Origin of the sequence: Stenotrophomonas sp. PA-6-5C (genome assembly GCF_021605635.1) — a bacterium.
GTDB lineage: Bacteria > Pseudomonadota > Gammaproteobacteria > Xanthomonadales > Xanthomonadaceae > Stenotrophomonas > Stenotrophomonas lactitubi.
Genome location: NZ_WKEE01000042.1, coordinates 1 through 48,928, shown reverse-complemented (window position 1 = coordinate 48,928; position 48,928 = coordinate 1). Strand labels below are relative to the sequence as shown.

The window sequence follows — 48,928 nt, the reverse complement described above, 5'->3', positions numbered from 1 at the left end:
CCCCATGCCTGCTGCCCACATTCCTGCGCTGTCCACGCTCTCCCTTCTGATTGCGGCCGCCCTGGCCGCTGCCCCGGCGTATGCGGCTGATGCCGATGCGCCGTCGGCGACCACTGCCACTTCTGCGAACCTTGCCGCGTCCACGCTGGATGCGGTGGTGGTGACCGGTTCGCGTACCAGCACGCGCACGGTGAAGAACAGCTCGACACCGATCGACGTGATTTCCGCCGAGGACCTGGCGGCTACCGGCCAGGCCAGCTTGCTTGAAGCCCTGCAGCGCAGCCTGCCGTCGCTCAGCCAGATCGGCGGCTACCAGAGCGACCAGGAAAGCCTGATCCGCGGCTACCAGCTGCGCAACCTGTCGCCGGGTTACACGCTGGTGCTGGTGAACGGCAAGCGCCGCAACGCCAGTGCGTACGTCAGTGGCGCCAACGGCGGCGGCTATCCGGGCCACGCCTGGGCCGATCTGGCGCTGATTCCGGTATCGGCCATTGACCACGTGGAAGTACTGCGTGACGGCGCTTCGGCCATCTACGGTTCGGACGCGATCACCGGGGTGATCAACGTGATCCTGAAATCGCAGGCGCACGGTGGCGATGTGTCGGTGGAGAGCGGGCAGAGCACCGATGGCGACGGCAGCCGCACCAGCGTGCGCGCCAACATCGGTCTGCCCTGGGGCGAGGATGGCTTCATCAACCTGTCCGGCGAGAGCACGCGCCAGCACCATGCGATCCGCACGCGACGCTATATCGATGGCTACCTGAGCTATCCGGCGGTGGACGGCAACGGCAACCTGGTGGCGCTGCGACCGAACAACCGGCTGCCGGCCGGGGCGTCGCCGAACCCGGCCGAGGCCGGACGCGATGCCGAGGCCAACATCATCCTCAGCTCGCCGTCGTACGCGTTGAAGGCTTTCGCGGTGAACGTGGGCCATGGGCTGGGCGAGAACGCGCAGTTCTACGCCAATGCCACCGCCAGCGACCGCACCGCGCAGGCGATCCAGAATTTCCGGCTGCCGGCGACGATCTTCACCACCTACAGGGCGCCGGGCGTGCTGAGCGTGTTTCCCGACGGCTTCCTGCCGGTGCTGGAAACCAAGGAGAAACAGTACACCGGCACGGCCGGGGTGAAGGGCCAGGTTGCCGGCTGGGACTACGACGTCAGCCTGACCGGCAACCGCAACACGGTGCGTACCTACACCCGCAATTCGGTGAACTACTCGCTGCCGTACCCTGGCTCGCCCACTGACTTCTACGACGGTAAGCTGGACTACCAGCAGGGCATCGCCAACCTCGACCTGCGTCGCAGCTTCGAGGTGGCGGCCTTCGCCTCGCCGCTGGAAGTGAGTGCCGGTGCCGAGTACCAGCACGAGCAGTACGAGCGCGGGGCAGGGCAGTGGGAGTCGTACACCGGCTTCGGTGCGGCCGCCTTCGTGGGCTATTCCACCGCCGATGCGGTGAAGGCCACCCGCAACAGCAAGGCGGTGTACGCAGGTGCAGCGACCAACATCACCTCGCGCTGGTACCTGGATGCGGCCGCGCGCTGGGAAGACCATTCCGACTTCGGCACGGTGTCGACCGGTCGGCTGACCACGCGCTTCGACTTCACCGATGCGCTGGGCGTGCGTGCCACGGTCAGCAACGGCTTCCACGCGCCGAGCCTGGGCGCCCAGTTCTACCAGGCCACCGGCAGCTGCCCGTGCGGTACCACGCTGGTGGCGCAGGTCGCTTCGCCGGCAGCGGTGGCGCTGGGCGCCACGCCGCTGAAGCCGGAGAAGGCCACCAACTACAGCCTCGGCGTGACCTGGGACCCGAGCCCGGCCTTCCATCTGGCGGTGGATGCCTACCAGATCGACATCCGCGGCCAGCTCGGCCAGTCCAGCCAGATCGGCTACAACGCGCAGGATCCGGCGCGGGTGACCGACAACAGCGGCACCGTGCTGACCGCCGCGCAGAAGAACACGATTGATGCGCTGCTGGGTACGGCCGGCATCAGCATCCTGCCCGGTGATGCGTTCTACGCCAGCTATTTCACCAACGTGGGCGACACCCGCACGCGCGGTGTGGAGCTGACCCTGGAAGCGAACCAGGAAACGCAGTGGGGCAAGCTGCGCTGGACCTACGCGGCCAACGTAGGCCGCACCACCATCCAGAAGGTGAGCGCGATTCCGCAGGCGCTGCAGGGGCTGCCGAACATCAACCTGCTGACCAAGTCGAGCGAGTACGCACTGCGCTTCCGCACGCCGTCGTACACGCAGGTGGCGGGGCTCGGCTGGCAGAACGGGCGCTGGCGCTCGAACGTGGACTTCACCTACTACGGCCCGATCAAGCGCCTGAACAACGGCGTGGAGTACAAGCAGCCGCCGGTGCTGGTGACCAATCTGTCCGGTGGGGTGGAACTTGGCGCGGGTTGGAGCGCGGCGCTGGGCATCAACAACCTGTTCGACAAGCGCACCCGCAAGGTGCCCGCGTACGCACGCAGCGCCACCGACGTGGCCAGCATCGAGACCACCTGGGACAGCGGTGATGTGCTGAGCAACGTCGGCACGTTCTGGTACGGGCGCGTCAACTACCGGTTCTGAGGTTCATGCAACACGCAGCCGAGCGTGGCTCGGCGCTACATGGGAGCGTTTCATGTCATCTGCATTGAATGTGGTTGCGTTGATTGGTTCGCCGACGGCATCGGCCAACTCGCGCACGTTGCTGCTGGTGCGGCATCTGCTGGACGAGCTGCGCGAGCGGGTGAACATCAGCGTGGAGCTGGTCGAGCTGGCGCCGATCGCGCGCTCGCTGGGGCAGTCGCTGCAGCGTAGTGAAGTGGAGCCGCAGGTGGAGCGCGCGCTGGCCACGATCGAATCGGCGCAGCTGCTGGTAGCGGCCACGCCGGTGTATCGCGGGTCCTATCCGGGCCTGTTCAAGCACCTGATCGACTTCATTGAACTGGACGCGCTGGTGGATACGCCGGTGCTGCTGGCCGCCACCGGTGGCAGCGAGCGCCACGCGCTGGTGATCGACCATCAGCTGCGGCCGCTCTTCAGCTTCCTGCAGGCGCATACGTTGCCGATCGGGGTGTATGCCACGCCGGCCGACTTCGACGGCGACCGCATCAACAGTGCTGCACTGCAGGCGCGCATCCAACTGGCGGCCGAGCGTGCAGCTGGGCACCTGGCGCCACTGGCGGCGGCGCTGCCCGCGCCGCTGCGCAGGATCGCCTAGGACGTGGCGGTGCAGCTGCGGCACCTGGCGTTCCTCACGCCCGGAAGCTATCTACCGGAACAACCCCGCGCGGGCCTGGACGCGACGCTGGCGTTGATCGCGTTTGCCGAACAGCTGGGCTATGACGGCGCGTGGGTGCGCCACCGCCACCTGGAACCGGGCATCAGCTCGGCAGCGGTGTTCCTGGCGGCGGCCAGCCAGCACACCACCCGCATCGAGCTGGGCAGTGCAGTGATCCAGCTGGGCTACGAAACACCTTTCCGCCTGGCCGAGGATCTGTCGTTGCTGGATGCGCTGGCCGGTGGCCGGCTGCAGGTGGGCGTCAGTACCGGCGCGCCGCCACACGGGGAACTGGTTGGGCCACTGCTGTACGACAGCGACCCTGCGCACATCGACTTTTCCCATGGCCGGGTGGCGCGGTTGCTGGAAGCGCTACGTGGTGAGCCATTGGGTGCCGCCGATGCCGAGGTCGGCAATGCCGCCACGCGCTATCGTCCGCGACTGCAGCCGCATGCGCCGGGGCTGGTGGACCGGGTCTGGTATGGCGCTGGCTCTCTGCAGTCGGCGCGTTCGGCGGGGGAGCAGGGGCTGCATCTGCTGCTGGGCAACGTCAACCGCGCCGAGCTGAGTGATGACTTCTTCGGTGCGCAGCTGCAGCACCTGCAGGCCTATCGCGCGGCATTGCCGTTGGACCGCCCGCGCCGTGTGGCGGTGGGGCGGGTGCTGGTGCCCACCGATGGTGTGGATGCGGCCACGCGGCAGAGGATCGAGGCCTTCAGTGCGCAGCGGCATGCGCGCACTCTGGCCCCGCAAGGGCCACGTCGCACCATGTTCGCACCCGACGTGGTCGGCAGCACCGCGCAGATCATCGCGCGGTTGCAGGCCGATCCGCTGCTGCAGCAGGTGGACGAGCTTCGCGTGGAGCTGCCCTATGAGCTGCCCGAGCAGGACTACCGGCGCATCCTCAGCACGGTGATCGAGGACATCGCGCCGGCACTGGGCTGGCGCGCGCCCGCGCAAGCGGCGTGACGCTACCAGCGCCCATAACGGCCAGCAGTCTGCTTATTGCCAACCTGCATCTGCATGGCCGGATCCGACCGTGGATTGTCGAGTTCTGGCGCTGGCATCCGGCCTTCCTTCTCTAGCATCGATATCGAAGCGGCAGTGCATTGCCGGCCCCTACGAGGACGATTCCGTGGCTGTAGACGCAACCCACAAACCCATCCTGTTCCTGCTGGACCGCGAGTTCGAGGACGGCCAGTTGCCCGGACAACGCTTCTTCTGCCGGCACAGCCTGCTGCTGGAAGGGGCGCTGTCGAGCATCGACGGCCTCGACGCGCAACTGGATGTGCGCCGCATCGGTTTCAGCCGGCCGCGCCGCGAGGTGATCGCCGAGATCGGCGAGCAGGACCAGTCGCTGCCGAAGCTGGTGCTGCCGCAGGGTGTGGTCAATGAACACGCCAGTGGTGAGTACCAGCAGCGCCAGTACATCTCCGGTGCCGAGCCGATCCTGGCGGCACTGAACGGCCTGCTGGGCATTCCCGTGGCCCATCCCTGAGCGAGGACGTGACGATGAGCTACCTCACCAGCGTGTTGGACAAGAGCCCAGTGGCCGACGGCAGCACGCCGGAACAGGCGCTGCGCAACAGCCTGCAACTGGCGCAGCGTGCCGAGCAGCTGGGCTATCACCGTTACTGGTTTGCCGAGCACCACGCGGCGCCGACGCTGGCCAGCCCGTCACCGGAAGTACTGGCGGCGTGGGTGCTGGCGCAGACCCGGCGCATCCGCATCGGCAGTGGCGGGGTGATGCTGCGCCACTACGCACCGTACAAGGTGGCCGAGAACTTCAACCTGCTGGCGGCACTGGCGCCGGGGCGCGTGGATCTGGGCGTGGGCAAGGCACCGGGCGGTCTGCCGGCATCGACTGCCGCACTGGCCGCCGGTCGCCCGGCATTCGCCGATTTCGACCAGCAGCTGCGCGACCTGGAAGGATATCTGTCCGATGCGCAGGCGGATGCGCAGGCGCGGCCGATTCCACAGACGTCGCCGGAGCGCTTCCTGCTTGGCGCTAGCCCGCAGAGCGCGCGGCAGGCTGCGGAACTGGGCTGGCGCTTCGTGTATGCCGCGCACTTCGACGGTGACCCGAAGCACATCGAGGCCGCCTTCGAGGCGTATCGCACGGTGTCCGCGCACGCCCCGTTGCTGGCAACGGTGGCCTTCGCCGCGCCCACCAGCGAGGCCGCTGCGCGCCATATCGGCGCGCTGCGGGTCTACAAGCTGCACCTGGGCCCCGGACAGACGGTGAACCTGCCCAGCCCCGAGGCCGCTGCCGAGTACGCACGGCAGGTGGGTGTCACTGATTTCCGCGTCGAAGAAACACGCCCCAGCGTGCTCTCTGGCGACGCGCAGCACGTACGCAGCGAGCTGGATGCGCTGCATCGACGCTTCGGCGTGGGTGAATTCATCCTCGACGCGCCGGTGGCCGACCTCGACGCACGCCTGACGTCCCTTGAACTGCTGTCGCCCGCTCCCCGCGCGGCGGTGGCCTGACTGCTGGAGCGACCCCATGAGCACGACCCCGCGTCCCATCCCGTTCGGCATCATGCTGCAGGGCCCCGGCAGCCACATGCATGCCTGGAAGCATCCGTCCAACGCGCCCGATGCCAGCGTCAACCTGGGTTATTACATCGATATCGCGCGTACCGCCGAGGACAACGGCATCGCCTTCGGCTTCGTTGCTGACGGCCTGTACATCAACGAGAAATCGATCCCGCATTTCCTCAACCGCTTCGAGCCGATCTCGCTGCTGTCGGCACTGGCGACGGCAACGAAGAAGATCGGTCTGGCTGGCACGCTCTCCACCTCGTACAGCGATCCGTTCACCGTGGCCCGCCAGTTCGCCTCGCTGGACCTGCTCAGCGGTGGCCGTGCCGGCTGGAACGTGGTGACCTCGCCGCTGGAAGGTTCGGGCCGCAACTACGGCCGCCCGCATCCCGAACACGCACTGCGTTACCAGATTGCCGATGAGTACCTTGAGGTGGTGCAGGGCCTCTGGGATTCGTGGGATGACGATGCGTTCGTGCGCGACCGCGACAGCGGCACGTTCTTTGCGCCGGAGAAGTTCCGCCGCCTCGACCACAAGGGCCGCTTCTTCCAGGTGGAAGGGCCCCTCAACATCCAGCGCTCGCCGCAGGGGCAGCCGGTGATCTTCCAGGCCGGTTCGTCCGACGATGGCATTGCGCTGGCCGGCAAGTATGCCGATGCGGTGTTCACCCACGCGCCGTCGCTGGAGGAGACCCGTGCATTCACCCAGAAGGTGAAGAACTCGGCGATCGCCCATGGCCGCAGCGCCGGTGACGTCAAGATCTTCCCGGGCATCGGCCCGATCGTCGGACGTACGGCGGAAGAAGCCGAAGCCAAGTACCAGGCAATTGCTGCGCTGGCCGGGCTGGACGATGCATTGGCGTATCTCGGCCGCTTCTTCGACCACCACGACTTCAGCCAGTACGACCCGGATGCGCCGTTCCCGGAGCTGGGCGATATCGGTGCCAATTCCTTCCGCTCCACCACTGACCGCATCAAGCAGGACGCACGCGAGCAAGGCCTGAGCCTGCGCCAGGTGGCACTGCAAGCGGTCAGCCCGCGGCCGAATTTCATCGGCACGCCGGAGCATGTGGCCGAGGAGCTGATCCGCTGGTTCGACGCCGGTGCCAGCGACGGCTTCATCCTCGGCTTCGCCGCGCAGCGCGAAGGCCTGGATGATTTCGTAACGCTGGTGCTGCCGCTGCTGGAAGCACGCGGTTACCACCGCAGCGAGCTGGAAGGACAGACCCTGCGCGACCACCTTGGCCTGCCACGCAAGGCGAGCCGCTATGCGCCCGACGCCGAGCCGGCGCGGAAGGTGGGATAAGGCGATGAGCGGAGATACCTCGGTAGCGCCGGGCCATGCCCGGCGGAGTTCGCCGGCAACGGGCGTACTGCCCGAGATCGCGGCACGTGCCGACGAGGCCATCGCGATCCGCCATGACCTGCACCAGCACCCGGAACTGGCCTTCGAAGAGCACCGCACCAGTGCCCGTGTGGCGGAACTGCTGCAGCAATGGGGCTACGCGGTCAGCACCGGCATCGGTGGCACCGGCGTGGTCGGTACGCTGCAGCGCGGACAGGGCAGTCGCCGGTTGGGCCTGCGCGCCGACATCGATGCGCTGCCGATCCATGAAGAATCCGGGCTGGCCTATGCCAGCCAGCGCGAAGGCCTGATGCACGCCTGCGGCCACGATGGCCACACCGCCATCCTGCTCTCGGCCGCCCACTACCTGGCGCATCACGGGCGATTCGATGGCACGTTGCAGCTGGTGTTCCAGCCGGCCGAGGAAACCGGGTCGGGTGCTTCGAAGATGATCGCCGATGGCCTGTTCGAGCGCTTCCCGGTCGATGCCATCTATGGCCTGCACAACTGGCCGGGTGTGCCGGTGGGACACTTCGGCTTCGTCGACGGACCGGCGATGGCGTCGGTGGACTGGGCGCGGCTGCGGGTGATCGGCAAGGGTGGCCACGGCGCCGAGCCGCAGGGCAGCGTCGACCCGATCCTGGCCGCTGCACACATCATCACCGCGCTGCAGAGCGTGGTGTCGCGCAATGTCGATCCGCGGCAGATGGGCGTGGTCACCGTGGGTTCGATCCATGGTGGGCAGGCCGCCAACGTGATTCCCGATGTGGTCGAGCTGAAGCTGACCGTGCGTGCGTACCTGCCGGAGGTGCGCGATACGCTGCGTCGGCGGGTCACCGACATTGCCGAGAAGACCGCCGCCGCGTTTGGTGCGCGCGCCGAGATCGAATTCCCGCGCGGCTTCCCCAGCGTGATCAACCACCCCGAGCAGACGGCCTACATCCGCGAGGTGGCGGTGCAGGGCTTCGGTGCAGGGCAGGTGGTGGACGCCTTCGCACCGCGTACCGCCAGCGAGGACTTCGCCTTCCTGCTGCAGGCGCGGCCGGGCAGTTTCGTGTTCGTCGGCAACGGTGACAGCGCGCCGCTGCACAGCCCGCGCTATGTGTTCAACGATGCGGCCATCGCCCCCGCGGCCAGTCTATGGGCGCGCCTGGCCGAGCACTACCTGGTGGAGGACATGGCATGAGCGTGCGGTACGACAATGATCGCTTCCTTTACACCACGGTGGATGACCCGTTGGCGCGGCCGTTGTTCGATGGCCTGGAACAGGAATACGACAACCGCTACGCGGACGTACGCCGGCGCATCGGCGGCAGCGCCCGCGAAGAGCTGCAGCGCTACCCCGCGGAGGCCTTCGCGGCCCCGGTGGGTGCGTTCGTGCTGCTGCTGCGCGATGGTGTAGCAATCTCCGGCGGCGCGTTCATGCCGCATCGCGACGACGATACCGCCGAGTTCAAGCGGATCTGGACGCTGCCTGGTCTGCGCCGGCAGGGCATCGCCCGTCGCGTACTGCAGGAACTGGAAGACCAGGCCGCGCGGCAGGGCTATCGGCGCGTCTTCCTGACCACCGGCTTCCGCCAGCCGGAGGCGGTTGGCCTGTACCTCAGCCACGGCTACACCGCGCTGTTCGACCTGGACGCAGACCCGGAAACCATCGCGCATCTGCCGTTCGAAAAACAGCTGGTGCCGCAGCCGCAGGTGGGCATCGCGCCCGATATCGCACTGCACGGAGCGGTGGCATGAGTACGCCGTCCACCGCAATCGAAGGCATTCCCCGCCAGCCGGCCACGGCGCTGAAGATCGTGCCGGCACGGCACCCGCTGCAAGTGATCGGTACGGTGCTGGCACTCGCGCTGATCCTGATCGGGCTGCAGTCGGTGCTGGGCAACCCGCGCTGGGGCTGGGGCACGTTCGCCGAATGGTTCTTCGCCCGCCCGGTACTGGAAGGACTGGGGCGGACCCTGCTGCTGACAGCGCTCGGTACCGGCCTCGGCTTCGCGCTGGGCACCCTGCTGGCCTTGGCCCGCGTCTCCGGTTCACCGCTGCTGTCGGCGGTGTCGTGGGGCTACGTGTGGCTGTTCCGTTCGATTCCGCTGCTGGTGCTGTTGCTGCTGCTGAACAACCTGGGCTACCTGTACAGCACCATCGAACTGGGCGTGCCGTTCACCGGCATCAGCCTGTTCTCGTACCCGACCACGCAGTTGATCGGCGTGTTTACTGCGGCGGTACTCGGCCTCACCTTGAACCAGGCGGCATTCTCGGCGGAGGTGATCCGTGGCGGCATCCTGTCGGTCGACCACGGCCAGTACGAAGCGGCCGCCGCGTTGGGCCTTCCGCGCGGTCGCCAGGTGCGCCGCATCATCCTGCCGCAGGCGATGCGTTCGATCCTGCCGGCGGCGTTCAATGATGTGATCGGGCTGGCCAAGAGCACCTCCGTGGTTTACGTGCTGGCGCTGCCGGAGTTGTTCTACACCGTGCAGGTGATCTACCGCCGCAACCTGGAGGTGGTGCCGCTGCTGATGGTGGCCACGGTCTGGTACCTGGTGATCCTGACGGTGCTGTCGCTGCTGCAACGGCGGGTGGAGCAGCGTTTCGCCCGCGGCCAGCTGCAGCATGAGCGCAACGTGTCGCGGGTACCGTCGACGCCACCGCGTCCCGTAGCGCCGCCCAGCGCACGCGTACCCAGTCGCGCGGCCTTTGCCGTGCCGATCGAGGCGGGCACGGGCGCCGCCGTTTCATTGCAGGGTGTGGGCAAGGCCTTCGGCGAGCAGACGGTGCTGGATGACGTGCACCTGGAACTGAAGGCGGGCAGCGTGACCGTGCTGATCGGTCCGTCCGGTGCCGGCAAGTCCACGCTGCTGCGGCTGATCAATCATCTTGAACGCGCTGACAGTGGCTTCGTAACGGTGGGCGGCCAGCTGATCGGTTACCGCCGCGACGGCGACACCTTGTACGAGCTGCCGGAAAGCGAGATCCGCCGGCGCCGCGCCGAAGTCGGCATGGTGTTCCAGGGCTTCAACCTGTTCCCGCACATGACCGCGCTGGAGAACATCATCGAAGCGCCCATCGCGGTACGCGGCATATCGCGCGCCCAGGCCGAGCAGCAGGCGCGCACGCTGCTGGAGCGGGTGGGGTTGGCCGACAAGGCCGATGCCTTCCCGCGCCAGCTGTCCGGCGGTCAGCAGCAGCGCGTGGCCATTGCCCGTGCGCTGGCGCTGCAGCCGAAGGTGCTGCTGTTCGACGAGCCGACCTCCGCGCTGGACCCGGAGCTGGTGTCGGAGGTGCTGAGCGTGATCGAGGAGCTGGCCAGTTCCGGCACCACGCTGGTGATCGTCACCCACGAACTGGGCTTCGCCCGCCGTGTGGCCGACCACGTGGTGATGATGGACCAGGGCCGGGTGATCGAGCAGGGCACGCCGGACGCGCTGTTTGAGCACCCGCGCCAGCAACGCACCGCCGATTTCCTCGCCAAGACCCTGTAACCCCTTTCGAGAAACCCCATGAGCCCAGCATCGCAGCGACGTCCCGCACGCAGCATCCTGTTGATCGTCGGTGTGCTGGTCATCGGCATCGCCGGCATCGTCTACTCACGCGTACGCCAGGGCCCCGATGGCGTGCCTGTTGCGGCGACATCACTTGCAGCCAGCAACGCGGAGATACTGAAGGGCACGCCCGATCCGAAGGCGCAGGCGCTGATTCCGGCCGGCTACCGTTTCGTCACCCCGGGTGCCTTCACCATCGCCACCCATCCGGGCCAGCTGCCGTTGGCCGACTACGGTGCCGACAGCAAGGAAGTGGTGGGCGTGGAGCCCGATATCGCACGATTGATCGCCGATGGCCTCGGCCTGAAGCTGGTGGTGGTGCCGGTGGCCTGGGCCGACTGGCCGCTGGGGCTGGAATCGGGCAAGTACGATGCGGTGCTGTCGAACGTGACGGTCACTGAAGAGCGCAAGAAGAAGTTCGATTTCTCCAGCTACCGTTTCGACCTGCTGGGCATCTATACCCGCACCGATGGGCCGATCCAGAAGATCGCCACGCCCGCCGACGTGGCCGGGTTGAAAGTGGTGGTGGGCGCCAGCACCAACCAGGACCAGATCCTGCGTCAATGGGACAAGCAGAACATCGCCGCAGGCCTGAAACCGGTGGAATACCAGTACTTCGATGACGCGGTGATCGGGCGGCTGGCGGTGATCACCGGGCGCGCTGATGTGTCGTTCGAGCCGAATGCCACCGGCGCCTATTCGGCACGTGATGGCAAGGTGCGCCGGGTCGGCCTGTTCCCGGGCGGTTGGCCGGACGCGGCGGCGATCTCGGTGACCACACGCAAGGGCAGCGGCTTGGCCGATGCGGTGACCCAGGCACTGAACACGCAGATCGGCAGCGGTACCTATGCGAAGGTGCTGGCACGCTGGAACGTGGCCGAAGAAGCGGTGCCGCAATCGCAGACCAATCCGCCGGGGCTGCCGGGGTTCTAGCGATGCCGTCTGGTAGGCGTCGAGCTTGCTCGACGGACGGCGTGCCGACCAAGGTCGGCCTCTACCGGGGGGGCGTGCCGACCAAGGTCGGCTTCTACCGGGGCAGCGTGCCGACCAAGGTCGACCTCTACCGGGGTCAGGACTGCCAATCGACGTGTTCCGGGCGGGCGCCTGCATTGCCGTGAAAGAACCTGATCGCAGCGAAGCACGCCTCGAGGTCGATGCACCATGCCAGCGGATAGCCATCCACCTGGCCGTTGTCGAGCCGGAAATAGGCGTTGCCGGCGCGGTGTTCGTTTCCGCAGGAATGGAAGCCGCCGTCGCCCGGCTCGTGCAGGTACATCAGCCACGCGTGCTCGGCATTGCGCAGCATGCACAGCGTTGGCCCATCGGGCACCGATGCCCACAGCTCGAACTGGGGCATCGATGCGGCCAGCGCCAGTGTGCTGGCCAGCTGTTCGTCGGTAGTGGCGGCAACCGGGCCGCCATTGAGTAGAAGTTCGATCACTTCGGTTCCTGCGGGGGCGTCATTACCAGCGTGCCTCAAGCATACGGAACGGGCCATCGAGCAGCACCCCATCCTTGTCGAAGTTCTGTACCGATCGCCCGTCGACACGTACGTCCTTCGGCAGGGTGCGGCTCGGCCACCACACACGTACCGGCGTGCCCTTGCGCAGTCCCTTGCCGAGCGAGACCTGCAGCGTTCCATCGCGTTGGTGCGCCTGCATCTGCAGGGTTCCATAGGCAGTGGGCAGGCGGTCGACGGCCAGGCCGTCACCGGCCACCCAGGAAGGCGGCGTACCCGGCAGCAGCGACAGCGCATCATCGTCCTCGCGCATCAGCATGCCGAACAGGGTGCGGCCGTATTCGGCGCCGATCCAGGTGTGCGGCATGTCGCCCAGGTAGCGCGGGAAGCGCAGCCGCGAATGCACGACCTCGGCCAGCACCTGCCATTCCAGCGGCCGGCGATCGTGCAGCAGGCCCTGCAGCAACTCATCGGCCGCTTCAGGCTGGCCCAGATGCACGTAGCTCAGCACGTTGCGGATTTCATACGGCGTGTAGGCATACAGCGCACCGGGCTGGTTGCGCTTGCGCACATCGTCCAGGTAACGGGCGAAGGTGGTGCGCAGGGCCTCGGCAGGCAGCACGCTTTGTGCGCCGGCCGGGTCCAGTGCGATCGACACACCGGTCGGGTCGCCGTCGCCGAGGTCGGCCGATGACGGAATGAAATCGATGCCCTTCCATGCCATCGTCGCGCGGATCGAGGCATGCAGGGCGTCATACAACGCCTTGTACTGTTCGCGCGCCCACTTCGCGGTTTCGTGGTCGCCGAGTGATTCGGCAAGCCACGCGCCGTCATGCCAGCCCTTCAGGCCCCAGTAGTCGTCCCAGTAGCTGTGGGTGGGCGAGGGGTAGCCCTCGTGGCTGATCGATGGCGCCAGAATGCCGGCGAAGCGCTCCGGTGCGGGCTGGTCGGCCATGTAGCCCGGCACCAGCGTGCGTTCGCGCAGTTCCTGCAGGAAGCGCAGCGCGGCCTTCACCTTGGGCAGATAGGCACGCACGCTTTCCGGCCCGCCATCCAGCCGTGCAACGTCGGCCACCAGGGTGACGTACTGGCCTTGGCTGTCGTACTCGATGTCCGAGCCGAAGCCGGTATTGACGCTGCCATCGTCGTTGAGGATGGGCGACACCAGGCCGTTGCCGTGCACGCCATGCTGGCTGTACCAGGCCAGGTAGTCGCGCGCGACCTTGGCTTCGCCCATGCGCAGCAGCACGGCCGAGGTGGCCATGCCGTCGCGGATGAAGGAGCGGTTGTAGTTGCGTGGGCCGGGCTGCATCGCCGGGCCGGTCTGGTTGATCAGCATGTACGCGGCCTGCGCGCGCAACATGTCCACCAGCGACGGGTCGGGCAGGCGCAGGCCTACCTGGCCCAGGCGTGCCTGCCAGTCGGCGGAGGCGCGGCTGGCCAGCGTGTCGAAGGCCTTGTCACCATCGCGCGGCAACGATGCGAGGTCGAGGGCCGGTGCTTGCGGCAGCACGCCATTGGCATCGGCGGTGGCGGTGCCGAGCGGGAACGCCAACACCACCGCATCGCTGGCACCGGGTGCCAGGCTGACGTGATAGCTCAACGCCGCCGCTGCCAAGCCTGCGGCATCGCTTGTCTGTTGCGCGGCAGGCAGTTGCCCGCTGGCGATGGCCGACGTGATCTCGGTGTCGCCTTCGTTGCCGAAGGGCGCGGTGCCGGCAGCATCCACCGCAGTGAGTGACTGCAGCAGCGTGCGGCCATTGACGCGCACGGCGTTGCCTGCAACGGCCACTTCACGGATCGGCGACAGCCCGCCGTTCTGCCACGGCGGGTTCATCTGCATCGGTCGCACCGCAAGGGTCAGCGTGCCTTCGATCGCCGTGCTGCCGGTGTTGCGCAGGCGATGGCGCACGAAGGTGACCGGTTGCCCATCGCGCTCGATGGCGAGGGCCTCGCTGCGCAGTTCCAGCCCCGGTTGCGGTGACCAGGTGGCCGATGGCATCGGTTTCCAGCCATCGCGAAGGGCGTGCTGCACGGGGTGTTCGGCGGCACCCGCCGCGCGGCCATCGGCACTGCGCCAGATCGGCTGCACCAGCGGTGCGCCCTTGTAGGCCTCGATGTTGCCGTATTCGTCGAAGATCGATTTCTGCCGGCCCGCGTGCACACCCACTGCGGTCCAGTAGGTCTGCTGCATGTGCAGCGAGGCGGGGAACAACGCGCGCTGCGCGCCGCTGGCGGCGATCTGGTAGCGCTTCATCGGCGTCATCACCGCCTTCGGGCCGAGCAGGCGGAGGCGCTTGATCTGCGGTGCATCGCCTTCCACGGTCAGACGCAGTGCCTGCAGGTCGAGCGGTGCATCGGCCGCCAGCCAGCTCTGCTGCCGGCTCGCTGCCTGCGCATCGCGCGCAAGTTCGTGCCAGCGGCCTTGCGCGTCCTGTGCCTGCAGGCGTGCAGCGCCGTGCACGTTGGCCCAGTCCACCGCCAGGCCGGTGCTGGGCTGCGCACGGGGCAGGGTGATGTCGAGCGTATGCTCGCCGGCTTTGCCCGTGGGGATGGCCACCGAGCCGCCGCCCTGCCACAGCGCAGCGGACTGGGTGGCATCCAGACCGGTCACCCGTGCAGCAAGTGCAGCGTCGAGCGGCTCCATCTCGAAGATGGATACGCCCCAGTCGGAGGTGCGCTGCGGGCTGGCCAGGCGCAGATAGCGAGCCTGGCGCGGCGCGAAATACAGGGTCTCGATGCCGCCCAGCGAGTCGGCCATGACATAGGCCGTCTGCCACTGCTTGCCGTCGAGCGAGGTCTGCAGCGAATAGCCTTCGGGGTTGGAAACGTCCCAGGTGAGGCGGGTACCGGCCAGCATTGCCGGTTTGCCGAGATCGATCTGGAACCAGTGGCCGGGACTGAACGCGCCACCAGTCACCGTCTTCGGATCGTCGTCGATCAGGTGGCTGATCGCCATCGCCGGAACCTGCTGCGATGACGCGCTGGCCTGCCATTGCGCACGTGGTGGCCGGTTCTGGGCGCCGGCGGTGGACGCCAGTCCGAGGGCCAGCAGCAGGGCCAGGGCAAGGCGCCGGTTCGGCGGGCAGGGAGCGGTCCAGCGGTCAGCGCACAACGTCATTGCGAAGGCCTCACAGCAGCAGGGCCCGGGAACGGGCGGGCCTACGCTAGCAAGGGATGTAACCGGTTACATGACGCGTCGCAATATTTCCCGGACCCGCGCCAGCCCGACGTTTCATGAATGCGCACAGATCCGCTCGCGCAACCAGCGATGCGCCGGATCGCGATGCACGCGCTCATGCCAGAGCATCACCATCTCGAACCCCGGCACATCGAGGGGTGCTTCGACGGCCTTCAAGGCCGGGTCCTGCGCGACCAGGCGCGACGGCATCATCGCCACCAGATCCGTGCGCAGCAGCACGCTGCGCAGGAACAGGAAGTGCGGCACCGACAGCACCACGTTGCGACGCGCGCCGGCATGCGCCAACGCGCTGTCGGTGCCGCCATGGAAGCCGCCGCCATCCGGTGACACGATCACATGGTCCAGCGCGCAGAACTGCTTCAGCGTCGGCCGCCGCTTGAGTCGTGGATGATCGCGGCGCCCGGCCAGTACGTAGCGCTCCTGGAACAGCGGGCGATGATGCAGGGACGGAGGCGCGTCGGAGGTGATGTGGAGCGCGAGATCGATCTCGCCGCGTTCGCTCTGCGCCACCATCTGCGCCGGCGCCAGGCTGACGACCGCAATGCGGGTGCCGGGTGCACGTTGGCGCAGGTCGGCCAACGCAGGCAGAACGATGGTGGTTTCGCCGAAGTCCGACGCCATGATCCGCCAGGTCTGCGTGGCCTGGGCAGGATCGAACGCCTGTACCGGCGCGACCGCGCGCTGCAGTGCGGCCAGTGCCTCGGCCAGCGGCTCTCGCAGTGCATCGGCCCGCGCGGTGGCACGCATGCCGCGTGGCCCAGGCAGCAGCAGTGGATCATCGAACAGGTCGCGCAGGCGCGCCAGCTGCACGCTGACAGTGGGCTGGGCCAGATGCAGCCGCTCGGCCGCACGGGTGACGTTCTGCTCTTCCAGCAAGGCCTGCAGGGTCACCAGCAGGTTGAGGTCGATACGACGCAGGGTATTGTCCATGGCAATGCCGGGGATTGCACGAATTCATTTCAACTATAGCGCGGCGGCGCCTAACGTGGCCGGCATCTCCTCCCTGGTGCAACCATGAACGTTCTGCTTGTCTACGCCCATCCCGAACCGACCTCGCTCAACGGGACCCTGAAGACCTTCACGGTCGAGCGCCTGCAACGCGCCGGCCACACTGTGCAGGTGTCCGATCTGCACGCCATGCAATGGAAGGCGCAGATCGATGCCGGTGATCACGTCGGGCGGGACCCTTCGGTTCCTTTCCACGCGTCACTGGATTCGCGCGAAGCGTTCACCGCCGGCCGCCAGAGTGCCGACATCGCCGCCGAGCAGGAAAAACTGCGCTGGGCTGACGCGGTTATCCTGCAGTTTCCGCTGTGGTGGTTCTCGATGCCGGCCATCCTCAAGGGCTGGGTGGACCGCGTGTACGCCTATGGTTTTGCGTATGGCGTTGGCGAACATTCCGATCGGCACTGGGGCGACCGCTATGGCGAGGGCGCGATGGCCGGCAAGCGCGCGATGCTGGTGGTGACCACCGGCGGCTGGGAGTCGCATTACGGTCCGCGCGGTATCAATGGGCCGATCGACGATGTGCTGTTCCCGATCCAGCACGGCATCCTGTTCTATCCCGGCTTTGACGTGCTGCCCGCGCATGTGATCTACCGCAGCAGTCGTATCGATGAGGCGTCGCTGCCTGCCGTGCTGGAGGGGTTGGGCGCGCGGCTGGATGGGCTGGCGAGCGATCCGGTGATTGCCTACCGGCGGCAGAACGGCGGTGATTACCTCATCCCATCGCTGGAGCTGCGGACGGAGTTGGCTGAGGGTGAGGCAGGGTTGCGAGTTCACCTCGAACCGTGAGTGGCGCATTCGCCTCTGGAAACGCGACGGAGATTCTGTAGGTTCGGCAGACGGGCAGTGACTGCTGCAACCGCTATTAGTGAACTCAGGGAGACGCAGGTCCATTGAAGATGGAATTCAACTTCACCCTCAGATACCACTTGCCTGATACCTCGATTGATCAAGGTGCCCTCGAGCGGCGCCTGCTCGATGCTGGATGTGGAGATGCATTGCTGGGCATAGGGAGCGCGGCAAGGCTGGCGCTGGAATTCTGTCGTGAAGCGAGCAGTGCCGCCGAGGCGATTCACTCCGCGCTGGCAGATGTGCGACGTGCCGTACCCGATGCAGAGCTGATCGAAGTCAGTCCCGATCTGGTAGGGCTGACGGATGTCGCTGATCTGCTGGGCATGTCACGTCAGAACATGCGCAAGTTGCTGCTCGCGCACCCGCAGACGTTTCCGGCACCGGTGCACGAGGGCAGCGCGTCGATCTGGCACCTGGCCGATATTCTTTCGTGGATGCAGGCGCGCGGGAGCCAGAAGGTCAGCAGCGAGCTGGCGGAGCTCGCTGCTGCGGCGCTTCAGATCAATGTGGCGAAGGAGCAGGAACGACTGCTTCAGCATCCCGGCTGAGGGTCGCTGCGCGACTGGCCGTTACAGTTCCACCCGCTCCCACCAGCGCGTTCCCGCGGTCGGTGCCTGCATGTCCAATGCCTCGCCCATCATCGGCGTGGCTACCGGCACGTTCTTTGCCGCAGCCAATGCACTGATGCGTTCGAACGGCTGCTGCCATTCGTGCAGGGCCAGGTCAAAGGTGCCGTTGTGGATCGGCAGCAGCCACTTGCCGCGCAGGTCCAGGTGCGCCTGCAGGGTCTGTTCGGGCTGCATGTGCACGAACGCCCAGCGCTGATCGTAGGCGCCGGTTTCGATCATCGTCAGGTCGAACGGACCGTACTTCTCGCCGATGGCCTTGAAGCCATCGAAGTAGCCAGTGTCGCCGCTGAAGAAGATGCGGAAGTCGCCGTCCTGGATCACCCACGAGGCCCACAGGCTGCGATCGCTGTCACCCAGGCCGCGGCCGGAGAAATGCTGGCCGGGCGTGGCGGTCAGGCGCAGGCCGGCGGCTTCGGTGGACTGCCACCAGTCCAGCTGTTCGACCTTGGCCGCATCCACGCCCCAGGCAATCAGCTGGTCGCCCACACCCAGCGGCGCGATGAAGCGCGCGGTCTTGCCGGCCAGCTTCATCACGGCCGCGTGGTCGAGGTGGTCGTAGTGATTGTGCGAGAGGATGACGCCGGCAATCGGCGGCAGTTCGTCGATGCTGATCGGCGGTGCATGGAAGCGCGCCGGGCCCATCCATTGCACCGGTGATGCGCGTTCGGAGAACACCGGATCGGTCAGCCAGTACTGGCCGCGCAGCTTCAGCAGGATGGTCGAATGGCCGAGCCGGAACAGGCTGCGGTCAGGCGCTGCGTCCAGCGTGGCGCGGTCCAGCGTCTGCACCGGAATGGGGTGGTTGGGCACGGTGCCCTTGGGCTTGTTGAACAGAAAGGTCCACCAGATCTCCAGGCCATCGCGCAGGCCCATCGCCGGCTTCGGCAGGGCATTGCGGAACTTGCCTTCGCGGTACTGCGGCGAATCGGGGAAGTCGGGGAGGGACCAGGATTTGCAGAAGGTATAGGCGGTCACGGCGAGGATTCCGAGCAGGAGGACAAGGAGCAGGCGCTTCATGGGTGACGTCCGCAGGGTACACTGCACAGTGTAGTTTCCGATTTCCGGAAAGTACACTGGCGGGTGTAAAATAGGGGAATCCGTTCAGCTGTCTGGTCCCGCCATGTCCCGTGCCCCGCAACGCCTTACCGACCGCAAACGCGAGGCCATCGTCCGCGCGGCGGTGGAGGAGTTCCGTTCGGCCGGCTACGAGGCGACCAGCATGGATCGCATCGCGGCGGTGGCGGGTGTCTCCAAGCGGACCGTCTACAACCACTTCCCGAGCAAGGAAGAACTGTTCGCGCTGATCCTGGAAGAGCTGTGGCACAGCAGCGTGGCCAGCGTCGAGTTGCCTTACCGCGCCGACCAGCCGCTGGAGGTGCAGCTGCTGCAGCTGCTGCGGCAGAAACTGGACCTGCTGGGTGATGCCAACTTCATCGATCTGGCGCGGGTGGCGATGGCCGAGATCATCCATTCGCCCGAGCGTGCGCAGGCGATCGTCTGCCGCATGGGCGAGAAGGAGAGTGGCGTCAGCGCGTGGATCCGTGCGGCGATTGCCGATGGGCGGCTGCGCGAGGTCGATCCGGAATTCGCCGGCCATCAGCTGCAGGGCCTGGTGAAGAGCTTCGCGTTCTGGCCGCAGGTGACGATGGGCCAGGCGCCGCTGGCACCAGCCGAACGTACGCGCGTGGCCGAGTCGGCGGTGGCCATGTTCCTCGGCTTCTACGCGGTGTAGAGCTCGGCCTGCGCGATCAGTGCGCGCCCAGATGCCTGAGGTAAGCGCAGAACATGTCGGCCACCGCATCGGCATAAGTGCGCATCTGCGCTGCGGTGCGCGGTTCACTGGAGAATTCGCGGCCGGTGGCACCCAGCGTGGTGTCGATCAGATCAACCGCCAGCTGGCGCGTGGCCGCCGAGGCCTGCGGCAGCACCTCGGCCATGAACGCGAGCATCGCATCGTCGGCCTCGCTGCGCGCTTCCTGCACTTCCGGCGCATCGCGGTACAGCGGCGCTGCATCGTTCAGCGCGCCGCGGGTCTGCGCTTCCTCGCATTCGGATTCGATGAACGCATGCACCAGCGTGCGCAGGCGCTGCAGGTGCGGTTGCCGCGCGTCCTGCAGGGTGTCGCGCAGCATCGCGCCGGTCTGCTGCCACTCGTCGCGTTGCAGGCGGAACAGGATCGCCGCCTTGTTGGGGAAGTACTGGTACAGCGAGCCGACGCTGACACCGGCGCGTTCGGCCACCCGCGCGGTGGTGAACCGAGGGGCACCTTCGTGCTTCAAAACCTGAGCAGCGGCTTCGAGGATGGCCGCGACCAGGTCATTCGAACGTGACTGGCGAGGCTGTTTTCTCGAGGAAATCTGCGGCGGACGACGTTCGGACATGGGGCTTTTCCAATGCGAATAGGCGGAACGGGGGATCGTCCGTATTCTTGATTGCGACGAATCATTCGCATTTTAAGCCCCTCACCGAAAGGAACACCCATCCATGTCCACCTTGATTTCCGCCCCGGTCGCGCCCCTGCTGGCGCGCCTGTTCAACGAAGCCGACAGTGCGCTCAGCCCGGCTTTGACCGCCGTTTCCGCCGAAGAGCGGCAGCGACTGCTCGGCAGCCGCACCGAATACCGGCGCCTGTACGGCGAACTGCTGAAGGACCTGTGGCTGCCGGTGTCGCCGGAAACCGGCCGCCTGCTGTACCTGCTGGCCCGCAGCAGCGGTGCCCGTACCGTCGTCGAGTTCGGTACCTCGTTCGGCATCTCCAGCATCCATCTGGCTGCCGCGTTGCGTGACAACGGAGGCGGCCGCCTGATCACCACCGAATTCGAGCCGGAGAAGGCGCGCCGTGCCGCCGGCCACCTGCGTGAAGCGGGTCTGGACGACCTGGTGGAGATCCGCGTGGGAGACGCATTGGAGACGCTGGCGGTGGACCTGCCCGATACCATCGACCTGGTCCTGCTCGATGGTGCCAAGGTGCTGTACGACGATGTGCTGGACCTGCTGCAGGAGCGCCTGCGTCCGGGCGCGCTGGTGGTGGCCGACAATGCCGACGACAGCCCGCGCTACCAGCAGCGCATGCGCTCGGGCAATGCCGGCTATCTGTCGGTACCGTTCGCGGAGGATGTTGAACTGTCGATGCGCCTCGCCTGAAAGACGCTCATGCCAGCTGCCGGAACTGTTCCGGCGGCAGGGCGTGTGCATACAGATAGCCTTGGCCGACGTCCACTCCCAGCGCATGCAGCATCTGTTCCTGTGCCGTGGTTTCGGTGCCCTCGGCGACCACGATGGCACCGCAGCGGTGCGCCACCTCCACGATGAAGCGGACGATGGACTGCGACTTGGCATCGGCCAGCGTGGCGATCAGTGCCCGCTCGATCTTGACCTCGGCCACCGACAGCTGTGACAGCAGGATCAGGGTCGAGTAGCCGGCGCCGAAGTCGTCCAGTGACAGGCTCATGCCAGCGGCCAGCAGAACGACGACGTTGGCGTCGACGACGTCGCGCTCGACGATTTCAGTCCACTCGACGATCTCCAGCCGCAACATCGCGCCGGGTATGCGTTGCTGCTCCAGCAAGGTGCACAGGCGCGCGCCGAAGCCGGGTTGGCGCAGCGATTCGGCAGACACGTTCACCGCGATCGTCAGCGTGTGCCCGTCATCCCTGCAATGACCAAGGAAGGCGGCGGCCGCCTGCAGCGTGGCCCATTCCAGTTCGGCCAGGCGGCCGCGGCGGCGCAGCAGCGAAACCACCCGCATCGGCGCAATCAGGTGACCGTCGCCATCGCGCATCCGCAACAGCGCTTCGGCGCCGACAAGGTGGCGGTCATGCAGGCGGAACTTGGGCTGGTAGTACAGCGGCGCATCGGCGTGCCGCAGCCAGTGGTCCAGCGCGGTCTCGATCAATGCATCCACTTCACTGTCGCGCTGGATGGGATCGTCGAAGAACACCACGCCGGAGTCGATCGTGTTCAAGGCCAGGGTGACGGCGCGGAACGGGATGGAGTTGTCGTCCTGCGTGGGGGGCGTCAGCTCCACCACTGCGCAGCGGAACACCGGGCGGAAGCCCGGCCAGTCATCGCCGATCACCGTGGACAACCGGTCGGCCAACGCAGGCAGTTCGGTATCCGCGCGGAGATCGGCAAGGCTTGCGTCCAGCAGCAGGATTGCCAGCGCGTTGTCTCCGAACTGATAGACCTCCATCGTGCCGGTCGGCCTCGCATGCAGCAGGGTGCGGCGCACGGCTTCGGCGGTGTGCGGGTTCCACAGGCCGCTGTCATTCAGCGGACCATAGCGCAGCAGCAGATCCTGCAGGTTGCCCATCTCGGTCACGATCAGGCACGCGTTGCCGCGATCTTCGCTGTTGCGCCAGTGGCGTTGCAGACGCTCGTCGAGGGCGCGCAGGTTGGGTAGACCACTGATCGGATCGATGCGCATCCAGGCATGTTCGCGTTGGCGCTGGGCATCGATCTGCGCGTCGTTGTAGACCAGTGCGAATACCGCCGCCAGCACCAGCAGTGACACCGGCAGAGCAAGCAGCCGCTGGGTGGCCAGTTCCAGCAGGGGCAGCTGCGCGCTGCCGATGATCGCCACGCCCAGCGCGAGGCCAAGCAGGGTCACCGCGATGCGTACCCCCCAGGCCTGCAGGATCAACCGCAGCGAGAGGTGGGTGAGCATGCGCGGGTACATCCGCCCACGCAACCAGATGCCTGCGAGCACCTGCAGCGCCGCTTCCAGGCTGGCCGGCAGGAAGTACTGGGTGCCGGAGAACTGATAGCGCGCCAGCAGGCTGGCCAGCAGGCAGGTGACGCCGCCGCGCCAGCCGCCCAGCAGGCCGCTGATCAGCAGGATGTCGATGCCGAGGTTGAGCTTGACCACGCCTTGCGCGTAGCCGGCCACGAACCAGGAGTTGAACAGGTAAATCAGGCCGAGAATCGCGCCGATGTAGACGCGGCGCCCTTCGATGGCTTGACCTTGGCGGCGGGTGGCGATCAGGAACACGCCGATCATGCCGATCACTGCGGTGGCCTGCAGCAGGTACAGCGGCAGGCTGGGCAGGGCGCTGTCCAGGATCCGGGTCGAAACCCTTGATAGCGCGTCCATAGCCATAGCCGGTCCTGTGTGCGGCCAACTGCCAGTAGCCGCAGGGTAAACCACGGCCGCGGGTGCGGCCAAACCGGGGTTGCCAGCGGGTGCTGAGCGTCAGTAGCGCGGATCGGCGATCGCAGGCAGCACCAGCTCACGGACGAAACTGGAGGGCGACAGCTGCAGCAGGGCGCGCACCATCGACACCACGTCGTGCACCGGCACGTACTCGCCATTACCGCGTGCGGTCGCCTGCTGCAGCGGCACCGACAGTGCATCGTCGGTATTGAGGTAGCCCAGCTGCAGCGTCGTCACGGCCAGCCGCTGCTGGCGGTAGCCTTCGCGCAGGGCATCGGCGATGCCGTTGAGGGCAAACTTGGACGCGCCAAAGGCCACCTCAGGGCGGCCACTGCGCGGCAGCGCCGAGGTCGAGCCGGTCAACACCAGCTGCGGGCGGCGTCCGCCGAGCACGCGCGGCAGCAGCTGCTTGAGCAGCAGCAGGGTGGCGGTGATGTTGACGTCCACCAGCTGCGCCAGTGCGCTGTCACTTTCGTTGAGGAAATCGTAGTCGTCACTGAATGCGGTCTCCTCCCAGATGCCGAGATTGTGGATGAGCACATCGAGATCCGGCGGCGCCTGCGCTGCGATGCTGGCGGCCGCCCGTGCCGGCTGGCTCAGGTCTGCTTCTATCCAATGCAGGTCGACGCCCTCGCCGCAGTCCAGCTGCGTGGGGCGTGTACGCGACACGCCGATGACGGTATCGCCGGGCTGGCAGAGGCCTTCCACGAAGGCGCGGCCGAGGCCTTTGCTGGCGCCGATGACCATGAGTTTCATGCGGTGTCCTTTGCTGTGAAGTGTCCGCTTCGGAGAGAATCCAGGCTGTGACCGGGGCCGGAGCGTTGGAGATGGAAGCAGGATCGAGCGATGGCGGTGTCATGCCCTTGCCGTCGCAGTGGTGCAGCGCACTGCGCGATGCGGAGATCGAGATGCAGAGCATCGGCGTGTCGCGCGCTGATGTAGCGCGGGTGCGACGCCCGGGGTTGCCGGATGCGTTCCTGAAATCGGAAGTGATCGATGCCTTCAGCGAGCTGGATGGCGAGATCCTTCGTCTGCGCTGGCTGCGGGCACAGGGACAGCCGGCGCCCAAGGTGCTGGATACGGCGGAGGAGGGTGGTCGGCGCTGGCTGCTGATGAGCGCGTTGCCCGGCCATGACCTAGCATCGTCGCCGGCGCTGCAGCCCACCCAGGTGGTCGTGCTGCTGGCCGACGCGCTGCGCGATCTGCATGCGCTGCCAGTCGCCGCTTGCCCGTTCGATCATCGCCTCGCTTCGCGCCTGCCAGCGGTAGCCGCGCGCGTTGCCGCGGGGCAGATCGATGCGGATGATTTCGACGATGAGCGTCTGGGCAAGAGCGCGGAACAGGTCTATGCCGAACTGCTGGCAACCCGTCCGGCGGATGAGGATCTGGTGGTAGCGCACGGCGATGCGTGCCTGCCGAATCTGATCGCGGTCGACGGGCGCTTCAGTGGTTTCATCGATTGCGGCCGGCTGGGCGTGGCTGATCGTTGCCAGGACCTGGCGTTGGCCGCGCGCAGCCTGGTGCACAACTACGGCGACACCCGCTGGGTCGCACCACTGCTGGCCCGCTATGGCATGCGTGCCGATGAAGATCGACTGGCGTTCTACCGCCTGTTGGACGAATTCTTCTAGGAGCATGCGCAGTCCGCTGGTGTTGCATGGCGCGTCAGGATCGGCCCTCAACAGCGGTTGAGGTCAAGTGCAGCGGCCTGAACGGCGACTGGCCGATAGCCTCGGCCGATCTTTTAAAAGGACGAACGTTCGTTCATTGTTTGCCGCATGAACCGTACCGACCGCAACGAACAGCGTGCCTCGCAGATCCTGCAGGCTGCCCTGCAGTGTTTTCTGGCCAAGGGCTTCCATCAGACCAGCATGCGCGACATCGCGCAGGCGGCCGGCGTCAGCCTGGGCAATCTCTACAACCACTTTCCCGGCAAGGAGGCGCTGATCCTGGCCACGGCCGAAGCCGAACAGGATGAGCTGCAGCCCCTGTTGCAACGCTTGACGGACTGCCGTGGCGAACGTGCGCAGGTGCAGGTGTTCCTGCAGGATTTTCATGCCCTGTGCCGGCAGCCGGAATGGGCGCTGCTGAGTGTGGAAGTGCTGGCCGAGAGCACGCGCAATCCGGCGGTGGCGGCGGCATTTGCGGGCAACCGCGCGCAGTTGCAGCGCGGTCTGGCCGAGGCCCTGCAGGAGGTTGCGCGGCGTGAGCGCCGGCGCCCCGCGCTGTCGGCGACGCTGCAGTCGCAGGTGCTGCTGGATGCGATCGAAAGCGATGCGTTGCGGCAGGGGCTGGGCGAGGCGCGCGAGGCGGATGCCGACGTGCTTGATCCCGGCCTGCTGGCAGCGCTGCTTGGAGGCCGTTCGTGAGCAGCGACGATCGACGGTTGCATGGGCTGGACCTCGCGCGCTATCTCGCGCTGGCCGGCATGGTGCTGGTCAACTTCCGTCTGGCGATGGCCGTCGAGGCCGACGGTGGCGGGCTGCTTGCTGGATTTTTCCATCTGCTGGAAGGCAAAGCCTCGGCAACCTTCGTGACGCTGGCCGGGGTGGGGTTGGTGCTGGCCACGCAGCGGCAAGCGTGGTGGCAGGCGAGCATGCAGACCTGGCGACGGGCCGTGTTCCTGGCCGTACTCGGCCTGCTCAACCTGAGCGTGTTTCCCGCCGACATCCTGCACTACTACGCGGTGTACTTCGCGGTGGCGGTGCTGTGGCTGCGCGCCTCGCCTCGTGTTCTGCTGGGCAGCATGGCGGCCGTGGCGATGCTCTCGTTCTGGGCCCTGCTGCGCTGGGACTACAGCCAGGGCTGGAACTGGCAGACGCTGGCCTACGAAGGTCTGTGGCAATGGCCGGGTGCGATGCGCAACCTGCTGTTCAACGGTTTCCATCCCGTGTTGCCGTGGCTGTGCTTCTTCCTGCTGGGCATGCTGCTGGCGCGGCTGCCGCTGTCGCAGCCACGGGTGCAGCGTGCCCTGCTGTTGCTCGGCCTGTTGTTGATGGGCGCCGGCCAGGCGTTGCAGCAGTGGGGCCACGGCACGGCGTGGCAGTTGTGGCTGGCGACGCAGCCGATGCCGCCCGGTCCGGCGTATCTGCTGACCGGCGCAGGCGCGGCGTGTGCACTGATCGCCGCGTGCCTGTGGCTGGTGCGGCTGCATCCCGGTGATTGGCTGGAGCCGTTCACCGCGGCCGGACGGATGACGCTGAGCCTGTACGTGGCGCACATCCTGGTTGGCATGGGCGTGCTGGAATCGCTCGGTCTGCTTGATGGAAGCGCCAGCCTGTCGTGGGTGTTGATGGCCGCGTTGCTGTTCGTGATGCTGGCTACCGCAGCAGCCTGGTTGTGGTCGTGGCAGTTCGCACGCGGCCCGCTGGAGGCGGTCATGCGACGCGTTGCCGGCTAGTTCTTTTGTCGCAGGACACCGATGTTGTGACCCGTTAGCCTGTGCGGATGCAGGGTCATCTGCGATAGTAGGTGTCGTCACCAAAGCACGCCTGCATCCATGTCCTTCGCTTCGGCGCAGCAGATCGTTGAAGTCCTGCAGCAGTCCTACGACATCAACGCGACGGCGGTGGTGCCGCGTCCGGTGGGTGCCGACGCCAACGCATGCGTCTTCCGCATCGATGCCCGCCACGACCACTGGTGGTTGAAGTGCCGCAACTATCAGGTTGCGCCAGCGGTCTGGGACAGCCTGCATTGGCTGCGTGGCACGTTGGGCATTGAAGAGATCGTTGCGCCGTGGCCGGCATTGACCGGTGGTGCATCGGTGCAGCGTTGGGGCCTGCAGTTCACGTTGTTCCCCTATATCGAAGGGCAATCGGGCTTCGAGGCACCGCTGAGCCGCGCGCAATGGCGCAGGCTGGGCGAGGTGCTGCGGCGCCTGCATGAGGCCGGGATTCCGCCAGCGCTGCGCCAGGCATTGCCGACGCTGCGGCTTGAAACCGCGGCGGTCGATACGGTGGGTGCGTGGTTGCAGGAGCCCGCAACGCTGGCGCAGGCGCAGGATCGATCCGGCAGTGCATTCCTGGCGTTGTGGCAGCAACAGCGGCCGCGCATCGCAGAACTTCACCAGCGTGCCGAAGCACTGCGTCGTGCGTTGCGGGACGAAGCCCCCGCACTGTGCCTGTGCCACACCGATCTGCACGCCGGCAACCTGCTGATGGGGCAGGACGACGCGCTGCACCTGATCGACTGGGACGGCCTGGCGCTGGCCCCGCGCGAGCGCGACCTGATGTTTGTCGGCGCTGCGGTGGGGGGCCGTTGGGGGCGTGAGCATCCGCTGGGCTTCGCCGAGGGGTATGGCAGCGACCTCGGTGATCCGCGCTGGATTGCGTGGTACCGGCACTGGCGCATCCTGCAGGACCTGATCGAGTTCGAGCAGATGCTGTTGGGCCCTGGCGCGGCGCAACGTTCGCTGCAGCAGCACCGGCAGTCACTGCATTACCTGGGCGAGCAGTTCGCGCCGGGCAATGTATTCGATGCGGCCGAGCGCGCGTATCGGGTGCTGTAGGGGTTGCGGCCGGGCTGCGCCCGGCACCCGCAGAGGCCGGAGCAACGGCAACAGCAACAGCGGGCATTCCGTGGGATGGCGGGGTGGTGTCGGATTGCGGGGACGCCGTAAATACGTCCCTGTAGGCTTGGCAGCCGCATCCATGCGGCTGACACCCCGCAATCCGACACCACCCCACCTCTGACAGATCTCCGCGATCGGGTAGATCCACGCCATGCGTGGATGAATCTCCATCGAAATCGAACATTTCGACAATTGATTGAAGAGCATCCACGCATGGCGTGGATCTACGTGTCGACCAAGGTCGACACCCACCAAGAGCAAGTCATGCCATCCCAACAGATTGCGGAGATCTGTCGAAGGCGGGGTGGGTCCGGTTGCGGGGGTGTCCGCGGCATGGGCCCGAGGCATGCCTCGGGCGGGTTGGGCAGGATGCCCAACCCCGGTCTTGCCGTGTGCGCAGGACAGCGCACACGAGCAAGCCGCGGCCAAGCCTACAGGGACGTATTTACGGCGTCCCCGCAATCCGACACCACCCCGCCATCCCACGGAATGCCCGCTGTTGCTGTTGCCGTTGCTCCGGCCTCTGCGGGTGCCGGGCGCAGCCCGGCCAGAATCCCTTACTCTGCCGGCTTGGCGGCCGCGCTCGCGGCGACGCTCGCTGCACGCCGTGACAGCACCGCTTCGCGGTGGGCGATGTAGGCGTTGGCGGCGAGAATGATGCCGGCGCCAATGATCGTCCAGCGATCAACCGTCTCGGCGAACAGCAGCCAGCCGCACAAGGTCACCAGCGGCAACTGCAGGAAGCTGATCGGGGTCAGCGCGGAGACTTCGCCCAGCCGCAATGCACGCGTCCACAGCAACTGGCCGATGGTGCCCAGCACGCCGGTGGCCAGCAGCCAGACCCAGGCGATGCCGGCAGGCCAGACCCAGACGAACAACGCCGGAATCAGTGACAGCGGCACCCAGAACACGTAGGTGTAGAGCACCACGGTGTCGGCGCTGTCGATGCGGGTGAGCTGCTTGATCTGGATCGCCACCAGCGAGCTGAGCACGGCGGCTGCCACGGCAATCAGGCTGCCGGACGTGAAACCGGCGGTGCCCGGCCGCACGATCACCAGCACGCCGATGAAGCCCACCACCACCGCCGCCCAGCGCCGCACGCGGACCTTCTCGCCCAGCCACAGCACCGCCGCGATGGTGACGAACAACGGCGTGGAGTACGACAGCGAAACGGCCTGTGCCAGTGGCAGGTGGCCCAATGCCCAAAACGCGCACAGCATCGATCCCAGGCCGATCGCGCTGCGCACGAAATAGCGCGGCAGCTGCTGCGTCTTCAACGGGGCATGGCCCGGGCGCAGCAGCATCGGCAGCAGCGCAAGCAGGCCGAAGGCATTGCGGAAGAACGCCACTTCCTGGGTCGGCACGTAGCGGGTGGCATAGCGGATCGCCACCGCCATCAGGCCGAACGCCATGGTGCTGCCGAGCATCAGCAGCGCCGCCCGCAACGGGGTGGCGCTGGCGGGTAGGGCGGGTGTGCTCACCACTGTGCGCCGAGCAGGCGGGGCTCCGGTTCGATCGGCACGCCGAACTTCTCCAGCACCGAGGCGGAGATCCGCCGCGCCAGCGCCAGCAGTTCAGTGCCGGTGGCGTTACCGTGGTTGACCAGTACCAGCGCATGGCTGGGGGCAACGCCGGCATCGCCCTCGCGGAAGCCCTTCCAGCCGCAGGATTCGATCATCCAGGCGGCCGAGACCTTGCGGCGGTCGTCACGGTCTGCCGGGAACACCGGCAGCTCGGGGAAGTGCTGCAGCAGCACCTCCACCTGTTCCAGCGGCAGCACCGGGTTCTTGAAGAAGCTGCCTGCATTGCCCAGCACATCCGGGTCGGGCAACTTGCGGCGACGGATCGCGATCACTGCATTTGCGACGTCCACCGCGCTGGGCAGTTCCACGCCCTGTGCCTGCAGTTCTTCGCGGATGCCGGCGTAGCCCATGCGCAGGTCATGCAGCAGAGGCAGCTTCAGTTCAATGGCGGTGATCAGGTAGCGGTCCGGCTGCTGCTTGAACACGCTGTCGCGGTAGGCGAAACCGCACTGTTCGTTGTCCAGCCGTACCCAGGTCTTTTCCAGGCAGTCCCAGGCCTCCACGGTCTGGATGAACTCGCCGACCTGGGCGCCATAGGCGCCGATGTTCTGGATCGGCGATGCACCGGCCGTGCCGGGAATCAGCGCCAGGTTTTCCAACCCGGACAGGCCTTCCTGCAGCGACCACATCACCAGCCCGTGCCAGGACACGCCGGCGCCGGCGCGGATCACCGCGTGGTCGGCGCGATGTTCAAGGAAAGTGATTTCGCGGTTGCCGAACACCAGTACGGTGCCGGGCAGGTCGTCGGCGATCAGCACGTTGCTGCCGCTGCCGAGCACAAGCAACGGGCCATCGGCCACGTCCGGCAGGGCCAGGACCTCCGGCAGCAGCGCGGCATCGTGCAGTTCCAGCAACTGCGCTGCGCTGGCCTGCACGTGGAAGGTGTTCAGGGCCTGCAGCGGTGCGTTGCGGGTCAGGGTCCAGCGCAGCGGGGCTGCAGCGTTGTTGGTGTCGTCCATGGGGGTACTCACAGCGGTGCCACCGCGCCGCGGCTGGGCGCCTCGCGTCGGCGCCGGATCGCCTCCACACAATCGGCGACCAGCGCCGGGCCCTTGAAGATCAGACCGCTGTAGCACTGCACCAGCGCCGCACCGGCGGCCATCTTGGCCACGGCGTCGGCGCCGGAGAGGATGCCGCCGACACCGACCAGCGGCACCGATTCGGGCAGGCGCGCGCGCAGGCGGCGCAGCACCAGGGTGGACTGCTCCAGCACCGGTGCACCGGAAAGCCCGCCGGCTTCATTGGCCAGCGGATCGCCGGCAACCCGGCTGTGGTCGATGGTGGTGTTGGTGGCGATCACACCGTCCACCTGCAGTTCGCCCAGTACACGTGCGGCGGCATCGATGTCGCGCTCGTTGAGGTCCGGGGCCACCTTGACCAGCATCGGCACGCGCCGGCCATGCTGCGCGGCCAGCGCTTCCTGGCGCTCACGCAGTTGGCTGACCAGCTGCCGCAGCGCGGTCTCTTCCTGCAGTTCGCGCAGGCCGGCGGTATTGGGCGAGGAAATGTTGACGGTGATGTAGTCGGCCAGCGGGTACACCTTGTCCATGCAGGCGATGTAGTCATCGGCGGCCTGTTCGTTGGGGGTGTCCTTGTTCTTGCCGATGTTGATGCCGAGCAGGCCGCGCCGGTTGCGCGCGCGTTCGACGTTGCGCACCAGCGCATCCACGCCTGCATTGTTGAAGCCCATGCGGTTGATGATCGCGTTGTGCGCCGGCAGCCGGAACAGGCGCGGCTTCGGGTTGCCGGCCTGCGGTCGCGGCGTGATCGTGCCGATCTCCACAAAACCGAAGCCCAGTGCGAACAGTGCATCGATGTGCTCGCCATTCTTGTCCAGTCCAGCAGCAAGGCCGACCGGATTGGGGAACGTCAGCCCGAACACCGTGCTGGGCATCGGCGCGATGCGTGCGGCCACCAGCGGCGTGGTGCCGGTGCGATAGGCCAGGTCCAGAGCGGACAGGCCGAGACCGTGGGCGCGTTCGGCGTCGAGCGAGAACAGGAAGGGGCGGGCAAGCGAATACATGCGTAGGTTTCAGTCCAGCGTACCGAGGAAGGCTCGGGTTCGATATTCAAAAGCGACCTGGCCGTCGACCGCGTGGGCGGCGAACAGGTCCTGCAGCGCAGCCAGCATCGGCGCGTGGCGCGGATGGCCGGGCTGCGGCGCGTAGGAAGAAGACAGCAGGCGCCCACTCAGGGCGTCCAGGTCCAGGTGCTGCACGTTCGGCAGCTGTACCATGCCGCGCAGGCCGGTACCGAACCAGGCCTGCATGGTGGCGTCGTCCTGGTAGCGTTCGGCCACGGCGGTGTAGTCGGTGCCGTAGTCCAGCAGCAGTTGTTCGTAGCCGACCAGGAACGGGCTGGCATCGAGCAGGCGCGAGTTCCAGTAGATCAGTGCCAGGCCGCCTGGGCGCAGGATGCGCTGCCACTCGGCGCGCACGGCCACGGTGTCGAACCAGTGGAAAGCCTGTGCGGCACTGACCAGGTCAACGCTGGCATCGGCCAGGCCGGTGGCCTCGGCGCGGCCATCGACGGCGGAGAACTGCGGATAGTGCGGCGCCAGCCAGTGTTCGGCGGCGGCGCGCATGGCCGCATTGGGTTCGACGGCGACCAGCGGATGGCCGGCAGACAGGAACTGCCGGCTGGAGATGCCGGTGCCTGCGCCGATGTCGGCGACCAGCGCGTCGGTTGCCACGGCCATCGGGCCATGCAGCCAGTCCATCAGCGCGGCCGGATAGTCCGGGCGGTAGCGGACATAGTCCGCGACGCGGCTGCTGAAGCGTTCAGTGCTGTCCGGAGAGGTCATCGTGCTTTCACCAGCGCAGTCCAGGTTTTGCGTCGGCACCGGCCGCCACCATCGCGAAGATCAGGATGGCCACCAGGCCTACCGCAGCGAGGATGTTGAGCCAGCCCATGATCAACCCAGCCAGGGCCATGCCATCGCCGTCCTGTTCGCCAGCGCGGCGGCGGATTTCGGCGCGGGCCAGGTGCCCGGTGATGATGGCGACGAGGGCGGCGACACCCGGCAGCACGGTCCAGCTGCAGATGCCCGCGATCAGGCTGACCACGGCCAGGGCGTTGCTCTGTCGGGGTGGCACGCTCATCGAGTCCTCCGTGGCAGTGCCGACATGATAGTGCCTCTGCCCCGGCAATCCCATGGGCATTGCCCTGTAGAGCCGAGCCCATGCTCGGCTGACGCTTCGGCTGGTACGGCATTGCCCGCGCTGCGCGCGCAAGCCGAGCGTGGGCTCGGCTCTACAGATTCAGCCCATCAATACCTGGCCACCATCGACGTTGAGCACGTGGCCGGTGATCCAGCGCGCCAGCGGCGAGCACAGGAACAACGCGGCGTCGGCAATTTCGCGCGGCTGCCCGAAGCGGCCGAACGGAATCTTCGCCAGGGTGCCGTGGTACAGCGCCGGATCTTCGGTACGACGTCGATCCCAGAGACCATCGGCGAATTCGATCGAACCTGGTGCAATGGCATTGACCCGGATCCGATCCGGGGCCAGTGCCAGGGCCTGCGAGGTGGTGTAGTGCGAGAGCGCGGCCTTGGCCGCCGCGTACGGTGCACCGCCGGGACGCGGCTGCTGCGCGGCGATCGAGGACAGATTGAGGATGCAGGCGTCCGACGAGGCGCGCAGCCACGGCAACGCAAGGCGCGAAGCGCGGACAGCGGCCATCAGGTCGATCTGCAGGCTGGCGGCCCAGCCGTCCTCGTCATCGGCCATGCCGTAGCCGGTGGCGTTGTTGACCAGCACATCGATACCGCCGAGCGCGTCGGCGGCGGCCTGCAGCCAGGTGCTGATGAGGGCGGGATCACCCAGATCGGCGGCGTAGATGTGCAGCTCGGTGCCCAGTGACCGCGCATCGGCCTGCAGGGCGTCAAGCCCGGCCTGGCCGCGTGCACAGGCCGAAACCTGCGCACCGGCGCCGGCAAACGCCAGCGCCAGTTCGCGGCCGATGCCCTTGCTGCCACCGGCGATCAACACCCGGCGGCCGGTGAAATCGATCACCGGCCGGCCCTCGCGCAGAGACGCGGTTTCTGCCATCACAGGTCGAACTTGATGCCCTGGGCCAGCGGCAGCGAATCCGAATAGTTGATGGTGTTGGTCTGGCGGCGCATGTAGACCTTCCATGCATCCGAACCGGACTCGCGACCACCGCCGGTGTCCTTCTCGCCACCGAAGGCGCCACCGATTTCCGCGCCTGAGGTGCCGATGTTGACGTTGGCAATGCCGCAGTCCGAACCGGCCGCCGACAGGAAGCGCTCAGCGGTCTTCAGGTTGGTGGTGAAGATCGAGGACGACAGGCCCTGCGGCACGCCGTTCTGCATGTCGATGGCTTCGTCCAGCGTGCTGTACTTCATCACGTACAGGATCGGCGCGAAGGTCTCGTGCTGCACCACTTCATCGCTGTTCTTCAAGCCGGTGACAATGGCCGGCAGCACGAAGTTGCCGGCGCGGTCGATGCGCGTACCGCCGGTTTCGATGGTGCCGCCGCTGGCCTTGGCCTTTTCGATGGAGGCCAGGAACTGCTGCACGGCGCCATCGCTGTTCAGCGGGCCCATCAGGTTGGCCGGGTCGGTCGGATCGCCGATCTTGCCTTCCACCTGCTTGTACGCCTTGACCAGCGTGGCCAGCACGTCGTCATGGATGGATTCGTGCACGATCAGGCGGCGGGTGGTGGTGCAGCGCTGGCCGGCGGTGCCGACCGCACCGAACACGATGCCGGGGATCGCCAGCTTCAGGTCGGCGGTCTCGTCGAGGATGATCGCGTTGTTGCCGCCCAATTCCAGCAGGCAACGGCCGAGGCGGTGCGCGACCTTCTCGGCGACGGTGCGGCCGACCTGGGTCGAACCGGTGAAGCTGATCAGCGGCACGCGCTTGTCGGCCACCATCTTTTCCGACAGCGCGGTGCCGGCGTCGTTGATCAGGAAGAACAGGTCCGGGAAGCCGGCATCGCGCAGCGCTTCATTGCAGATGCGCATCGAGGCGATGGCGGTCAGCGGGGTCTTGTTGGACGGCTTCCACAGGCAGATGTCGCCGCAGACGGTGGCCAGGAACGAGTTCCATGCCCACACCGCGACCGGGAAGTTGAACGCGCTGATGATGCCGACCAGGCCGAGCGGCTGATACTGCTCGTACATGCGGTGGCCGGGGCGCTCGGAATGCATGGTGTAGCCGTACAGCATGCGGCTCTGGCCCACGGCGAAGTCGGCGATGTCGATCATCTCCTGCACTTCACCGTCGCCTTCGGGCTTGCTCTTGCCCATTTCCAGCGCGACCAGCGAACCGAGGGCGTCCTTGTGCTTGCGCAGCGCTTCGCCGCACAGGCGCACGGCTTCACCGCGGCGCGGGGCCGGGGTGGTGCGCCAGACCTTGAAGGCTTCCTGCGCACGGGCGATGACGGTTTCGTACTCGGCTTCGGTGGTGGCGCGGACCTGCGCGATCGGCTCGCCGGTGGTCGGGTTGATCGGGGTGATCAGCTCACCGCCGGTAGCGCTCGACCACTCCCCGTTGCCCAGGTAGGTGCCAGCGTTGATCGCGTCCAGACCAAGGGACTTGAGCAGCTCGGAAGACATGCAGACTCCTGTGTTTCGTTACGTTGTGTTTGGTGCCGTCGCGGGCAGGTGGGGGCGCGATGGACAGAACCGTCGATGGTAGCAGAGGGCCGGGACAGGGCTTGATGCGGTGCAGGAAGGAAATGCTCCCTCGCTGAAATTGTGGTTGTCACTGCGTTCGAGCAAGCATGAAGACGTGAATGTCCGGTGTGGTGGTGTCAACAATTGGGCGCGGGTGGACGCATTTCGGAAAATTTTGATGCACTTTGAAATATTCGAAAATCCCAGTCTTTTCAATGGTATAAGGCTGGTTGCCGGGCTTGCGCGCGCTTCTCCATCGTTAGCTTCCTACCAATCGCGTCAAGTTTCGTACACAATTCATCCACAAGTAATTGACGCCACCGCGACAGTTTCGTGCCGGCTTGGGGAGCCTCGGCATGTGAGGGACAGCACGTTTGCTGTCTGGTCCGCTTAACCTGGAGAAGTACCTTGCTACATGGATCCGTAGAAGATCTCCCCGCACACGGGGCCCGGGCGGGCCGGAGACGCGTCGAGGCCCGGGCTGCCCTGGAGCTTGGGCTGCGCTTGGGCGACCTGTTGCTGCTGCCGGGAATGGCCGTTCTCTCCCACATCGTGCTGTACGGCGCAGCGGTGCCGGATCAATCCCAGCGCATTGTTTTCGGCGCGGTGATCCTCAGCGCGATCGTCTGTTTCTCTGTCGCGCCGGTCTACCGCAACTGGCGGATACGCGGTTTGCTGGCCGATCTGTGGCTGTTGCTGCTGGCGTGGTCTGGTACGTTCGCGCTGTTCTCGCTCTATGCCGTCCTGATCGGGCTCGCCGATGCAGTGCCAGCCACGTGGCTGGTCGGCTGGTATGTCTCCGGGCTGAGCGCGATGGTGGTTCTGCGCGTGCTGCTGCGGGTGCAGTTGCACCGGCTTCGATCCCGGGGAATGGATCGTGAGCGGATCCTGCTCGTCGGCCTGCGTGCCCCGGCACTGAAGCTTCATCGCCTGCTGCGTGGCAAGCCGGAACTGGGCAAGGAGGTGGTTGGCTACTTTGCCAGTGCTGGCGATATTGCCACCCGTCGGGGCGGCAACGCGCCGCGCTGCCTCGGTAGTCTGGCCGATGTTGCCGGTTACTTGAATCTGCATCGTGGCGAATTTGACCAGATCTGGGTCTCCCTCCCGTTCGGCGACCCGGCGCCGATTCGCGAGACACTCAAACAGATTGAGCGTTTTCCCGTTCCGGTCCGGCTTATTCCGGATACCACTGGGCTTGGTGCGCTGAATCCCAGCGTCCATCAGGTCGGCGATGTGGCGATGATCGGCGTTCGCCAGGGACTGGCGGACCATAGATTCCGCTTGTTCAAGCGTGTGGAGGACATCTTCGTCGCAGGGGTTGCAGTGATCGCCCTGGCGCCGCTGTTCGCCGTCCTTGCCCTGGGCGTGAAGTTGAGCTCGCCGGGCCCGGTGTTCTTCCGCCAGCGCCGGCACGGCCTGGGAGGCAAGGAATTCTGGATGCTGAAGTTCCGTTCCATGCGGGTACACGAGGAAGGGGCGGGGCAGATCACCCAGGCCACCCGTGGCGACCCGCGGGTAACGCGCTTTGGTGCCTTCCTGCGCCGCAGCAGCCTTGACGAGTTGCCGCAGTTCTTCAATGTCCTGGGTGGCAGCATGTCAGTCGTGGGGCCGCGGCCGCATGCCACCCAGCACAACGATCACTATGAACGTGTGATCGAGCGCTACATGCACCGTCACTACGTCAAGCCGGGTATCACTGGTTGGGCGCAGGTGAACGGTTTGCGTGGCGAGACGCCTGAGCTGCGTTCGATGAAGAAGCGTGTGCAGTACGACATCGACTACATCCGGCGCTGGAGCCCGACCCTGGATGCCCGGATCATCGTGCTGACTGCATTCAAGGTGCTGGGGCAGAAGTCGGCATACTAGACCGCTGGTGTCCTGTCGACGCCGTGTCGGGTAACGCCTGCCTGGAAACGCCCGGCCTGCTGCAGCGGCCGGGCGTCGTGTTTACGTACTGAAGAACTGATGGAAACTGCTGTCCGTGTTCAAGAATATTCTGGTTGTATGTGTCGGCAACATCTGCCGCAGTCCGTCGGCTGAAGTGATGTTGCGTGAAGCCGTGCAGGGCAAGGGCATCACCGTGTCCTCGGCGGGCCTGGGGGCACTGGTCAATCATGGCGTGGATGCCACTGCGCAGGCGCTGCTGGCCGAGCATGGCCTGGATGGCAGCAATCATCGCGCCCGGCAGATCGAGCGCAGCATCCTGGCTGCGTCGGATCTGGTGCTGGTGATGGAGCGCAAGCATGTCCATCGGATCATCGAGATCGCGCCGGAGGCATCGGGCAAGACCTTCCTGCTGGGGAAGTGGCAGGCTGATCGGGAAATCCCCGATCCGTACCGCCAGCAGCGAGCCGCGTTCGAGCACGTCTATGCGCTGATGGATGAGGGCGTGAAAAGCTGGGTCCGCTATCTCTGAGCGCAGGCGCGCCGTCGAAGGCGCGCCGTCGGCAGGGGCGCCGGGAGCCAGGCTCCCGGCGCGCTGCTTAATCGTCGACCGTGCGCAGGTTGTCGTAGAAGAATCGCTCGTCACGGTCGCCGGTCATGCCATACAGGCCGTACTTGCGCCCAAGCATGGCACCACCGTCGCGGATCAGCGGGTTCCAGTTGAAGGCCGCGCGGCCGCGCGTCGAGCGCGGCAGGAAGCCGTCCAGCGGAATGCTGAAGTAGATGCCCTTGTCGAAGCTGCCTTCGCCGAAGTCGCGTGCTGAGACGTTGGTCTTGGTGGCGTAGGCGCCCATCGTCACCCCGTTGTCGAACACGCGCGCCACATCGAGGGTCGCTCCCTTGTCGCCGGCCAGGTACTGGCCCACCGAGAGCGAGCCGATGATGCGTTCGCGGGCGTCGAAAGCGTAATAGAGCGTAGCGTGGCCGGTGGTGACCCGGTAGTCGCGCAGGCCCCAGTGCTGGTCGTAGTCACGCTGCTGCACCCGGTTCAGATTGGCGCCGACCGCCCAGCGCTCGCCGGACGGGCGATACAGAACTTCGCCACCGACGCCCGCATACATCCACTCGAGGTAGCCCGCATAGGCGATGCCATACAGGTCCGGAGCCAGGCGACCGGCGATGTTGGCCTGCAGGTTGGGCAGCATCACGTCCGAGGTGGTCAGGTACTGGCGGATATCGGTACGTACGCGTGGCAGGCGGCTCGGCGCGTTGTACTTGAACTTGTGATAGTTGTTGGTGACATCGGCACTGACGGTGCCGGTCAGCCAGATGTTGTCGCGCAGGAACAGGCTGCCGCTGTAGTTCGCGGCGACCTGGTACAGGATGAAGCCGTCGGGGCCCCCCAGATTCTGCCGATAGCCGACGTTGAAGCCGCCGCCGAAGGGGCTGCGCTTGGGCTTATACAGCGTTTCGCGCGCGCGTGTGTCTGGCGGTTGCAGTTCCGTGCTCCTGCGCAGCACGTCTTCGCTGACCGTGCCTTCGAGATAGCCGGCGAACGCGTCGCGGCTGATGGACAGGTCGGCGATGGGCATGCCCACCCGGGTAGTGCGCAGGGTGAACCAGTCGTAGTCATCGCCAGTGGCGTTGGCCAGGATGCGGGTTGCCCGGCCCAGACCCTTGGCCGCATGCAGATAGCGGGTCTGGTAGCCGTCGATGTAGAGCTCATCGCCGCGGCGGGAGATGCGTTCAACCCGGAACCCGGCGTTGCGCTGCAGTTCGGCGGTGACCGCCGCCCAATCCGGGGCTGCGGCCGCCGTGGTGCCTGCGCCGTCGTGGCCGGCCGCGATCGCACGCCCGCCGACCGGGTCGGTCTCCGGCAGCAGTCGCTGCGGTGGCGGATCGAACGGCTTTGGCGCGGCAGGGGTATTGCCGGGATTGCCACGCAGGGTCAGCGAGAACATGGCGGCGTCGCCGCGCTCCCAGGCAGCCGTGAGCTCCACATTGCGGTTGGGTACGTACACCAGGCCCACGTTGAATGGCGTGCGCTGGCGCAGGTTGTTGCCGCGCGGCTCACGCCGGTAGTCGTTGCCGTCGTACTCAACCTTGAGCAGCAGTTCGTCCAGAGGCGTCTGGTAGGTAATGCCGCCGAAGATGCCGACCGGGCCCTTGAACATGTTGCTGAGCCCGAACTTGCCGGCCTGGGTGATATCGCTGTTGGCGATCGTGCGGCGATCCTTGAAGCGATCATCAATGGCGCCCAGCGGGTTGGAGAAATCACCTCGATTGCCCAGGTAGCCGGTGGCAAAACCCAGCGATGCGTCGATGGGGCCGAAGTTCTTGTTGGCGACCAGGTACTCGCTGGAGAAGAAGCCGGTGCCGCCGAGGTCGCGCACGCCAAAGGCCACTTCGGGCAGCCAGCGTGATTCCTGCCACAGGCGCAGCTTGAAATCGATCGACTTGTCCTTGTAGTGCTGGTTGCCGGCGATGCTCGGGCCGTAGTACAGGTTGTTGACATTGATGTAGCGGAACGATGTCTCCAGCCACGGGAACGGCTGCAGCGTCACGTTGTAGCGCGCATAGGGCGCGTTGTAGGACGCGGTGAAGATCAGGTCTCCGTCATCTGCCATGCGTGCCGTCGGCGTCTGCAGCAGGCCGGTGCCGCCCCACTCGTTGGCGGTCGTCGGCGGCGCTTCCTGCGCATGCAGTGCGCAGGAAAGGGACAGGGCGAGCGCGCTCAGCGCGGATCGGGCGGGGCGCATCAGGCGCGCACGCTGGCAAGGCTGGGTCATCACGGGCTGACGGGCTGTGTTGCGATGAACGCGGCGAAATCACTGTTGAACAGCGGATCGATGGGCTTGAGGACCGAGGCGCGCAGGGGCACGAACAAGCTGCCGCCCGGTGCGATGGCCTGGGGGTCGGCGCGATTCCACAGGGCGATGCCCAGCCGCTGCACGCGGCCGTCGGGCTGGATCACGTAGACCTCGTTCGGATCGGCGGCACTGTTTGGCTGGCAATCGTGCAGGTAATCCCGCGCATCGCGCTGCGCAGCGTGTGGCAGCGTGCACGGCTTCCCGACCGCGCCCATCACCTGCACGGATCGAGGCTGCAGCGGCACATGCAGTGCATCGCCGGAGGCAAGCAGCGGGTTGTGCGGTGGTTGTACCTGAATCAGGCGCGCGGAGCCGGCGATGGGCACACGGCCGGTCGCCGGGTGGCTGTCCAGCCACAGCCCCAGTGCGTGGGCCGCGCCGGCAACTTCCGCATCGCTGGACGTTGCCAGCTGCTCGACGCCATAACGCAGGCCCGCCCGCAGGCGAAGCTGTGATTCCCGCGCCTGCTGCTGCTGAAAGCTGGCGCCCAGCATGTAGGCATCGGAGCGAGGTTGCGCAAGCAGCATGGCGTCGGCCAGGCGGGCATTGGCCGGCAGGCTGTGGATCCCGGCAGCATTCACGGCGCCGTCGATGCGCAATTCGGCCGCGTTCACGGCGCCGCCAACAAGCAGCAGGGCGATGGCCGCCCGCCTTGGCTTTGATAACGTCATGGCTCAATCCTTGGCCGGGCGGTAGGGTTTGAGTTGGGTGAGTTCCGCAACGTATCCCGGCGATAGGTGTTGGCGGCTCTTCCAGATGAAGCCGGTTGCCGGATCTGCCCAGTACACGTTGCGCCCGCTCATCCCACCTCCGTGTAGTTGCTCGTCGAAACGCTGCAGCGTGCGGGGCGTGCCGAGGATCTCCACCTGCTCCAGCTTGCCGCGGGTCAGCGTGCCGGTCACGGCAACATCGACCTGGTAGGCGGGGGTCCAGTCATAACGACGCTGCACGGTCACCGGTGCATTGACCGATTGCAGGTTGTCGAACGGCGAAGGATCCAGCACGCGGATCCGCCAGCTGCGGCCCATCCCGTCGGCACCAAGCAGCAGTCCGTTGCGCTTCAGCTCGAAGACCGCATGCGTGCCGGCATACCATTGTTGCCGGCCACCATCGACATAGCCCAGCACGGCCACAGCGACAAGACCCGGTGTTTCCACCTGCATCTGCGGAAAGCGGTTGGCGGCCACCCCTTCCGCCGTGGCCTGTGCCGGCCTATGGAACATCAGCCGGAAGGTATCGGCGGTGGAGCGGCTGCCCGTCGTGCAACCGGAGAAGACCAGGGCCACGGCAATCGCCAGCAGCGCCGCGGCAGAGGCGCGATGGGCTGGCCTGGGGCGGGCGGCATCCGTGCGCGCCATATCAGTTATCCCTGACTTCGGTTCCAGTGCGCGCGGCGTTGTACAGGATGCTGGTGAAGGGCAGCAGCTGGTTCACAAAACGGTTCCAGCGGCTTACGCCGGCCGCCCCGACAAACACAACGTCGCCTGGTTGCAGGTTGAACTGGCTGCCGACGGCGAATGCGGCGGGCGACCGTGCTTCAAGCTGGTAGATCACCGACGGCTCCTGCTGCAGGTCGGTGCTGCCGCGGATGACATACACGGCGTTGCCATTGGCCGTCTGCTGCAGCAGGCCGCGTGCACGGCCCAGCGCCTGGTTCAGTGACACGTCGCCGGTGCGGAAGCTGTAAGCCCCCGGCAGATTGACCTCGCCCACCACGAAGATTTCCTTGCGGTCGAGGTAGGGGACGTAAATGGAGTCGCCATCCTTCAGGAACAGCTGTCGGCCGCCGAATTCGCGGGCGAGGGTTTCCAGGTTGAGCGTATAGGTGATGCCATCACGACTGAGCTGGATGCCCGACAGATCGGCCTGGGCGCTGTTCAATCCGGCCTGGCTGATCGCGTCGGCCAACGTCAGCGGCGAGGTGCCCAGGGCAATCGGCGAGGAGCGCTCGGCGGCGCCGGTGACCCAGACGCGCTGGCTGCCGTAGGTCAGTACCGAGACGTCCACCTGCGGCGATTCGATGTACTGGGCCAGGCGACGGCTGATCTCCTCGCGGATTTCCACCGGTGACTTGCCAGTGGCCTTGACCTTGCCGATGTAGGGGTAGAACAGCGAACCATCGCTCTGTACCAGGCGGCCGGCCAGCGCACCCTGCTGCTGCGGTCCGGCAGGTACGGTGAGTTCCGGGTGGTCCCACACAGTGACATAGAGAATGTCGCCGACACCGACCTGGTACGGGGCGGGCTGATAGTCGAAGAGGGCGGACGGCAGCGAATGCTGAGCGCGGACCGCGTTCTCCTGTGCAATCAGTTTCGGAGTGATCGTAACGATTTCAAGCTGACCATCGGCGCTGCTGCGGCCAACGGTAACGTCGCTGCGGCGGAGGTGCTGGCCTGGCGCAAGCGCGCAGCCGGACAACGCCAGCAACGTGAGTGCAGCGGCAACAAAGCGAGGGGTCGTGATGTTCATTTCGTGGAGATTCTGACGGGCATAAAAAAACCCCCGCCGAGCCGCGCCCGGCGAGGGCCTGTGTGGTGCTCGGTGCGGCTATCAGCCGCCGGTGCCACCCGTACCGCCGGTGCCGCCGGTGCCGCCGGTGCCACCCGTACCGCCGGTGCCCGGGCCGCCCGGGCCAGGGCCGCCGGGTTCGGTGCCAGTGCCGCCATCATTGCTGCCGCTGCTGCTGTCGCCACCGATGCTGTAGGCAACGGCTGCTGCTGCGACGGTGACCACCGTCGTACCGATCACGGCAGCGGTGGAATAGCCAGCGGCTTCTGCGCCAGCCACTTCAGCAGCGCCCGTTTCGGCGGAAGACTCCGCGCCGGTCACAGCCTGCGCTTCCTGCGCAAAACTCATCATCGGGGAGGCGGAAAAGGCCGCGAGGGCCAGAACTGCGATCGTCTTCTTGAACATGGGGAGGCCTGCTCCGTCAGGGAAAATTCCATCCCTATGGTCGATGGCTGAACAGGTGCTGTCAAGGGGCAGGTACATAATTGGTGCAGCAGCGCCTCAACGGTCGTATCGATCCAGCGCTCTTTCGCGCCCTGACAGTGCGGTCGCCAGCGATTTCACCAGATCATGTGTGTGCAGATCGGCCAGCAGCAACGGGACGGCGGCGGCAATCGTGATGGCCAGAGCGGCGGAGCTGTTGCGGATGATGCGCGCGCCTGCGCGGAAGCCCTGGCTCCGCAGCACGGCCAGGGTTGCCAGCAATCCCAGGATGAGCCCGGCCACGATTTCGGACACGGAATGCGCACGCAGCGGCAGGCGCGATACGGCGATGGCCAGCGCAAGCCCGACACCTGCCAGGGCCCATGCCCAGGGGCGTTGACTGCGGCCGCAGGCGAGCATCCACAATGCGGTCGGATAGATGGTGCTGGACATCGCGGCGTGACCGGAGATGCCGGTGAAATCGAGCGATGCGATTCCAACGCCCCAGCCCATGAACGCAATCTTGCTGGTCAGAGTGAGCAGAGCAACGGCCGCGATGGTGATCGCCCAACGCCATTTCATAGGACGTTGAGGCGCGGCCAGGGACAGCAGAAGCACGGCGGACAGAGGTAGCAGGACCCGGCTGTCACCCAGGCTGGAGAGGCCCTCCCAGAAATTCATCATCAAACAGGGTGCGAAGTGCGGCGTGAGAGGGGCCCCAGCATAGCGCCCAGCGCCTGTCGCTGGCCTTTCAACCTCTTGGTCCGTTCAGCCAGACGCGGTATCCTTCCCAGCTGCCAATGGCCCCGTAGCTCAGCTGGATAGAGCGTCCCCCTCCTAAGGGGAAGGTCGCCCGTTCGAATCGGGCCGGGGTCACCACAATCAACAAGTTAGGCAAATACAGTGGCGTGCACTTCCCACTGTTTCCCGCATATCCACAGGGTTTGGTCCCAGTGGTCCCAACGGTCCCAACGGTCCCAACGGTCCCACTCAGTACTTGAGCTTTGCCACTGCGCCATCGTCGCCCTCTGGCGTCAGGTGGGCGTAGTACTTCTCGGTCGTGGCGTAATCAGTGTGCCCGGCCAGGATCTGCACCCGTCGCAACGGCACTCCCGCAATGACCATATGGGCGCAAAAGGTGTGTCGCAGCCGGTGTAGGCTGCCACCGATTCCCGCGCGCTTGGCATCCGACGCGAACCAGTCGGACACCGTGTCCTTGTGCACGGCGACAAGGGGATCGGGCAGGCGGCGAAGCGCCCAGCGTGCATGCCGGTTCAGCGGCACCTCGCGCCATTTGCCCGACTTCGTGCGCCCCTCGCCATCTTCGTCAGGATCGCTCTCGACTCTGAGCCTGCGTCCGGCCACCGAATCCTTGCCCAGTCCGACCAGTTCGCCGCGGCGCAGCCCCGTGTGGGCCATGAGCAGCCAAAGTGCAGCCCGTGCAGGGTTTGCACGGTACAGCTTCCGCATCGTCGCCCGGTCGTAGAACCGCACCGCCACGCTACGAACCCCGTGCGGTGCCTGCGTTTCCTCCAGCGGGTTGAAGTCCAGCTCCTTCCATTTCACTCCGCGCCGGAACGCCGCTTGCAGCCTGCGCACTTCCTTGCCTACGGTTTCCGGGGCCACCTTGTCCTTGGTCAGGCGGTCCGTCTTGTAGGGCTCCATTTCCATCGGCCGCAGGGTGTCGATCTGTCGATGGCCGAAGCGAGCAATGAACAGCCGGACCTCGCTCGTTGCCTTGCCGTGCGTGGTGGGGGGCTCGGCCTTGTACCAATCCAGGTATGCCTCCAGGAAGTCCCTGACCGTGGGTAGCCGGGGAAGGATGCGCACTCCACGGGTCAGTTCCGCTTCTTTCCCTGCTCGTACGCCCTCAGCCTCGCGTGGGCTGACGCGACGAATGGTGACACGGCTTCGCTTGCCGCCTTCCCGCCAGTTGAGGTACGCGGCGCCGTCCCGTCAGAAGATTGTGACCTTGACCATTGTCTGGAGCCGTAGATCGCAGAGTAGAGGGCGGCTTTCTCGTAGAGCTTCTTGCCCATGAAATTCCGGGGTTCGATGCCGTAGTCGGCGATGTTCGAATCGAACTGGCTTCGTGATACGCCGCAGTAATGCGCGGCCTCCTCCACCGTCAGCCAGTCCTTTCCGACGATGTCCAGCTTTTCAGCGGCTCCCATATCCGCCTCCCGCCGCGCGCTGAACCTTCGGCGACTGCTCAGATAAGCCGAGCTTGAACTGCACGACGTTGCCTTGCGTCGCGTGCGCTGTGCGCGCGCTGCGCACTGACCGGTTACGGCCTATGCCGGCGCCACCACGGTCTTCGGCACGGCGTGGGTATACGACTCGGTGGTCACCGGGACACCTGGCAAGACCGGCATCGAGGTCTACCGCGAGCACACCGGAGAGCTGGCTTTTGCCTCCTGGGCCAAGCCGCTGCGCATCGTGGGCGTGGCCACGTCACCGTTTGATGCAGCTGGGGGCGCCTATGTGGAGGTTCCGGCGGGGAGGCGCTACGGCGTGATCTCGTCCCGTTCGTGCCAGCGGATCTAGCGCGGGGTTGGATTCTGGTTGGCTGGGCCGCAAGGGAACGGAACCGGTTCCGGAAGCGCGAGGCGGTTCTACTACGCCGGGGCGGCGGCCCTGATCCCCCAAGCCGACAACGTCACGCAGTTCAGCGCGTCCGGGCACTTCGTTCTCATCGATGTGACCGGCCATTGAGCCTTGGCCTCACGCTGGCTAAGCGTGGCCTGCGGCCAGATTGCGGCCATGTGCTATTCCGCAGTGGATTCAACTTTGATTCGCAACACTGTTGTTGAATTTATCGGCAAACACGTCGCGGGGCGCTTTGAATCCAAGCCGCTTGCGCGCCCGTGTATTTAGCCGGTGCTCCGCGTGAGGTAGCTGCTCGGGTGAACGCTGGGGTATCGGTATTGATTCATGCCTGCACGCGGGCGTGAGCTTCGTGCTGCGCGTTCTGGGTGTTCTGCTCAATCTGCTGGGTCTGTGCGCGCTGATTGGCCTCGCGGCTGACCGTGTCGAGCTGCTGCATGGAGGCTTCCACCGAGGTGTTGGCCGCCTGCTCGGTGGCAATGTCCGCATGCAAATGGGCCGAAGTGCTCGGCTCACCCTGGACGACGAAGAGGGTGTAGCCTGCCGGACGATGACCGGTCGCGTTGCTGGCTATGACGTGGTCCACACGGTCAAGGCCATTGTCCTTGGCCAGTACCAGCAGACTGGCCGTCATCCGCTCGCTGGTGGCATCAAAGCTGCGTCCATGCTTGGCGTCCAGAGCCGCTACACCATCACGAATCTGCTGGTAGAGCGGGTGGTCAGGGTGGCCCGGCTGCATCGGCGTCAGGCCCGCCAGCTGGGTGGGCTGAGGGATCTCAGGGGTGATGCCTGCGGTCAACGGGCTGCGCGCAATGTCACGATAGTGATCATCCGGGTGGAAAGCGGTGGCCTTGGCTTGCCGCTCCATACGCACTTCCCGGGCCGCGTTGAGCTCGGCAATCTTGGCGGGGTTGGTCTCTTCCTGGACGACTGGAGATAGTCGGGGCAGCGGGGAAGTCGGTGCATCGACCTGATACCACTGCTGTCGATCAGCTTGGAAGTAGTGGAACTTGAGCTGTGTGCCAATCACATTGGGGTCAACCGACGAACGTGCACCCATGGACTGGATTTCCAGCGAGGTCAGCGTCCCGGCATAGCGCGCGCCCTCGGCCAGGTCCATGTTCTGGGCAATGCTGCCCAGGGTCTTGCCCGTGCGCACCACGCCCAGCGCGCTGTTGTCGAGCATGTCCTTCCAAATCTGTTCGGCCGCTTGGTCGCCGCCGCGATTTCGGGCCGCTTCCAGTAGCACGCGCGGGGTCCAGGCGTTGGGGTCAATTTTATGCCGATCAAAGGCGACGTCATGGGCATCTTGGACTGCCTTTCCGGGGAGATTGAGGGAAAGGTCAGTGCCCCTGACGGCTTGCCGCTGCGCAAGGTCCTGTCGGATCAGCTCCTGTCCAAAGGCTTCCAAGGCAGGCTCGTCGAGCACCTTGTTGGCAAACTGAGAGCCGCGCTCACGCTGGTGTTCTGCGTAGTCCTGCGCGTAGCCGACGGCAACACGTCCCGGCAGACTGTCGTGCCGCACCACGCCCAAGGCCAGTAGGCCATAGCCGTCATTGCCGGGAACCTGCGCCAGGTAGTTCCAGTACAGCTCGCGGTTTCCTTCTTTCGCATAGGACTGCAGAACGCGGAAGTCCTTGTCGTTCAAGCCGCTCATGGGCTATCTCCTCATTTGACTTGATAGCGGGGCAGGATGGCGCGGGCAGCGTCTTCCATCTTCTTCCAATCCTTGAGTAGGACCCGCGCATAGTTCATGTTGAAGGTTAGGTTACGCTCGCGGTCTACAAAGCTATGCCTACATCCGGCAGTGGTAGGGCTGTTTTCGTCATTAAGTATGTGATCACCCTCGATGATCAAGCCATCCTTGGGCCTGTACTTGTGGCTGTCGCACTTGATCAGCGTGGCCAGCGAGCCGTCCGGGTTGCGGGCCACGTACCACTCGTCTTCATATGCAGGGTTGCGCGGAGCTGGCTTGCCGTACTTCTTGGCGTACTCGACGGAATATTCCTGCATTCTAGGCTCATCAATTGCATAGGGCGTGAGTCCCATCCATTCGGGCTGAGCAATGCGTAGATCAAGTCGTTCGGAAGGGTCCCGGCGCTCAAGTGCGTAGCGAGGATCGCGGAGCTCCGGTGCGTTTGGCCCTGTGGCGGTGTCAAGTTCTGCATAACGCGGCAGGACATCCTCGATCCGCTCCCGGCTTGGCTCGATGTAGTCGATGGAGATATTGAACCGCCGCATGGTGGCGTCGAAGTTCTGGCGGGAGCGTATGCCAGGGAACTCAGGCTCCATACTGGGCCATTGCAGGTGCAGCAGCAGGCCGATGCCGTCCCAAGGCGGCCCCATCTGGTCGTCGTAGTAGTTGGCTGGGATCATGAAACGGTACGGTCCCAACTTGGCCTCTACAGGCGCATTGGTGTAGGTGTGCCCATTGCGGGTTTCCCCGACGAGGAGGTTCTCAGACATAGCGGATTCCTTGCTGGGTTCAGGCACAGGAGATTTGGCGCAGGCGCTGGTGGTCAACCCGGCCACCAAGACTATGGTGGAGAACAAGGCTCCAGACATCTGGCGCATGGCGTGCATTCCTTTGGGGCGAGTGACGACAATGTAACCCACTGGGTGGAAGCCGTTCCGCAACTCTTGATGACCCCTTGCGGCGTAAGGCGCTGGCTCAGTTTTCAATGAAGGCATTGCGGAACGGGATGCACTGTAACTTTCTGATCCGACAGAAGATGGTCGTTGAATTTTAATCTATTGCCCTAGCCTAAGATCTAGGCAACTCAGGTCCCAACTTCATTTGGACATTCCCCGGGTCGAGGCCGACTAAGTGCACCTTTGTATGGCTGGGAGCGACCTTCAGCACGGCGTCTCTCACTGCTGCCGTGACGCCGCTGCCAAGATAGATCGAGCGCAACCGTCCGGGCAGGTCGATGTACTCTCGCTCCGATATATAGCGCCACTCAGTCTCATAGCTCCAATGTTCGGTCTTGTGGGTCAGTGCATCGACCGTCTCTGAGGGCATGGGCAGGCCGACATTGAGCTTTGGTAGCTCCCTCCCGTACAGGACTTCTTGTAATTCGGGCTCATCGGGCTCTACCCCGAACTCAAAGGCTAGCCCCGGAAGCTATCGGCGTACAGCGCCCACATTCTTACGTCACGCCATTCCGCTGACAGGCTGCAGGCCCTGGAGGGGCCTGAAAGGGGCATGCTGCCTAGGTCGCTGTATGCAACTCTGGAATTCTGGCGACCAAACCCATGCGTGATGAGGGAGGGGAATGACGTAGCCCACCGCAATCCATTGGTTTGATGTTTTTCCCAGGTTGAATGAATCGCGAATGCTGACTAGCGTGTTCTTCGTTCGTGAGTCAGGTTGTGGATACACCAGGACGCACGTGTGGCAGCTGAAAGATCCAGTTTTCCGAGACCCGGGGCTCGACTGTGCAACGACATAGATCGACGTGATTGCCAGTAATGTCAAAGAGGCAACCTATGATCACCCATCCTTTCATTTCACGCTTCTTTGGATCAGCAGTGGTGCAAGCTCTTTCGCTTTCGCAATCTGCTCATTTGTCATGCCCTTAGCCATTATTTGCAGGACTCTTTCGTTCCCCTGGGTCGGCGCTATGTCACCGGCAGCCTTCTTGTACGCATAGGCGCGAACGGGGTCCTTGGGCGTGACAACGCCCAGTTCGTAGGCCGAGCTCAGCGAATAGAACGCCTCTGGAACTCGCTTGTCAGCCAAGCCTTGCAGATATCGCATTGAGTTGCTATTGAACTTCTCGACCATTTCTGGCGATCTGAGTTGTTCTTCAGGTGGGCCAACAACCAAATCGACAT

General features: G+C 65.8%; 45 protein-coding genes, 1 tRNA gene and 1 pseudogene. 21 read left to right on the top strand and 26 right to left on the bottom strand.

What is annotated here, in order from left to right:
• The first annotated feature begins 4 nt into the window (after nucleotides 1–4).
• The 10 genes from GIW57_RS17120 (at nucleotide 5) to GIW57_RS17070 (ending at nucleotide 11,639) form a co-directional block, all read left to right on the top strand.
• Nucleotides 5–2,581 carry a TonB-dependent receptor gene (locus GIW57_RS17120; protein WP_236512079.1) on the top strand — a complete coding sequence of 859 codons (2,577 nt, stop codon included), beginning with the start codon at nucleotides 5–7 and terminating at the stop codon, nucleotides 2,579–2,581.
• Between the two features lie 52 nt (nucleotides 2,582–2,633).
• Entirely contained in the window at nucleotides 2,634–3,215 is a 582-nt protein-coding gene (msuE, locus tag GIW57_RS17115) for an FMN reductase (RefSeq protein ID WP_236512077.1), read from the top strand.
• A gap of 3 nt (nucleotides 3,216–3,218) precedes the next feature.
• A complete protein-coding gene (locus GIW57_RS17110) occupies nucleotides 3,219–4,244 on the top strand; it encodes an LLM class flavin-dependent oxidoreductase (RefSeq protein ID WP_236512075.1) in 1,026 nt (341 codons plus the stop codon).
• Between the two features lie 166 nt (nucleotides 4,245–4,410).
• On the top strand, nucleotides 4,411–4,773 hold the full coding sequence (locus GIW57_RS17105; RefSeq protein WP_089240600.1) for a DUF3088 family protein: 363 nt from the start codon (nucleotides 4,411–4,413) through the stop codon (nucleotides 4,771–4,773).
• 14 nt (nucleotides 4,774–4,787) lie between these two features.
• Complete coding sequence (locus GIW57_RS17100) at nucleotides 4,788–5,765, top strand: LLM class flavin-dependent oxidoreductase (protein ID WP_236512073.1); 978 nt, start codon at nucleotides 4,788–4,790, stop codon at nucleotides 5,763–5,765.
• Between the two features lie 16 nt (nucleotides 5,766–5,781).
• On the top strand, nucleotides 5,782–7,125 hold the full coding sequence (locus GIW57_RS17095; protein ID WP_236512071.1) for an LLM class flavin-dependent oxidoreductase: 1,344 nt from the start codon (nucleotides 5,782–5,784) through the stop codon (nucleotides 7,123–7,125).
• Between the two features lie 4 nt (nucleotides 7,126–7,129).
• Nucleotides 7,130–8,350: a M20 aminoacylase family protein gene (locus GIW57_RS17090; protein WP_236512070.1), complete on the top strand. Its 1,221-nt coding sequence runs from the start codon at nucleotides 7,130–7,132 to the stop codon at nucleotides 8,348–8,350.
• Nucleotides 8,347–8,907 (top strand): GNAT family N-acetyltransferase, encoded by a 561-nt coding sequence (locus GIW57_RS17085; protein ID WP_236512069.1) that lies wholly within the window; start codon nucleotides 8,347–8,349, stop codon nucleotides 8,905–8,907. Before GIW57_RS17090 ends, GIW57_RS17085 begins: the two co-directional genes overlap by 4 nt.
• Nucleotides 8,904–10,646: an amino acid ABC transporter permease/ATP-binding protein gene (locus GIW57_RS23810; protein WP_100465143.1), complete on the top strand. Its 1,743-nt coding sequence runs from the start codon at nucleotides 8,904–8,906 to the stop codon at nucleotides 10,644–10,646. The genes GIW57_RS17085 and GIW57_RS23810 overlap by 4 nt, the downstream gene beginning before the upstream one ends.
• Nucleotides 10,647–10,664: 18 nt before the next feature.
• Nucleotides 10,665–11,639: an ABC transporter substrate-binding protein gene (locus GIW57_RS17070; protein ID WP_230112957.1), complete on the top strand. Its 975-nt coding sequence runs from the start codon at nucleotides 10,665–10,667 to the stop codon at nucleotides 11,637–11,639.
• Between the two features lie 136 nt (nucleotides 11,640–11,775).
• Here GIW57_RS17070 and GIW57_RS23805 read toward each other — a convergent pair whose 3' ends face one another.
• From GIW57_RS23805 to GIW57_RS17055, 3 genes are all read right to left on the bottom strand, one after another.
• Nucleotides 11,776–12,147, bottom strand: coding sequence for an Imm1 family immunity protein (locus tag GIW57_RS23805; RefSeq protein ID WP_236512067.1), 372 nt, complete (start codon nucleotides 12,145–12,147; stop codon nucleotides 11,776–11,778).
• Between the two features lie 22 nt (nucleotides 12,148–12,169).
• A complete protein-coding gene (locus GIW57_RS17060; RefSeq protein WP_236512065.1) occupies nucleotides 12,170–15,286 on the bottom strand; it encodes a discoidin domain-containing protein in 3,117 nt (1,038 codons plus the stop codon).
• Nucleotides 15,287–15,400: 114 nt separating this feature from the next.
• Complete coding sequence (locus GIW57_RS17055; protein ID WP_236512063.1) at nucleotides 15,401–16,297, bottom strand: LysR family transcriptional regulator; 897 nt, start codon at nucleotides 16,295–16,297, stop codon at nucleotides 15,401–15,403.
• Between the two features lie 84 nt (nucleotides 16,298–16,381).
• Here GIW57_RS17055 and GIW57_RS17050 point away from each other — a divergent pair, with 84 nt between their 5' ends.
• Both GIW57_RS17050 and GIW57_RS17045 read left to right on the top strand, forming a co-directional pair.
• Entirely contained in the window at nucleotides 16,382–17,161 is a 780-nt protein-coding gene (locus tag GIW57_RS17050) for an NAD(P)H-dependent oxidoreductase (protein ID WP_236512062.1), read from the top strand.
• A gap of 110 nt (nucleotides 17,162–17,271) precedes the next feature.
• Nucleotides 17,272–17,772, top strand: a complete 501-nt coding sequence (locus GIW57_RS17045; RefSeq protein WP_100465149.1) for a DNA-binding protein — start codon at nucleotides 17,272–17,274, stop codon at nucleotides 17,770–17,772.
• Nucleotides 17,773–17,793: 21 nt separating this feature from the next.
• Here GIW57_RS17045 and GIW57_RS17040 read toward each other — a convergent pair whose 3' ends face one another.
• On the bottom strand, nucleotides 17,794–18,870 hold the full coding sequence (locus GIW57_RS17040) for an MBL fold metallo-hydrolase (RefSeq protein WP_108266033.1): 1,077 nt from the start codon (nucleotides 18,868–18,870) through the stop codon (nucleotides 17,794–17,796).
• Between the two features lie 103 nt (nucleotides 18,871–18,973).
• On the opposite strand from GIW57_RS17040, the gene GIW57_RS17035 reads away from it, so the two are divergent.
• Complete coding sequence (locus GIW57_RS17035) at nucleotides 18,974–19,585, top strand: TetR/AcrR family transcriptional regulator (protein ID WP_099821306.1); 612 nt, start codon at nucleotides 18,974–18,976, stop codon at nucleotides 19,583–19,585.
• 16 nt (nucleotides 19,586–19,601) lie between these two features.
• Here the strand turns inward: GIW57_RS17035 and GIW57_RS17030 are convergent, their stop codons facing one another.
• Nucleotides 19,602–20,234: a TetR family transcriptional regulator gene (locus tag GIW57_RS17030; RefSeq protein ID WP_236512059.1), complete on the bottom strand. Its 633-nt coding sequence runs from the start codon at nucleotides 20,232–20,234 to the stop codon at nucleotides 19,602–19,604.
• A gap of 103 nt (nucleotides 20,235–20,337) precedes the next feature.
• Here GIW57_RS17030 and GIW57_RS17025 point away from each other — a divergent pair, with 103 nt between their 5' ends.
• Nucleotides 20,338–20,997 carry an O-methyltransferase gene (locus tag GIW57_RS17025; protein ID WP_236512057.1) on the top strand — a complete coding sequence of 220 codons (660 nt, stop codon included), beginning with the start codon at nucleotides 20,338–20,340 and terminating at the stop codon, nucleotides 20,995–20,997.
• A gap of 7 nt (nucleotides 20,998–21,004) precedes the next feature.
• Here GIW57_RS17025 and GIW57_RS17020 read toward each other — a convergent pair whose 3' ends face one another.
• Nucleotides 21,005–22,945, bottom strand: coding sequence for an EAL domain-containing protein (locus tag GIW57_RS17020; RefSeq protein WP_236512056.1), 1,941 nt, complete (start codon nucleotides 22,943–22,945; stop codon nucleotides 21,005–21,007).
• 99 nt (nucleotides 22,946–23,044) lie between these two features.
• Entirely contained in the window at nucleotides 23,045–23,761 is a 717-nt protein-coding gene (locus tag GIW57_RS17015; protein ID WP_236512054.1) for an SDR family oxidoreductase, read from the bottom strand.
• A gap of 71 nt (nucleotides 23,762–23,832) precedes the next feature.
• Between GIW57_RS17015 and GIW57_RS17010 the strand changes: the two genes are divergently transcribed.
• From GIW57_RS17010 to GIW57_RS16995, 4 genes are all read left to right on the top strand, one after another.
• Nucleotides 23,833–24,636, top strand: coding sequence for an APH(3')-II family aminoglycoside O-phosphotransferase (locus GIW57_RS17010; protein WP_100465153.1), 804 nt, complete (start codon nucleotides 23,833–23,835; stop codon nucleotides 24,634–24,636).
• 147 nt (nucleotides 24,637–24,783) lie between these two features.
• Complete coding sequence (locus GIW57_RS17005) at nucleotides 24,784–25,374, top strand: TetR/AcrR family transcriptional regulator (RefSeq protein ID WP_100465154.1); 591 nt, start codon at nucleotides 24,784–24,786, stop codon at nucleotides 25,372–25,374.
• Nucleotides 25,371–26,405 (top strand): DUF418 domain-containing protein, encoded by a 1,035-nt coding sequence (locus GIW57_RS17000; protein ID WP_100465155.1) that lies wholly within the window; start codon nucleotides 25,371–25,373, stop codon nucleotides 26,403–26,405. The genes GIW57_RS17005 and GIW57_RS17000 overlap by 4 nt, the downstream gene beginning before the upstream one ends.
• 99 nt (nucleotides 26,406–26,504) lie before the next feature.
• Complete coding sequence (locus tag GIW57_RS16995; protein ID WP_236512052.1) at nucleotides 26,505–27,512, top strand: aminoglycoside phosphotransferase family protein; 1,008 nt, start codon at nucleotides 26,505–26,507, stop codon at nucleotides 27,510–27,512.
• Nucleotides 27,513–28,132: 620 nt separating this feature from the next.
• Here GIW57_RS16995 and GIW57_RS16990 read toward each other — a convergent pair.
• The 7 genes from GIW57_RS16990 to GIW57_RS16960 all read right to left on the bottom strand — a co-directional run bounded on the left by GIW57_RS16990 (nucleotide 28,133) and on the right by GIW57_RS16960 (nucleotide 34,739).
• Entirely contained in the window at nucleotides 28,133–29,020 is an 888-nt protein-coding gene (locus GIW57_RS16990; RefSeq protein WP_100465731.1) for a DMT family transporter, read from the bottom strand.
• 32 nt (nucleotides 29,021–29,052) lie between these two features.
• Nucleotides 29,053–30,117 (bottom strand): UDP-N-acetylmuramate dehydrogenase, encoded by a 1,065-nt coding sequence (gene murB / locus GIW57_RS16985; protein ID WP_180166890.1) that lies wholly within the window; start codon nucleotides 30,115–30,117, stop codon nucleotides 29,053–29,055.
• 8 nt (nucleotides 30,118–30,125) lie between these two features.
• Nucleotides 30,126–31,181 (bottom strand): quinone-dependent dihydroorotate dehydrogenase, encoded by a 1,056-nt coding sequence (locus GIW57_RS16980; protein WP_089240644.1) that lies wholly within the window; start codon nucleotides 31,179–31,181, stop codon nucleotides 30,126–30,128.
• Between the two features lie 9 nt (nucleotides 31,182–31,190).
• Nucleotides 31,191–31,961 (bottom strand): class I SAM-dependent methyltransferase, encoded by a 771-nt coding sequence (locus tag GIW57_RS16975; RefSeq protein WP_236512051.1) that lies wholly within the window; start codon nucleotides 31,959–31,961, stop codon nucleotides 31,191–31,193.
• Between the two features lie 7 nt (nucleotides 31,962–31,968).
• Nucleotides 31,969–32,259, bottom strand: coding sequence for a DUF4190 domain-containing protein (locus GIW57_RS16970; RefSeq protein ID WP_025874887.1), 291 nt, complete (start codon nucleotides 32,257–32,259; stop codon nucleotides 31,969–31,971).
• Nucleotides 32,260–32,418: 159 nt separating this feature from the next.
• Nucleotides 32,419–33,207, bottom strand: a complete 789-nt coding sequence (locus tag GIW57_RS16965; protein WP_100465159.1) for an SDR family oxidoreductase — start codon at nucleotides 33,205–33,207, stop codon at nucleotides 32,419–32,421.
• Nucleotides 33,207–34,739 (bottom strand): aldehyde dehydrogenase family protein, encoded by a 1,533-nt coding sequence (locus GIW57_RS16960; protein WP_236512050.1) that lies wholly within the window; start codon nucleotides 34,737–34,739, stop codon nucleotides 33,207–33,209. The genes GIW57_RS16965 and GIW57_RS16960 overlap by 1 nt, the downstream gene beginning before the upstream one ends.
• Nucleotides 34,740–35,207: 468 nt before the next feature.
• Between GIW57_RS16960 and GIW57_RS16955 the strand changes: the two genes are divergently transcribed.
• Nucleotides 35,208–36,665 (top strand): undecaprenyl-phosphate glucose phosphotransferase, encoded by a 1,458-nt coding sequence (locus GIW57_RS16955; protein WP_236512049.1) that lies wholly within the window; start codon nucleotides 35,208–35,210, stop codon nucleotides 36,663–36,665.
• Nucleotides 36,666–36,780: 115 nt separating this feature from the next.
• The gene (locus GIW57_RS16950) at nucleotides 36,781–37,215 is read left to right on the top strand and encodes a low molecular weight protein-tyrosine-phosphatase (RefSeq protein WP_236512048.1); all 435 of its coding nucleotides are present in this window, start codon (nucleotides 36,781–36,783) and stop codon (nucleotides 37,213–37,215) included.
• Between the two features lie 67 nt (nucleotides 37,216–37,282).
• Here GIW57_RS16950 and GIW57_RS16945 read toward each other — a convergent pair whose 3' ends face one another.
• From GIW57_RS16945 to GIW57_RS16920, 6 genes are all read right to left on the bottom strand, one after another.
• Complete coding sequence (locus GIW57_RS16945) at nucleotides 37,283–39,442, bottom strand: YjbH domain-containing protein (protein WP_236512047.1); 2,160 nt, start codon at nucleotides 39,440–39,442, stop codon at nucleotides 37,283–37,285.
• 29 nt (nucleotides 39,443–39,471) lie between these two features.
• Nucleotides 39,472–40,224, bottom strand: coding sequence for a capsule biosynthesis GfcC family protein (locus GIW57_RS16940; protein WP_236512046.1), 753 nt, complete (start codon nucleotides 40,222–40,224; stop codon nucleotides 39,472–39,474).
• A gap of 3 nt (nucleotides 40,225–40,227) precedes the next feature.
• On the bottom strand, nucleotides 40,228–40,911 hold the full coding sequence (locus GIW57_RS16935; protein WP_236512045.1) for a YjbF family lipoprotein: 684 nt from the start codon (nucleotides 40,909–40,911) through the stop codon (nucleotides 40,228–40,230).
• A 1-nt stretch (nucleotide 40,912) separates the two neighbouring features.
• A complete protein-coding gene (locus GIW57_RS16930) occupies nucleotides 40,913–42,022 on the bottom strand; it encodes a polysaccharide biosynthesis/export family protein (protein WP_236512044.1) in 1,110 nt (369 codons plus the stop codon).
• Between the two features lie 81 nt (nucleotides 42,023–42,103).
• Nucleotides 42,104–42,466: a hypothetical protein gene (locus GIW57_RS16925; protein ID WP_236512043.1), complete on the bottom strand. Its 363-nt coding sequence runs from the start codon at nucleotides 42,464–42,466 to the stop codon at nucleotides 42,104–42,106.
• Between the two features lie 96 nt (nucleotides 42,467–42,562).
• Nucleotides 42,563–43,168, bottom strand: a complete 606-nt coding sequence (locus GIW57_RS16920; protein WP_236512042.1) for a phosphatase PAP2 family protein — start codon at nucleotides 43,166–43,168, stop codon at nucleotides 42,563–42,565.
• 118 nt (nucleotides 43,169–43,286) lie between these two features.
• Here GIW57_RS16920 and GIW57_RS16915 point away from each other — a divergent pair.
• Nucleotides 43,287–43,363, top strand: a tRNA-Arg gene (locus tag GIW57_RS16915).
• Nucleotides 43,364–43,474: 111 nt separating this feature from the next.
• On the opposite strand, the gene GIW57_RS23800 is transcribed toward GIW57_RS16915, so the two are convergent.
• The 6 genes and pseudogenes from GIW57_RS23800 to GIW57_RS16885 all read right to left on the bottom strand — a co-directional run.
• Nucleotides 43,475–44,314: a tyrosine-type recombinase/integrase gene (locus tag GIW57_RS23800; protein WP_236512041.1), complete on the bottom strand. Its 840-nt coding sequence runs from the start codon at nucleotides 44,312–44,314 to the stop codon at nucleotides 43,475–43,477.
• Nucleotides 44,315–44,322: 8 nt separating this feature from the next.
• The gene (locus GIW57_RS16905; RefSeq protein ID WP_236512040.1) at nucleotides 44,323–44,658 is read right to left on the bottom strand and encodes a hypothetical protein; all 336 of its coding nucleotides are present in this window, start codon (nucleotides 44,656–44,658) and stop codon (nucleotides 44,323–44,325) included.
• A gap of 610 nt (nucleotides 44,659–45,268) precedes the next feature.
• Nucleotides 45,269–45,370: pseudogene (locus tag GIW57_RS16900) on the bottom strand (IS30 family transposase); the annotation flags it as partial.
• A 46-nt stretch (nucleotides 45,371–45,416) separates the two neighbouring features.
• Nucleotides 45,417–46,748 carry an XVIPCD domain-containing protein gene (locus GIW57_RS16895; RefSeq protein ID WP_236512038.1) on the bottom strand — a complete coding sequence of 444 codons (1,332 nt, stop codon included), beginning with the start codon at nucleotides 46,746–46,748 and terminating at the stop codon, nucleotides 45,417–45,419.
• Nucleotides 46,749–46,759: 11 nt separating this feature from the next.
• A complete protein-coding gene (locus tag GIW57_RS16890) occupies nucleotides 46,760–47,665 on the bottom strand; it encodes a hypothetical protein (RefSeq protein ID WP_236512036.1) in 906 nt (301 codons plus the stop codon).
• A gap of 931 nt (nucleotides 47,666–48,596) precedes the next feature.
• Nucleotides 48,597–48,928, bottom strand: a 332-nt coding sequence (locus tag GIW57_RS16885; RefSeq protein ID WP_236512034.1) for a hypothetical protein, incomplete at its 5' end; no start/stop codon positions are given.

Excerpts from the sequence above, each read along its gene's own strand:
- GIW57_RS17120 (WP_236512079.1), top strand. The coding sequence starts at position 5 with ATGCCTGCTGCCCACATTCCTGCGCTGTCCACGCTCTCCCTTCTGATT.
- msuE (WP_236512077.1), top strand. The coding sequence starts at position 2,634 with ATGTCATCTGCATTGAATGTGGTTGCGTTGATTGGTTCGCCGACGGCA.
- GIW57_RS17100 (WP_236512073.1), top strand. The coding sequence starts at position 4,788 with ATGAGCTACCTCACCAGCGTGTTGGACAAGAGCCCAGTGGCCGACGGC.
- GIW57_RS17095 (WP_236512071.1), top strand. The coding sequence starts at position 5,782 with ATGAGCACGACCCCGCGTCCCATCCCGTTCGGCATCATGCTGCAGGGC.
- GIW57_RS17090 (WP_236512070.1), top strand. The coding sequence starts at position 7,130 with ATGAGCGGAGATACCTCGGTAGCGCCGGGCCATGCCCGGCGGAGTTCG.
- GIW57_RS17085 (WP_236512069.1), top strand. The coding sequence starts at position 8,347 with ATGAGCGTGCGGTACGACAATGATCGCTTCCTTTACACCACGGTGGAT.
- GIW57_RS23810 (WP_100465143.1), top strand. The coding sequence starts at position 8,904 with ATGAGTACGCCGTCCACCGCAATCGAAGGCATTCCCCGCCAGCCGGCC.
- GIW57_RS17070 (WP_230112957.1), top strand. The coding sequence starts at position 10,665 with ATGAGCCCAGCATCGCAGCGACGTCCCGCACGCAGCATCCTGTTGATC.
- GIW57_RS17060 (WP_236512065.1), bottom strand. The coding sequence starts at position 15,286 with ATGACGTTGTGCGCTGACCGCTGGACCGCTCCCTGCCCGCCGAACCGG.
- GIW57_RS17055 (WP_236512063.1), bottom strand. The coding sequence starts at position 16,297 with ATGGACAATACCCTGCGTCGTATCGACCTCAACCTGCTGGTGACCCTG.
- GIW57_RS17050 (WP_236512062.1), top strand. The coding sequence starts at position 16,382 with ATGAACGTTCTGCTTGTCTACGCCCATCCCGAACCGACCTCGCTCAAC.
- GIW57_RS17045 (WP_100465149.1), top strand. The coding sequence starts at position 17,272 with ATGGAATTCAACTTCACCCTCAGATACCACTTGCCTGATACCTCGATT.
- GIW57_RS17040 (WP_108266033.1), bottom strand. The coding sequence starts at position 18,870 with ATGAAGCGCCTGCTCCTTGTCCTCCTGCTCGGAATCCTCGCCGTGACC.
- GIW57_RS17035 (WP_099821306.1), top strand. The coding sequence starts at position 18,974 with ATGTCCCGTGCCCCGCAACGCCTTACCGACCGCAAACGCGAGGCCATC.
- GIW57_RS17030 (WP_236512059.1), bottom strand. The coding sequence starts at position 20,234 with ATGTCCGAACGTCGTCCGCCGCAGATTTCCTCGAGAAAACAGCCTCGC.
- GIW57_RS17025 (WP_236512057.1), top strand. The coding sequence starts at position 20,338 with ATGTCCACCTTGATTTCCGCCCCGGTCGCGCCCCTGCTGGCGCGCCTG.
- GIW57_RS17020 (WP_236512056.1), bottom strand. The coding sequence starts at position 22,945 with ATGGACGCGCTATCAAGGGTTTCGACCCGGATCCTGGACAGCGCCCTG.
- GIW57_RS17015 (WP_236512054.1), bottom strand. The coding sequence starts at position 23,761 with ATGAAACTCATGGTCATCGGCGCCAGCAAAGGCCTCGGCCGCGCCTTC.
- GIW57_RS17010 (WP_100465153.1), top strand. The coding sequence starts at position 23,833 with ATGGAAGCAGGATCGAGCGATGGCGGTGTCATGCCCTTGCCGTCGCAG.
- GIW57_RS17005 (WP_100465154.1), top strand. The coding sequence starts at position 24,784 with ATGAACCGTACCGACCGCAACGAACAGCGTGCCTCGCAGATCCTGCAG.
- GIW57_RS16995 (WP_236512052.1), top strand. The coding sequence starts at position 26,505 with ATGTCCTTCGCTTCGGCGCAGCAGATCGTTGAAGTCCTGCAGCAGTCC.
- murB (WP_180166890.1), bottom strand. The coding sequence starts at position 30,117 with ATGGACGACACCAACAACGCTGCAGCCCCGCTGCGCTGGACCCTGACC.
- GIW57_RS16980 (WP_089240644.1), bottom strand. The coding sequence starts at position 31,181 with ATGTATTCGCTTGCCCGCCCCTTCCTGTTCTCGCTCGACGCCGAACGC.
- GIW57_RS16975 (WP_236512051.1), bottom strand. The coding sequence starts at position 31,961 with ATGACCTCTCCGGACAGCACTGAACGCTTCAGCAGCCGCGTCGCGGAC.
- GIW57_RS16970 (WP_025874887.1), bottom strand. The coding sequence starts at position 32,259 with ATGAGCGTGCCACCCCGACAGAGCAACGCCCTGGCCGTGGTCAGCCTG.
- GIW57_RS16965 (WP_100465159.1), bottom strand. The coding sequence starts at position 33,207 with ATGGCAGAAACCGCGTCTCTGCGCGAGGGCCGGCCGGTGATCGATTTC.
- GIW57_RS16960 (WP_236512050.1), bottom strand. The coding sequence starts at position 34,739 with ATGTCTTCCGAGCTGCTCAAGTCCCTTGGTCTGGACGCGATCAACGCT.
- GIW57_RS16945 (WP_236512047.1), bottom strand. The coding sequence starts at position 39,442 with ATGCGCCCCGCCCGATCCGCGCTGAGCGCGCTCGCCCTGTCCCTTTCC.
- GIW57_RS16940 (WP_236512046.1), bottom strand. The coding sequence starts at position 40,224 with ATGACGTTATCAAAGCCAAGGCGGGCGGCCATCGCCCTGCTGCTTGTT.
- GIW57_RS16935 (WP_236512045.1), bottom strand. The coding sequence starts at position 40,911 with ATGGCGCGCACGGATGCCGCCCGCCCCAGGCCAGCCCATCGCGCCTCT.
- GIW57_RS16930 (WP_236512044.1), bottom strand. The coding sequence starts at position 42,022 with ATGAACATCACGACCCCTCGCTTTGTTGCCGCTGCACTCACGTTGCTG.
- GIW57_RS16925 (WP_236512043.1), bottom strand. The coding sequence starts at position 42,466 with ATGTTCAAGAAGACGATCGCAGTTCTGGCCCTCGCGGCCTTTTCCGCC.
- GIW57_RS16920 (WP_236512042.1), bottom strand. The coding sequence starts at position 43,168 with ATGATGAATTTCTGGGAGGGCCTCTCCAGCCTGGGTGACAGCCGGGTC.
- GIW57_RS16905 (WP_236512040.1), bottom strand. The coding sequence starts at position 44,658 with ATGGGAGCCGCTGAAAAGCTGGACATCGTCGGAAAGGACTGGCTGACG.
- GIW57_RS16895 (WP_236512038.1), bottom strand. The coding sequence starts at position 46,748 with ATGAGCGGCTTGAACGACAAGGACTTCCGCGTTCTGCAGTCCTATGCG.
- GIW57_RS16890 (WP_236512036.1), bottom strand. The coding sequence starts at position 47,665 with ATGCGCCAGATGTCTGGAGCCTTGTTCTCCACCATAGTCTTGGTGGCC.